The sequence below is a fragment of the Noviherbaspirillum sp. genome, assembly GCF_035627455.1.
GTDB lineage: Bacteria > Pseudomonadota > Gammaproteobacteria > Burkholderiales > Burkholderiaceae_D > Noviherbaspirillum.
In genome coordinates this window covers 1-52196 of sequence record NZ_DASPLS010000062.1, presented here as the reverse complement: position 1 = coordinate 52196, position 52196 = coordinate 1, and the positions used below count along the sequence as shown (strand labels likewise).

The following is a 52196-nucleotide window of genomic DNA, read 5'->3' as shown; positions in this document are numbered from 1 at the left end:
AGTTGGTACCACCCCTTCCCATCCCGAACAGGACCGTGAAACGACTCTGCGCCGATGATAGTGCGTCAACACGTGTGAAAGTAGGTTATCGTCAGGCTTGTTATACGAAAAAGCCCTGGTTCTCTGAACCAGGGCTTTTTTCTTGCGCTTTAAGAACCACATCCTCAATCGGCATTCTCAATATCGATCGCTTTGCTTGCCGAGCAAATGCCCGATCGATGCCTGCGTCGGCGTCAACGTAGTCGGAATGGCGCCGTGCACGGGCAAGTTGAGTTCGTGAGGCTGCCGATTTCCTCCTCGCCGGCTGCGCTTTACAGCCGGCCGCACAATCCAGGAACGCGCCCTCGTTTTGAAGTTGTACGTCAGTGCGCGGATGAGGCGAGCGCCAGGTCAACGAAATGCAGCCGGTCCTGTCCCCAGTACATGTCCTCGCCAACAAAGAAGGTCGGAGCGCCGAACACACCGCGCGCGACCGCTTCTTCGGTGTTTTCCCGCAGTTTCTGCTTTACCTTGTCGTCCTGTGCCAGCGCCAGGACCTGCACCGGTGAAAATCCGGCCTCTTCGAGGACCGCCGCGATGTCCTGCGGGTTGTTGAGGTTGCGCGGCTTTTCAAACATCGCGCTGAATACGGCGGACAGATAGCGATGGAATTCTTCGTCGCTGCGCATCTGCATTGCCACCGCGCCGCGCATGAGCTGGAGCGTGTTGAGCGGGAAATGGGGATTCGGGGTAAACGGTACATTGAAATACCGGGCCCAGCGCTCAAGGTCAACCAGGGAATGCTTCCCTTTCAGCGGTACGGTGACGGGACTGGCGTTGCCGGTCGCCTGGAATACGCCACCCAGCAGCATCGGGCGCCAGACGATTTCGGCATTCCTGGCCTGCGCGATTTTAGGCAGCTGGTGGTAGGCAAGATAACTGTAAGGGCTTCCGACATCAAAGTAGAATTCAACGCGTTTCATTTGTTTTTTCCTGTGAAGTTTGTTTGCAAGCCTTGCGGTTGTGCTTACCAGCGCTCGATCCAGGGGCGCAGGTCGAGTTCATGAGTCCATGCGTCGCGCGGTTGCGCATGCAGGTGCCAGTAGTTGTCCGCGATATGGTCCGGATTGAGGATGCCGTCCTGCTCCTTCAATGCGTAGCGTTCCGGGAAGCTGTCACGAATGAACGCGGTGTCGATCGCGCCGTCGACGACGACATGCGCGACATGGATGTTCCGCGGCCCGAGTTCGCGCGCCATGCTTTGCGCTAGCGCACGCACGGCGTGCTTGGCGCCGGCGAATGCGGCGAAGTTGGCGGAACCGCGCAGGCCGGCGGTGGCGCCGGTGAAGATGATCGTGCCCCGTCCGCGCGTCACCATGCGTTTCGCCACTTCGCGCCCGGCCAGGAAAGCGCTGAAGCAGGCCATTTCCCAGATCTTGAAATACTTTCGCGCCGTCTCCTCCAGGATGCTGCACGGGACATTTGCGCCGATGTTGAAGACCATGACATCGATCGGAGCGATGTCGCGTTCGATGTCGTCCACGAGCTTGATGACTTCCTCTTCCTTGCGTGCGTCGGACGCAAATCCGAACGCCTGTCCGCCGGCATTGCGAATGTCATCGATCAGCGGTTGCAGCTTGCCGGCATCGCGGCGCGTCGCGCACGCGATCATTCCCTCCCGGGCAAACCGCTTCGCGATCGCGCCGCCCGTCGCATCGCCGGCACCGATGACGAGCGCCGCCTGTTTGTCGCTTCCAGTTTTCATGCACACCCCTTTTATAAAATAACGACCGTTACCATAACGAACGTTATGCTAACATCCGGCGGGTGTCAAGCGAACAGGAATGGGACTCGAAATGCGGTACAAGCCGGGACATAAAGAGGAAAAGCGCAAGCAGTTGCTCAAAGCCAGCGGCGAACTCGTGAAGAAAAGCGGATTCGCGGCAACCGGTGTGGATTCGCTGATGCAGGCCGCCGGCGTCACCAGCGGCGCGTTCTATAGCCATTTCTCATCAAAAGCCGAGCTGCTCAAGGCCCTGATTGAAAGCGAGCTGCTGGCAAGCCGCGAAATGTGGGCAGGCAACCCGCATGAGACCGCTGAAGAATGGATGAATTTCGAGCTCGACCGCTACCTGAGTCTTGCGCACGTCAAGCATCCGGAAGCGGGCTGCGTTCTTCCATCGATCGCGGCGGAGATCGCGCGCGCGGACTTGTCGGTCCGTGAACTCTATGAAAAGGAGTTGCTGAAGGGGCAGGAAATACTTGTTAAACGGCTGGGTAGCGACGACCTCGCCTGGGCGGTGATCTGTCAGCTTGTCGGCGCAATACTTGTGGCCCGCGCCATGCCCGGTGAAGCAATGCAGCGGGCCGTCATTGAAGCAAGCAAGCGGTTCCTGAAAGAGGTGACGGCGCAGCTGGCCAAAGGGGGGGCTGACGCGGACCGGAATACCCGGAACCCCAAGCGAAAGCCGACGACGTAAGCACAACGCAGCGCTATTCAACGCGTGTTGCCTTGCCCGGGCGGAAAATGTCCGGCGGATTGAAAGGCGGTTGCCCCTTGCGGACTGCCATGGCCCGCGGCACGCTCGCCCCGTCCCGAAAATGAATCCGTTCTTGCGGCCGGTTTTTCACCTGGCGTGTTCCGGCGCGCTGCGAGGGGCAAAGCGATCCGCCGCGCTGCGCTGGCTCCCGTCAACGCGCTTTAGGCGCTGTTTGACAAGCTACTGCGCGCCCCGGACGGTTGCTCTGCGTACCTGTCGTACGCACGCGCTACCCGGCGCCAGTCCGGCCCGTTCGCGGCGCTTGTCAATCAGAGCCAAGTCCGGTCGATTCCGGCTCTCAAAATTTTGCTGTCATGGCGGGCATACAATGCGAGGCGGAGCGCGTCCTTCCCACCTTTTTTGGTGTTGCGCGGCAGCGAATCCGTGACCGGGAGTCCAAACCCCGCTTTTCCGGTTCGTCCCATTGCTTATTCTCAAGCTATGCTCATTTTTGTGGGATGACACTATGAAGGTAATACAAAATCCCTTCTAGGAGACAAACCATGAAGAAGTCCGGCAAGCCTAACCCTCAGTCCCAATCTTCACGCCGCGGTTTCCTCGGCAAGGCGGCCGCAGGCACCGCCACCGCGCTCGCCATGCCGATGGTGGCAACCGCGCAGACGCCGACACAGTTCCGCTTCCAGAGCACCTGGCCGGCGAAAGATATTTTCCATGAATACGCAAACGACTTCGCGAAGAAGGTCAACGACATGACCGGTGGCGAATTGAAGATCGAAGTGCTGCCCGCCGGCGCCGTGGTGCCGGCTTTCGGCCTGCTAGACGCAGTATCGAAGGGCACGCTCGACGGCGGCCACGGCGTGATGGGTTATAACTACGGCAAGCAATCCGCCATTGCCCTTTGGACATCCGGCCCTGCCTTCGGCATGGATGCCAACATGGTGCTGGCCTGGCACAAGTACGGCGGCGGCAAGGAATTGCTCGCCAAGCTCTACGATTCGATCGGCGCCAATGTCGTTTCCTTCCTCTACGGCCCGATGCCGACGCAGCCGCTCGGCTGGTTCAAGCGGCCGATCACGAGGCCCGAGGATTTCAAGGGCTTGAAATTCCGCACCAACGGCCTGGCAATCGACCTCTTCACCTCCATGGGCGCGGCGGTGAATGCGTTGCCCGGAGGCGAAATCGTGCCGGCGATGGATCGCGGCCTGCTCGATGGCGCGGAATTCAACAACGCCACTTCCGACCGCATCCTCGGTTTCCCGGACGTGTCCAAGGTCTGCATGCTGCAGAGCTTCCACCAGAGTTCGGAGCAGTTCGAGATCACCTTCAACAAGGCCAAATTCAACGCACTGCCGCCCAAGCTGAAGGCGATCATCGAAAACGCGGTGGAAGCAGCGTCCTCCGACATGTCATGGAAGGCGGTCGACCGCTACTCCACCGACTATCGGGAGTTGCAGACCAAGAACGGCGTGAAGTTCTACAAGACGCCGGACTCCTTCCTGCAGGAGCAGCTCACTGTCTGGGACGCGGTGGTGGCGAAGAAGGGCGAGGGCAATCCGCTGTTCAGGGAGGTCGAGGCATCCATGCGCAGTTTCGCCGAACGCGCGGTGAAATGGGACATGGACACCAACAACCCGCGCCGCATGGCCTACAACCACTACTTCGGCCGGAAGCAGCAGACTCCCAAGAAATCCTGAGCGCAGGGCGCGCGTACAGAACGCCATCCGCGTCGCTGCAGATGGCGTTTCCTGAATCCCGCGGCGGGCGGCAGCGCGCCTGCGGGTTCACGAGGTTCCGAACATGCAAAAACTCCTGTATTTCGTCGACAGGGTGAGCACTTGGGTCGGTCAGGCCTTCGCCTGGCTGATCCTGGTGCTCACCTTGCAGGTTGCATGGGAAGTGTTTTCCCGATATGTGCTGAATACGCCGAACGCCTGGGCCTTCGACTTGATGATCATGATGTACGGCACCGCATTCATGATGGCGGGCGCCTACACGCTGGCCAAGAACGGCCATGTGCGCGGTGACGTGCTGTATGGCTTTTTCCCACCACGGCTGCAAGCCGGGCTCGACCTGCTGCTGTACTTCTTGTTCTTCATTCCCGGCGTCGTCGCCCTGGTGTGGGCAGGCTATACCTACGCGGCCGAGTCCTGGGCCATCAATGAGCATTCCACCCTCACCGCGAATGGTCCGCCGCTTTATCCGTTCAAGACCGTGATCCCGATCGCCGGCATTCTCCTGCTGGCACAGGGACTGGTCGAGATCGTGCGCTGCATTGCCTGCCTGCGTGAAGGCGACTGGCCGGCGCGCGAGCAGGACGTCGAGGAAGTCGATGTCGACATGCTCAAGGAAATGGTGAACGTGAGGGACGAAGACATCGCGAAGCTGGATGTGTTCGTCGCCCCGAAGGAAGGAGAGCGGTCATGAGGAAGGAAGTCTGGTTCGGCCTGACCATCATGGCGATGGTGGTCATCGGCGTCTTCACCCTGATGCCGGCGCCTTCGGAAATGACCAACGGCCATCTCGGCCTGCTGATGCTGGCGCTGGTGGTGGTGGCGATCATGCTCGGCTTCCCGACCGCATTCACGCTGATGGGCATGGGCGTGTTCTTCGCCTGGCTTGCATACCGCAGCCGAAATCCGGAGCAGGCCATCGGGCTCACGCTCGACCTGATGGTGCAGCGTGCTTACGCGGTGATGGCCAACGACGTGCTGATCTCCATTCCGCTGTTCGTGTTCATGGGCTACCTGGTCGAGCGCGCCAACCTGATCGACCGGCTGTTCCGGGGCCTGCACCTTGCCATGGCGCGCGTGCCCGGTTCGCTCGCGGTCGCCACCATCGTCACCTGCGCGATTTTCGCCACTGCAACCGGTATCGTCGGCGCCGTCGTCACGCTCATGGGCCTGCTGGCATTGCCGGCAATGCTGAAGGCGGGCTACAACATCCGCTTGGCGGCGGGCACTATCACCGCCGGCGGCTGCCTCGGCATCCTGCTTCCGCCGTCGGTGCTGCTTATCGTCTATGGCGCAACGGCGGGCGTGTCGGTCGTTAAGTTGTATGCGGGCGCATTTTTCCCGGGAATCATGCTGGCCACGCTCTACCTCGGCTACGTCATCCTGATGGCCAAGCTGAAACCCCACTATGCGCCGCCGCTGTCTGTGGAGGACCGGCGTGTGCCCTTGCCTGGCTGGGCGGCAGCGATTACCGGCAAAGGCAGCAACAATGCGTTGTCCGGATTGCTGGGCGCATTGCGCGCAAAGGACAAGCGACCGGCTTCGACCGGCCTGCTGCTTGGCCAGCTGCTCATCACCCTGTTGCCGGCAATTGCATTTGCGGTTGCGATGGGGCTGACCTATCGTGCGATGACCACCGTCGAGACACAGGACACGGGGGGCGCGGTGCAGATGGGCGAGGGCATGGAGTCGGGCGCCGCGGGCGGAAACGCCGACTCCGGCGGCGGACTGGCAGAACCGCCAATGGAGGGCGGACTGTCGGAACCGCCCGCGGAGGGCGGACTGGCCGAGCCCCCGACGGACGATGGCGGGAAGAAATCGCCGGAAGCCGTGATTGTTCCGGCACCGGCCGCGCCGGCTGACACCGCGCCGGCAGCAAGAACGGAGGTCGGCGGCGAAGAGCCGGCTGAAACCAAATCAGCGCCCATGTCGTACTGGATCGTGCTCGGCGTCGGGCTTGCGGCCCTTGCCGGGTTCTATGCGATCTTCAGCTTTACCCGGCTGGAAATCTTCAAGATGCTGCTTGGCTCTTTCTTTCCCCTTGCGATGCTGATCCTCGCCGTGCTCGGGGCGATCGTGTTCGGCCTCGCGACGCCGACCGAAGCGGCCGCGATGGGGGCGCTCGGAGGGCTGCTTCTGGCGGCGGCGTACAGGCGGCTCAACCTGGCAGTCCTCAAGGAGTCCGTGTTCCTCACCGCGAAGACCAGCGCGATGGTGTGCTGGCTTTTCGTCGGCTCGAGCATCTTCTCGGCGGCGTTCGCGCTGCTCGGTGGACAGGAGGTCATCAACAACTGGGTGCTGTCGCTCGACATGACGCCGCTGCAGTTCATGATCCTCGCGCAGGTGATCATCTTCCTGCTCGGCTGGCCGTTGGAGTGGACGGAGATCATCGTGATCTTCATGCCGATCTTCATTCCATTGCTCGCGCACTTCAACGTCGACCCGCTGTTCTTCGGCCTGCTGGTGGCGCTCAACCTGCAGACCGCCTTCCTGTCGCCGCCGGTGGCGATGGCGGCGTTCTACCTGAAGGGCGTGTCGCCGCCGCACGTGACGCTGAACCAGATCTTCCTCGGCATGCTGCCGTTCATGGCGATCCAGGTCCTGGCGCTGGTGCTGCTGTATACGTTCCCGGCGATCGGATTGTGGCTGCCTGGGGTGCTGTACAAATAAGGCTTTGACGGCGGGACAGGCGCAGGAGGGATTCCAGACTGCGCCCTGACCAAGGGGGGGCGGGCCCTGCTCCACGGCAGGGCCGGGGCGCCGGCGGATACGAAGCGCTGGCCCGGATAGACCGTCGCCAGTCGCGGCATGAACATTTCAGGGGTGAGCGCCCGGTGTCCGACGTCCGGTCGCGCCGGGAAATGATGGTGCTTTTGCAAATATGCCGGACATCATCATTCTTCGTTCCAGAGATAACCCACGACCCCCGAAAGAAAAACGACAATCCCGCCAGTGAAAAGTCCCAGGGATGTTGCGTTCTGATCGATGCCCAGCGCACCTGCGCCGATCAAACCCAGCAGCACGCCAAGCCGCATGATTACCGTGTACCAGGACAAATCCACACATTCCCCTTAAAACGAGCGATTAAACCGCATTCCGACGTAACCGGCATCCCATGTTCTAGGTAAGTAGTTCTGCGTATTCTTTTTTCACGCTGAACAATGGTTTCATTCTCGGACGCGCAGCGGGCGCTGCCACTATTCGGGATGGGGCTGCCGTGCATTCCCTGGTGCCGGTGTGCCCGGCCGTCGCCTCAATGGTACAAACGTTGCGGGTGCACGTGGCGATACCAGTCCGCGAACCGGTCTCCGTCCAGCGGCGCGCTGAAGTAGTATCCCTGCCCGAGGTCGCAATCGCGCTCACGCAGCAGGTTCAGCGCCTCCTCGGACTCGATGCCTTCGGCGACCACTTCGACACCGAGCTTCTTCCCCAGGTCGATCACGGTTTCCGTGATGATCATCGCGCGCTTGTCGGTCTTCATATTGCGCACGAACGACTGGTCGACTTTCAGCTTGTCGATCGGCAGCTGGGACAGGTGGCTCAGGCTGGAGTAGCCGGTGCCGAAATCATCGAGCGATATCCGCAAGCCGAGACGCTTGAGATCCGCCAGCTGTTCCATTGCGCGCTGCACCCCGCGCATCACCATGCTTTCCGTCACTTCCAGCTCCAGGTAGTGCGGCGCGATGCCGGACCGGTTGATCGCGTCCGCAACGCTCTTGTCGAAGTCATGTGCACGAAACTGCAATGGCGACACATTGACCGCAATCCGCAATGGAGGCAGGCCGGCCTTCCGCCAGCGCGCATGCTGGCAGCACGCCTCGTGCATCACCCAGGCGCCGAGCTGGTTGATGAGCCCGCATGCTTCGGCGGCCAGGATGAACTCGCCCGGCATCACCATTTCCGCCCCCTTTTGCTGCCAGCGGATCAGCGCTTCCGCGCCGGTCACCTGCATCGTCTTCGTGTCGACGATCGGCTGGTAGTGCACCTGGAATTCACTCTCGTGAAAGCTTTGGCGCAGGCGCTGTTCAAGGGCAAATGCCCGCTTTGCGCCGGTGTCGATTTCCAGGTTGAAGAACTGGAAGGTGTTGCGGCCGTTTGCCTTGGCGTGATACATCGCGGCGTCGGCGCGCCGGATGAGGCCGTCGATTTCCGACGCATCGGTCGGATACAGGCTGATGCCGATGGACGGCGAGGTCCGCAGTTCCAGGCCTTCGATGAAATACGGCTCGCGCAAGGCCGCCAGCAGGTGTTTGGCGGAATGCTCGACATCCTGCGGGGTGTCGATGTGCGAAAGAATCGCCACGAACTCGTCGCCGCCGAGGCGCCCGACCAGGTCGCTGCTGCGCACGCAGCGCGTCAGCCGCCGCGCGACTTCCTGCAGCATCTTGTCGCCGATTTCATGCCCGTAGGTATCGTTGATCGGCTTGAAGCGGTCAAGGTCGAAGAACAGCACCGCGCACATCGTGCCGCTGCGTTTGGCGCTCGCCAGCAGGTGGTTGCCGAACTCATAAACGAGCGCGCGGTTCGGCAGGTCGGTGAGGGGATCGTGCTGCGCCGCATGCAGCGCCCGTTGTTCGGCTTCCTTCTGTTCCGTGATGTCCAGCGAGAACGAGCACAAGCCGAACGGCTCAAGGGAATTGATGTAACTTACCGGAAAGCGCACCGTTGCGTAAGTGCGCGAGGACCCGTCCTTCAGGCGCACCAGCTCTTCTTCGCGTACCGGTCCCTTGCTTCGAACCGCTTCCTGGTCCCGCTGCCATACGCGCTTGGCGACGTCCGGCGGCAGCAGATCGAACACGCCGCGGCCGAGAACGGCGTTCTGCGGGATGCCAAGCACATCGGCGAAACTCTGGTTTGCGATGATGATACGGCCGGAAAGGTCTTTGATGCTCACCAGCAGGGGAGAGTAATCCAGGATGCTCTTGAGCTGCGAACGCTCGATCAGCAGCGCGTTCTCGATGCCCTTGCGCTTGGTGATGTCCGTGATAAAGCTGACCGCCATCGGCCCGGCGGGCGTCTCGCACATGTTGATGCTGGCTTCGATCGGAAAGATGCTGCCATCCTGCCTGCGCGCCGACAGCTCCATTCCTTGTCCCATCGGGCGCGGCCTGGCAAAGCGGAAGTAGTCGCTGCGCTGTTGTACGTGCCTTCCGCGCGATTGCTCCGGCAGCAAGAGTTCAAGCGTCTTGCCCAGCAGGTCGCGGCGCGTATAGCCGAACATCTCCTCGGCGGCCTTGTTCACCAGGCGAATCTGCCCATCCTCGTTGATGCCGACGACGGCCTGGGTGGTCGACTCGAGCAAGGCGCGCGCCGTCTGCTCGCTCTCCTCGAGCGACAGCATCAGTGCGTGTTCGCGCGTGCGGTCGTAGGTAATCTTCGAGTAGCCGCGCAACTTGCCGTCGACGTCATACAAGGCGGTGAGCGTGACGTCGGCCCAGAAATGCTCGCCGCTCTTGCGCACCCGCCACGCCTGCTGCTTCGCCACACCCTGCGCTGCCGCTTCCTTCAATAGCTTCTCGCTCGCGCCGGCCCTGCGGTCGTCGTCGGTGTAGAACAGCGAGATGTGCTTGCCGAGCACTTCTTCCTGGCGGTAGCCCTTGATCCGCTCGGCGCCCTTGTTCCAGCTTTCGACGTGCCCTTGCGGGTTCACGAAAAACACGGCGACGTCGCTGACGCCCTCGACCAGCAGGCGGAACCGCTCCTCGAGGTCATGCTGCGCTTCCCGGGAACGGTGGAACAGGCCACCCAGGACCGTAATCGTGGCGCCGATCACGGTAAAGAGGACGACACGGACTTGTTCGCCGGGATCATTGACCAGCAGGGTGCCAGGTTCTTCCACGAAGAAATACACTCCGGAGATCAGGCCGAGAATGGTGGCCATGATGGAGGACCTGACGCCGCCGAAAAGCGCGCAGGCCACTACCGGCAGCGTGAAAAGCAGTAGCGGTGCCCTTTCCCCGAGGTAAGGCGCAAGCGCATAGCGCAACAGCGTTGCCGCGAGCACGGTGGAGACTGCAAGCAAATACGGCGCTACCTGGGCCGGGGGCCGATAAGGACGGAGCATATGGAGCTGCAAACGGGGGCGGAACCGATTGGGCAGTGGAATCCCGGATTGGTTTCCCTGTTGCAGTGTTGGCACGCAAAATGAGAATTTTTCGTGCCTGTCTGCAAGCAATCATGTGCGAACCGCAGATGCACCTTGAAGTATCAAGGCCAGCGGTACACGGGTGCGAAGCCGCCCCCCTCGGTACGGAAATTGGTCGTCTGCCCTTGGTAGAGACGCGCCGCAAGGGCTTGCACCTCGCCGTCGTAGGCATAGTTGCGCACGTCGTACTTGAGCGGCAGTCTCCCCGGCGTGATCAGCCGCTCGCCGGGCGGCGCCGCAGACTGTGCCACATAGTCGCCGGCCAGAATGTCCTGCCACGCGCGCCGCGTGAGCTTGTCGCCCCGATAGGCGCCGCGCCCGCCGAAGCCGGCCCTGGGCTTGAAGAACAACGCGCGGCGCGCATTCCACAGCCGCTGCGCATTCGCGTCGGAGACAATTTCGGTGCGGGGGATCGTGTCCTGCAAGAGTTGCCGGACGTCGTCCGGCACGCCAATCTCCTGCAGCCGTGCAGGATCGGACAGCAGGGCGAGGTTGCGCTTGTCGGCGTACAGCGCATGCGCCCGCGGATGCGGCGTCAGCACGACCGCGTCGGCGAGGTAGGCCGCGCGCAGCGCAGCGCTCGACGGGGCATCGAGCATGAAATCGGTGAGGCGGTTGTAGACAAGGTCGATGACTGTGTCGCCGTGCCAGAGAACGCCGTCCCGGAATACCAGCCCGGACGGAGGAGTGATCACAGCGTGCAGCCCGTGGCATTCGAACAGCCGTTGGAACATCAGGAATTCCGGGTAAAGGTACTGCGCTGCCGGCGCGTCGTCCACAATGGCCACCGTGCGCCAGGCCGACTGGCCGCGCGACGCCGACCATTCGCGGCGGAACATCGCCATGATGCGGCGGTCCATGTCGGTGCCCGGGCGCGGTAGGGGGAGCAGCTTTTCCGCCGCGGGACAACAGGCGTGCTGTGCGCGGGCCAGCGCGGTATTGAGCATCGCGCCGCCGGCATTGGTATTGATCTCGATGAGGGAAACGCCGTCCGGGCCGACATGGAAATCATAACCGGCAAAGACGCCTTTCGTGCCGCCCGGGTCGTGCCGCGCGATCGGCGAAGCACCGGCGAGCACCGCTTCCCGGTAGGCGGGCAGGGCGACTACCGCTTCGACGGCCGCGACGACATCGGCCATCCTGCCCGCCTGCTCACCCGACACGAAGACAGGCAGGGCGGCAAAGACATGGGGGCAGTGCCTGGCCACCAGGTCGTACAGGCCGGGATCGCCGAGCTCGTGTTCCAGCGCGCGGCGCAGCGCGCTTGCTTCCAGGCTGATGCATGCGCACTCCCTGTTCATCCATTCGGCATTCACGCCGAACGATTCCTGCAACGCGAATCGCGCCTGTCCGCTAACGTGATCTGTAAACATCCTGTTCTCCTTCTAAAACGAAAGTTATCCCAACGCGAGCCATGCGCTGTACGCATAGGCGGCGGCAAGCGAGCCGGCAACCGCCAGCGCCAGGTACAGCGCAAACACGCGCGGCTTGACCAGCGCCCAGACCGCGGTGGCGGCCGGGATACTGGTGACGCCGCCGCCGGCAAGGAAGGCCAGCGCCACCGCCGGGCTCATGCCCATGTCGACCAGTCCGCGCACCAGCGGCAGCGCGGCGAAGCCGTTCAGGTACGCGGGGATGCCGAGCATCACCGCAAGCGGGATGGCCGACGCATCCTGCCCAAGCAGGCGGACGACCTTGTCCGCCGGCAGGTAGGCGACCATCAGGCTTTCAAGCAGGAAGGCGATCGTCATCCAGCGCAACAGGAACCAGCCGTTGGAAGCGGCGCCGGCGACGAAGGCGCCGCGTGCGTGGGGCGAGGCCATCACATTCCATTGCGGGCGGACGGAAGCAAGCGCAGCGCCGGCACCGGACGGGACATGCCGCAGCGCGTCGGCTAGATAGCCGCGTTTCGTCAACGCATGGGTGGCCGCACCGCTGAACAGCCCCATGCCGATGGCGGCAAGCGTCTTCACTAGCGCGAATTCCATACCGAGGCTCGCTGCCGTCATCACGAGCATGTTCGGATCCATTAGCGGAGAGCTTAGCCAGAAGGCCATCACCGGCGCCAACGGGACGCCGGCGCCGAGCAGGCCGGCGATCAGCGGCACCACGCCGCAGGAACAGAACGGCGACAGGGCGCCGAACAGCGAGGCCAGCACGATCATGCGCCGCGGGCTCCCGCTGAACGCACGCGCGACCACGGCGTCGGCCCTGCTGGCGCTGGCGTATGCGGCGAGCAGCACCGACAACGCGATCCAGGGCGCAATGGATGCCAGCGAGCGGCCGGTGAAGGCGAGCGTGGCGGGCAATTGCTCCGGCCGCCACAGTGCCAGGCCGAGGACGATCAGGATGGCAAGCAACGATGGCTTGTCGAGGCCGCGCCATCTTGCCCGGACGGCGTCTTGCAGCGAGGGCTGGACAGGTGCGGGCTTCCCGGCGCAGCAGGATGCCGGCTGCGATGCGGAGGTCTTCATTGTGTTATATCCCTAGGAAAGTGGTTGCATTCATCATAAAAAAACAGGCGGGGCAAGGCCGCCGCCCGCATCCTGCTACTTCGAAACGAACACCGGGAGCGTGACTCCCTGACAGCACTTCTGCTTCACGAACTGCAGCACTTCATTCAACGCGGCGTAGTTGGCACGGCAACGCACCATGCGTCCTTCCTTCTCCTGGGTCACCAGGTCGGCGGACACCAGTTCGCGCAGGTGAAACGCCAGCGTCGAAGCGGGGCGCTCCAGCGCCGACTGCAGCTCGCCAACGGTCATCCCGTCCGGTCCGGCCTGAACCAGCAGCTGGAACAGCTCGAGACGGTTTTCATGGCCGAGGCTGGCCAGGCGTTTGGCAGAAGTGGCGAGATCCATGACCCGACTATAAAACCAAAAAAATGGTTATGTCAAGGATTTCATTTGACATTTCCAGTATTTTCGAAATATCGTGCGCATCAAGCAGATCAAGGAGGTAACCGGCATGCAGACCAAGGAAGCGATTGCGGCGCTCGGCGCATTGGCGCAAGAGTCGCGCCTGGCTGTTTTCCGCATGCTGGTCCGCGCCGGGCCGGGCGGCATGGCGGCGAGCAAGATCGCCGAGCAGCTCGGCATCCCGCCGTCCTCGCTGTCCTTTCACCTGAAGGAGCTTGCGCATGCCGGCCTTGCGGTTCCGCGCCAGGAAGGCCGCTTCATCATCTATGCGGCAAATTTCGACGTGATGAATGCGCTGGTCGGCTACTTGACGGAAAACTGCTGCAACGGCAACTCCTGCACGCCGGCCGGCAGCTTGCAGGCCCTGGCCGGGAAATCCTGAAAACACAGCCGCATCCTCCACCCACAATTCGCCGAATCAACAAAGGAATCCCATGTTCGCCATACGCCAACCCCGCACCGACGACCTGCCAGCGCTCAAGGCGCTTCTCGACAGCAGCGCGCTGCCATCCTCCGACCTGACCGAACAACATCTTGAGCACTTCGTCATCCTGGCGCAAGCGAACCGGGTTGCGGGCTCGGTCGGCCTGGAAGTGCATGGCGAGAATGCGCTGCTGCGCTCGCTTGCGGTGGAAACGATGATGCGCGGCGACGGCCTCGGCACGCGTCTGCTGGAGCTGATCGAGGAGCATGCGCGCGAGCACGGCGTGCAGCGCCTGTTCCTGCTCACCACGTCGGCGGAGTCCTTCTTCATGCATCACGGCTATGAACGCAGCGAACGCGCCGCGGTGCCGGAATCGATTCGACGCACCGCGCAGTTCGACGGCATCTGCCCGTCGACCGCGGCCTGCCTGGCCAAGACGCTCTCGTGATCCCGGAGGCGACGCATGACTGAAAAAACCTACAACATCCTGTTCCTCTGCACCGGCAATTCGGCGCGCAGCATCATGGCCGAAGCCCTGGTGACGACGATGGGAGGCAGCCGCTTCCGCGGCTATTCGGCCGGCAGCCACCCGACCGGCCGTGTCAATCCTTACGCCATCGAGCAGGTCAGGGCGGCCGGCTATCCGGTCGAGAACCTGCGCAGCAAGAGCTGGGACGAGTTTGCAGGACCGGACGCCCCGCGCATGGATTTCATCGTGACCGTCTGCGACAACGCCGCCGGCGAGGCGTGTCCGGTATGGCCCGGCCATCCTGTATCGGCGCACTGGGGTTTCGAAGACCCGGCGGCAGTGGAGGGCAGCGATGAAGAAAAGCGCGCCGCCTTCGGCAAGGTGTTCGCGCAGATCGCGGGCAGGATGAAGACTTTCGTGGACCTGCCGGTGGACAGGCTGGACGCGGATGCGATCCGCGCCGAGATGCGGAAAATCGGGGAAACCGGGGTATGACGCGCGCCAGACGTTTGGTCGCGGAAGGGCTGGGGACCGCGTTGCTGCTGGCGGTCGTGATCGGTTCCGGCATCATGGGCGAGCGGCTCGCCGGCGGCAACGTTGCCATCGCCCTCCTGGCGAATGCCATTGCGACCGGCGCCGGCCTGGTGGCGCTGATCCTGATGTTCGGCACCCTCTCCGGCGCGCATTTCAATCCGGTCGTGACGCTGTCGGAAGCGTGGCAAAGAAACATGCCGGCGTCGGAGGTGTTGCCATACATCGTTGTGCAGGTCGCGGGGGCGTTCGCCGGCGCGGCGGCCGCGCACCTGATGTTCGGGCAGCCGGTGTTTTCCGCGGCTGAGCATGTCCGTACCGGCATCGCCCAGTGGTGGAGCGAGTTCATCGCCACCTTTGGCCTGCTGGCGGTCATCATCAGCTGCTCGCGCAGCCGTCCTGGCGTGACCCCGTTTGCCGTCGCCCTCTACATCACCGCCGCCTACTGGTTCACGTCCTCGACATCGTTTGCGAACCCGGCCGTCACGCTGGCGCGGGCAGCAAGCAATACGTTTGCGGGAATCCGGCCGGATGACGTGCCGGGCTTCGTCGTTGCCCAGTTGCTCGGCGCCGCCGCGGCCACCCGGCTGTTCTGCTGGCTGTACCCGCCGGCCACGGGCGGCGCGACGGTGGCGGGTACCGTCGCGCTGAGCGAATTTGCGAAGAGGAGCGACGTCCGCGTCCCCGGGAACCGTTGATCCGGCATGCGCAGCGGCCCGCCTTCGCGCCCGCGGCCGTCTGCGCGTCGCTGCGCAGATCCGCACCGGCAAACACGCGAAATGAGCTGGCCGTACCTCGCCGGCCGTCAGGCTTCCTGCTTGAGCGAAGTCATGTCGATCACGAACCGGTATTTCACGTCGCTCTTGAGCATGCGCTCGTAGGCGTCGTTGATATCCTGGATGCGGATCGTCTCGATGTCGGCGACGATGCCGCGCTCGCCGCAAAAGTCGAGCATTTCCTGGGTCTCCGCAATGCCGCCGATCAGCGAGCCCGCCAGGCGCCGCCGCTTCATGATCAGGTTGAAGACCTGCGGCGAAGGATGCGGTGACGCCGGCGCGCCGACCAGCACCATGGTGCCGTCGCGCTTGAGCAGTTCCATGAACGGATCGAGGGCATGCGGCGCCGCCACGGTATTCAGGATGAAGTCGAAGGAGTCGCGGTGTTCGCGCATTTCGCTCGTGTTCCTCGATACGACAACCTCATCCGCGCCGAGCCGCTTCGCGTCTTCCCGCTTGCCCTGCGAGGTGGTGAAGAGCACCACGTACGCCCCCATCGCATGGGCGAGCTTGAGGCCCATGTGGCCGAGGCCGCCAAGGCCCACGATCCCGACCTTTTTGCCGGGGCTGACGTGCCACTGCTTCAGCGGCGAGTACGTCGTAATGCCGGCGCACAGCAGGGGCGCGGCGCCGGCGGGATCGAGGCGCTCCGGAATGCGCAGCACGAACTTGTCGCGCACGACGATGTTGGTGGAATAGCCGCCGTAGGTCATGCCGCCGCTGTGCATCTCTTCGCCGTTGTAGGTGCCGACGAAGCCGTTTTCGCAGTATTGCTCCAAGCCCTCCGCGCACGAGCCGCATTGCTGACAGGAATCCACCAGGCAACCCACGCCGACCAGGTCGCCCGCCTTGAAGTGGGTGACCTGGCTGCCCACAGCGGTGACGCGGCCAATGATTTCATGTCCCGGCACAACCGGGTATACCGTATTGCCCCATTCGTTGCGGGCGGTGTGCAGGTCGGAGTGGCACACTCCGCAAAAGAGGATATCGATCTGCACGTCGTCGGGCTGCAGATCGCGGCGCTGGAAATTCAGCTTGCTGAGCGGTTCAGTGGCGCTGGTGGCGCCATATCCGGTGGAGGAAAGCATGGCGGGTGCCTTTCAATCTTGATAAGTCGGCGCAGGTAAGGTGGACCCGGCGATACAGCCCGAGTTCCGGCTCCGCCGGGTACGGAAGGACGGGCGTTGGGAAACATGCTTTCATGCACGCGCACTAAGGCGCCGATGACAGGATCTCGGACGCTTCTCGCAGACATCCCTCGCAACAGGCAGCGCCGACGGCGCCGGGCGAGCCGATCAGGAACACGATCAGGAACGCCGTTGGCAGACAGCTGCCGGTGCCCGCGTCGGCGCGTTTTGCATTGCCCCGCGCGCTGGGGGCCGGTTCAATCGCTGATGAAACGAAAAAGCCCGCGATTGCGCGGGCTTTATTGTGCCGGGCCGAGAAATCCCTACGCGTTCCACATCGCGCCGACAGCGCCGGACAGCGCAACAAGACCGCCGACGCCGAGCGTGACGGCGCCAATCCAGGTCGGCGCAGAAAACAGCAGGACGTATCCCACCGCGGCGAGTACAAGGCCGGTACACACGAGTAGTTTGTACTCGAAGTTTTCCATTCGTAACCACCAATAGTTTCGGTGTCTCAATTAAACCTGACTTCGCGCCAAACCGCTTCCCATAAATTGGGGAAATGCGCCTGCTGATGCCACCGTGGCAATGAAAAATCGGGGGCAGGAGAGTCAGCGCGCTCCATGGCCAGGCGGACAGCCAGCCGTTCCCCCTGTGCCATGCTCCAGCCGCAGCATGAATAAACCGCCGCATGCACGAACCCCGGGGGCAACGGCAGCATCTAAGCTATTGTCTTCGCCGAGGCCAGTCATGAAATCCTTTTTCGTCCCGGTCGTGCTTGCTGCAGCGCTGTCCGGCTGCGCCGTCGTCGCCCCGTACGAGCGGCCGTACAGCACGTACTCCCCAGCCTATATCTACGACGCCCCCTATGCGATGGCGCCAGGCTATGCCGTTCCCGCGCCCGCATACGGTCCCCCGATCTATGTCGGGCCGCCGATTCGCTTCAGTTTCGGGCTGAGTTACCGCAGCGGCGGCGGCCGTCACTTCTACCCGTGGCAGCATCAGAGGCGTTTCTGGGGCCACGGCTCGCACGGCTTTCGCGGCGGCTTCCATGGCTTCCGTGGCAGGGGCGGTGGCTGGCGGCGGTAACCGGCGGCATGGTCGAGTAGCTTGCGGCGGGCTCGAATACGGGAAGCCCGCGCCGGCCTTCGCACCCGCGGATGCCGCTTTCCCGATCCAATCCGGCAGGATGATTCGCGCTGCCGGATACCGTTACCAGAGTTTGTCGTAGCGCAATCCCTCTGTTGCTGTTTTGTCTACCTTGTTGTTTCATGACTGCCGGGTTGAAAACCAGGACAGACAGCAGCGGGCGTCATGTGCGAATCACGCTCCGTTTTTCGCCGGCCGGTTGCAATCTGCTACATGCCGCGAGGTACTTCATATGAGCACTCACCAGCCCCTGATCGCGGTTCATGCGGACGAAGTCGTCCCTCGCACCAAACCGTCGAATTACCCTGAGCCCTTCGCGTCGCGAATGAATGGCAGAGAAAAGCGCCAACTTGGCGATGTTTTCGGCTTGACCAATTTCGGCGTCAACCTGACCCGTCTCGCACCGAACGCTGTCTCTGCGCTTCGCCACAGTCACACCAGACAGGACGAGTTCATCTACATCCTCGCCGGCCATCCGACGCTTCGCACCGACGAAGGCGATACCCAACTCGCTCCCGGCATGTGCGCCGGTTTCAAGGCCGGCACGGGTAACGCGCACCACCTGGTCAACAACACCTCTGAAACCGTCGTGTACCTGGAAGTCGGCGACAGGACGCCTGGGGACCAGGGGGCCTATCCCGATGATGACATTCAAGCGGAACTGAAGGACGGCGTCTGGCAATTCAGGCACAAGGACGGAACGCCATACTGATGCGCAACGCAAGTGCGTTCGTGTTCCATCCTTAAACACGCTCCAGTGTCTCGGGATATGGGCCAAGCCGCCCCCTGAATCCGTCCGAAATTGCTCTTACCAGGACGCGGAAGGTCTTCCATTGGAACCGGCCCCTGCATGCAAGCCACAAGGTGCAGCCAAAGAAGATTCCGGTTAAGACCGACAGGTTATGGAAGTAGGAGTAAGACCTTTTGACGGCAATGCGATTGCGGATATTGAAGTAATGCTTTGGGCCGAAGCGGGAATAGCGCAAACGGCTTTCTGCTGCCCGGATGTGATCGACGACGCTTGCGGGGATCAGCCAAAGGCCGAAGCCTGCCGCCTTCAGCCTCAGGGAATATTCCGTGTCGTCATAAGCGAGGAAGAATGCCGGATTCGGAAATCCGACGACCGCGATTGCAGAGGTCGACACCATGAAGCCGACAAAGGATCCGATGTCGATCGGTATCGATGCCGTCGAATATGCGGTCTTCCCCAGAGGCCGCTCGAGTCCGAGCAGTGAATCGAACATTCTGCGATGCATTGTTGCGACGTCGCCATACTCCCGGACGGTGCCGCAGACGCCTCCGACCGGCGAAGACAGGTCCGGAAGCGCATCGACCAAAGCCGCAAGTGCTTCGGTTCGCGGAATCGCGTCATCATCAAGAAGCCAGATCCAGTCGGTGCCCAGCCTGCACGCCTCTTGCATCCCGAGTGCAAAGCCGCCGGCGCCGCCCAGATTCACTTCCGAACGCAGCACGAGCAGATTGCTCCTGTGGGGAAGTGGAGTCTTCGGCGGGAGCTCGCAGGCGTTATTCACGATCAGAATTCGATCCACCGGGCGCGTTTGCTCCAGTAACGCTTCCACCACCCTTGGCAGCAGATCCGGTCTGCTATAGGTAACGACAACGGCAGTTATTCGCATCGCCATCCTCACTTGTCCGGCGCCCCACCGGGCGTGTACGAAACACAAGGTCGGTATCGCTTGATTGCGACAGCACGCCCGAAGCGGTCGCCGGAAATCCGCCGACCGAAGCCGCAGCGCTTTCAACGTTCTGCTGGCTTTTGCGCCGATATTCGCTGGCTTCCTGTCGGCGCCGCCGCCACGTTCATCCAAATAACTTCAGGACGTGGTAGGCCGTTCTCCGGACGACGTTGCCCTGTCTGGATGGCTCGAAAATCAGTGGGTGCAATGGCGTCGTATGCCGGAATCCATATTCCGCGATACGCTGCAGACGTTCCCGTCGCTTCATCACTGCCGCCGCTTGCCAGGGAGCGATATCTTCATGCGACACCTGGCCACTGATCTTCAACCAGTCCAGATACATCAGGTTGTTAATTTTTTGGAACAAAGAAGAGTTAACCCATGTGTACTTGGGAAATACAAGTCCTGCCTGCCATGGATCGAGAACGATGGTTTCCTCCGCGATGAACCTGTAAAAGTCCTTCATGACTTGCGGCGAACGATCGTTCAGGAACTGCGGGCAGGCGTACCCAAGCGAGCGGGCGTAGTGCGTGCAAATATGCTGCTCGGCCGCCAGTTTGCTGCGGAACCGTTTTTCAAACAGCGTGGAGTCCGGAGGATGAGGATTGAACTCGTAGAAGCGGGCGTCCTGGGGGCTCATTAATGGCGCCGACCAGTATGCCCGGAGAAGCTCGGTGGGGCCGAACTGGAACCAGTCGCTCAGGTGGTAAGGGATGCGTTCAAAGATGACAGGGTTGAGCGTGAAAAAGCAGTTCACAAGGATGCGCCGGTGTCCCTTGTCGCGTTTAAGCTGCTCGGCGTAGAAGTCGAGAAACCCGGCATGTTCCAGATAGCAGTCGGTACGCAGTTTGATTGCAAAGGCGGTCTCCACTGCGGCCATGCCGGCGCTGGTGGATACGATCTGGCGGTTGACGTTGTTGATCTTGTTGTCGATCAGCTTGAGAGGGGCAAGCCCGCCCGGATCCTTGGCGAAAACAATGTCGCTTGTTCCGAGGCCGCGCGGGATTTCTGCGCCTTCCCATGTCGATACGATGATTTTAGCGCCCGGCAAAACACGCCGTACGGCCCGGACATTCGAAAGAAAAGACTCCTTCCCCTGCGTCGTGTACGGTTTGAAGGCGCCTTGAAACACCACGGTAATGTCCGAATTCCTCATTTCGCTCCTGAATTCGATATGGTGATGCTTGATAGTGGCTCGGGGAGACGCGCCATCGCATCGATATAGTTTCGGAGCGGTGACGTCGCGCGCCGCGGCACGCGCTTGACGCCAAAGAGGCCGTGGCGGTCGAACACGCGCCATACGTTATTGCCGTCGGACAGGCATTCGTACGGCGCAAGACGTGCAATATCATTCTTGGCGATCGCGTCAACCCAACCGGTATTGATCCGGTGAAAACCAGTCTTGATCATTCCGAACTCGATCACCCGCCGGATGAAGTGCGAGGCAGCGGACTTCGTGCCAATGACCGGATTTATCCTGCGCAGGACTTTCCAGAAAACGCGGTCGAACCGGTGGAACTCGGAAAAGATATAAGGGCAACCGGCAGGAAAAGCGCCAAGCGCGTTTGCCAGCGTGGAAAACCATACCTCTTCGCGCGGATAAAGCGTGCGGGGCGGAATGCGCGGTATCCCCGAGATGATGTCGGCGATTTCAAACAACAGATCTGCACGGTAGCATGACCCTTCAATCTGGGAGCCGATCACGTCCGCGCCGCCGAAGCGCTGTCGAAGCTTCGACAGGCACTCGTCTTCGAGGGCCGGCTGGCCAAACCGCCAGTACGTGCCCGGACGCACGGTTCGCCGGTTAAAGAAGTTTTCGCCTGTCCCGAGCCGTTTGGCCAGTCCTTCGCGAACCAGCATGTCATTCGAGGCATGCATGCAGATCTTCGTCGCGTTTCCCAGCTGCCGGATGAGACGGATATTTGCGACGTGCGCATGGAGTATGTTCCCCCATGAAGTCGGGGTCCGTTCCGGATTGATCAGGAAGTTTTCGCACCTGCTCCGCGCAAGCGCCTCTGTCAATTCAACCATCTCGAACTTCGCCCTCGGCGACACGTGTAAAACGACGATCGCTTGCGGCAGGAAAAACGCGAAATTCCTAAGCTGGCTCGCCACAACGGCGGGTTGCGTGTGAATGGGAAGCGATACGTATATCACCGGAGCACCGCTAGGCTGGCAGCAGCACAATACAGAGCGCCACCTGGCGCGGACAGAGGAATTCCGCGAATGCCTGGCTGTTCGTCAGCCCGTTCACCGTTTGACTCCCTCTGAGAGAGGTAACCCGGCAATCATGGCGGGACCGCCCTGCGTCATCTTGTCTTCCTCAAGCTGCTCATGCAATGCCTCATCGGCTTTCACATCACGCTTCCACTCCAGGTAAAGGCGCAGGCAATTCGCCATGAGTGCCTGTTGGCGGACCGGGTCATCGACATGCAATGGCAGCATTGAAAGGAAGAGCAGCAGCATTACCGGATAGCAGTCCCAGTGGTCTGGAGTGCGCCCCATGAACCGGGTTTTCAGGAAGATATCCTGTACGCATGAACTCGTGTCCGCCAACACACGGAACGAAACAGAACTGCCGGCGATATCTACGGAAAAATGCCTTGCAATAATAAAATCGTACAAACCAAGAATCGAATGCGCGAGCTTGCCGACCTCGTACCGAAAATCTCCGTATTGCGTAATCCTTCCTTCGGCGTCGATTCCCCGAGGATCGACCATCTTCAGGCGTCCGCTGCGGAAATCGAAAAAGATATTGCTGAAGCAAAAATCGCCGTGGATAAATGACGATACCGGTGCCTGCGACATCGTTGCGGCGGCTGCCTCATACGTCATCGTCAGCAACGATGGCGTCACTATGCCGTTGAATGTCCACGACGACTGCAAATCGACGCCGGTCTGTCCGGAAAATTCTTTCAACCGGTCGACCGTTTTTTTTAGATAAGTAATCTCCACGAAGTCTTTCGGCAACGGTGCCCTGACCGGGACGAGGGAGGCGGCTTCGAAGTAGGTGTCACATGCCGAAAAAATCTTCTTCCACACACGCCCGGGAAGTCTGCCGAAGACATACAGCTCGCTGAGCGTGGCAAGCGAGAGATATTCGAGCGAATAGCTCACCGGCGTGCTTTCCTGCTTCGAAATCAGGTTGGGAAGAAAGACCTTCACCCCCGGCGGCGCATTTTCGTACCATGCTGCTTCCGCAAGGATCTTCTTTGGGTCATCGCTCGATTTCGTGAGGACGCCGTCGGCGATCGTCAGATGATTGAAGTGCCTTTCCGTAGTGATCAACCTCTTCGAATCGAAGTACGTATGAACATGGCCGAAATCCAGCCATCTTTCGACCTGCTTGCGCTCCATTCGGGGAACACTCTCGCCGTAGCATTTCACCGCCGTGATGAAATCGCCGACTTCGGACAGCTTCCGGTACAGCAGCTTGCTGTCGGAAAACGAGAACATGCCCGCCCAGGTCCCCCCTGGCTGCCCGTCGTGCGGCATTTCATGGTACCAATGGTAGTACTCGTCCGACGTGCCGACCGCCAGCCAGTCAGTGCTGTCAAGATCCGCATCGGTAATCAGCGTATCGCCGTACAGAATATCCATGCGGCCGCCGGTTTCGGTATTTCCGAGATAGGCGCGAACCGCTTCGCCCAGAGAAAGACCGGCATTGGTGCGATATACCCGAACGCGATGGGCCTTCAGATAGTTGATGTCCGCTTCACCAATCTCGAAGTCGTCGGGGAGGGTCAGGTGGATGTCGCTGTAGAACCTGCCGACCTGCTCAATCTGGTAGCAGTACAGGCGTCTGTTCCCGACGGGCAGAAAGGACGGGGGAATCTTGCCGAATTCGGAAAAGAGTTCGGACTCGACATATGCTCCTGAAAGAATAAGAAGCATCTCGGACGATCCTTTCTTTGCAGCGAGAAGGAAGCCACGCAACATCGGACGCAGCTCGAAAATCAAACGGTGGCATTGCCGGGCGGCTCTTCCCTTTGTGAACTACAGTCGCCCTTGGTCTGTTAAAGAAGCGCTGCTTTTGTCGCGGTGCCTGGACCGCTCAGCAGCTATTTTCGACGAAGCACTCGATCGGCCCTGCTTCCTTGGGACGTCAACCTCGCTTGTCGTTGTCCCGGCCACCGCTGATCGCCGGGCAGGCAAGTGACCAGCAGTTCACATCAGCTTAGCGACAAACCCGGCGTTAGCGGAGAAATCCTTTCTGATCTAGATCACAACTTGATTGATGTTTTCCACCTTTGGTATCTCGTCGAGGCTTACTTCAACGACGGAACCGTGCTCGAGCCGGAAAAATCTCCGGCAATATCGTTTCAGGGCTTCCAGATCGTGCGACGCAAACGCGAAAATTCCAACGGAAGAAATCAGCGCTTCCATTCTGCTCTTTGCCTTTTCCTGAAACTCGGCGTCGCCTGCACCGAATACCTCGTCGACGAGCAGAATGTCCGGTTCCGTTGAGGTTGCGATCGCGAACATCAGACGTGTTGCCATGCCGGCGGAGTAGGTGCGAACCGGCAGGTTCAGAAAATCGCCAAGCTGGGTAAACTCTTCGATGTCACGGGTTTTCCTTTTGATCTCATTCAGAGAGAGACCGAGCAGCATCGCCATCCGGGTGATGTTTTCGTAACCGGAAAGCTCGCTGTCCATGCCGGCGCCCAATTCCAGAACGGTCGCTACCCTGCCTTCTCTCACGATTGAGCCGGATACGGGCGTGTATATGCCGGCCATTGTGCGCAGCATGGTGCTCTTGCCCGAGCCGTTGTGGCCAAGTAAGCCTACCTTGTCGCCGTGCTGCAGATCGAACGACACGTCCTTTAACGCGGTAACGATTTGCACCCTGGCCGATTCCTGCTCGATCAGTCCGCCGGTGGATATCCGGACCAGTTGATTCCGCAGCGATTTTCCGCGGCTGTTGTAGACGGGGTACTGCACGGTTACATTGGCAAACGAGAGTTTTGCCATGCTTACACCCAATAAGCGATCCTGTCGCGCTTGGCATTAAAAACGTAAAGCGTAAACATCCAGCCAAGCGCGCAGAACAGCAGGTTCGTCGAGACAACAAAGGCGGGGGGAGCGCCGCCTAGAAGCGGGTAACGTGCCAATTCAATGAAATGGCTGAACGGATTCAGCCAGATGAATGCCCCGCTGATAGGAACGTAATGCGGACGATAAAAAACCGGGCTGAGAAACATCAGCATCGGCATCGCCGCAGCGACCAGATATTCCAGATCACGGAAGCGCGCGCCCAGCGTGCTGAAAAGAAGCGCTATCCACAGCAGGTTTGCGGCGATGAGAACCAGGCAGGGAATGATCAATAAGGTGTGAAGGGTAACCGGTACATCAAAAAAAACAACGACAACAACAAACACCGGCAAGTTATGGGCGAAGTTGATGAGATGTTTGATGACTAGTTGAATGGGGTGAACGGAAAGAGGGACACTGATGTTTCGAATGATTGCTGCTTGTCTCCAGTAAGTCGTTGTTGCCTCCACAATGCACCCGCTCAGGAGCTGCCAAAGGATGAGTCCTGCCGTCAAGGCGGGAACAAATGTCTTGCGCTCCATCTTGAAAAGTTCGCTCCATACGATCCCCAGGCCCAGGACGCCGATCGCGGTGCCGAGCGTCAGCCACAATGGACCTAGAACGCTGCGTCTATACCTTGCCCGAAGATCGCCTCTTGCCATGAACGCGATGAGTGGCAGGAGCGTGACTGCCTTGCGGAGGTCTTTGATCCCAGCCCCTTCCAGCGCGCGCCAGTTAGCGGTCATCATTCGGTTCAGGCAATCATGTATTGGACGCGTTCAAGTGCGGGCGAGATACGTTTTCGACGACAGATTTTGCATCCGGCGCAGCGCACAAAGGCTTGCCGGAAGAAGTGCCGCCAAAGAACGCATGTCAAGCATACTCCCTCGTGCTGGTTCGATTTATTGGGATAGATCAGTTGTGCTCAGCAATGCAGCACTACGATGTTTAGATAAAGTTATCGCGTTGAAGTTGTAAGGCCAAAACTGGTTGCGTCTTTTCATCTCTCCCATTCTCAAATGAGGAAACGCCATGCGAGATCTCCTGAGCAAGTACGCAAAAATGCAAAAAGACTTCTACGATGCCCGGGGATTCAGCGTCGAGGAAATCGTAGGCAACTATGACTATCACGAAAACTTTCCCTACGAAACTCATCTTCTGCATTTGTATGGCGACATCAGGAAGCCGGTGCTCGCAGATCCGTCTGATGCGATAGGGTTCGACGTTGGTTGCGGAGAAGGAAGAATGATCCGCCGGATGGCGCGCATTCTGAAGCGGTGCGATGGCGCCGACATCTCGAAGAAAATGCTGAGCGCCGCAAAGGAGCGCACGCCGGGCTCAAATCTTTTCCTGGCCTCCGGCACGGACTGTGGAGATGCGCCGACAAGCGCGTATGACTTCGCTTTCTGCACGATTGCACTTCACCACATCTGCGTACATGACACGAGGTCGAGCATTATCCGTGACATCACGAGAATATTGAAACCGGACGGTTGCGCCACGCTGCAGTTTTTCTTTTCGCGCTATTACCCCTACTGTCGGACCGCGCCGCCTCCGGTCAATGAGGCTTTATTGATCGACGTCCATCATTTCGACCGCCTCCAGGCAGGGTGGTTTGAAAATCGATGGGATGCGGCCGGCACCAACAGCCAGTGCGACGCCGCTTTCGGCACCAATGATATTCCGGCCGTCATGGAAGACTTCAAACGGTGGTTCGGGGAGGTTCACGTCTGGTTCTTCGACATTTCGCTTGGGCGACCGGACGACCGCGGAAACGGCAGGCCCCGGATCCTTCCCGAGGTGCATCCGAATTGCCATGGCCTGGACAATTCTTGGTTCAGCCATATGGCCTTCTTTCACCTGAGGAATCCGAGGAAAGACACCCGGTTTGCCTGAAGTGCCGGGGCACGCGTGTGACAAGGCACCGGCTTCTTTGCCAGCGCAGTTTATTTGCGCAAGGATGCCATCGAAATTCCGTCGGTTTATCACGTAAGAGTCCACGGAGGAATCTCTGCATGATCCGCAAACAACTGTGCATTGTGATGGATGTCGACGGGACGCTTTGTCCGGTCAAGCAGGAAAACGAACGCTATAGCGAGCTCGAGCCGATCGCGGCAATCGTCGACAAGCTCAAATGGTATGAGAGCCAGGGCTTTTATATCATCCTTTATTCGTCACGGAACATGAACACGCACGACGGGAATGTCGGCAAGATTGTCGCGACGACCGGAAAGCAGATGATGGAATGGCTTGACCGGCACAGGATCCCGTATGACGAGCTGCACCTGGGCAAGCCGTGGGCAGGACGCGGCGGATTCTATGTGGATGACAAAACGATCCGGCCGGACGAATTCCTGCGCTTGTCATATGAAGAAATCCAGAGCCTGATTGGCGCCGACGTGCCAGGTCCGTAAGCCATGGTAAACGCAATCATCACAATGGCGGGCCTGGGGAAAAGGTTCCGCGACGCGGGATACAACATCCCGAAATATTGTATCGACGCGCATGGGAAGACACTCTTTGAGTGGTCAATGCTGAGTCTGCGCAACTTCATACAACAGGGTGCGTCCTTTTTCTTCATTGTAAGGGCCGAGGACCAGGCCGTACCCTTCATACGCAGGCATGCGGCGCAGCTGGGAATTCGCAATGTTCAGATTCTCGAGATTGACCATGTCACCGACGGGCAGGCTACAAGTGCGATGCTGGCCGGACCGCTTATCGCGGATAGCGGATATCCCATTCTGATCTACAACATCGACACTTTTGTCCACCCCGATTCCCTGCCTGCACATGCCACACGGGGTGATGGTTGGGTTCCCTGTTTTCCAGGCAAAGGAGAAGGGTGGAGTTTTGCGGCGGCGACGCCGGATAAGAGGATTACCGAGATAAGGGAAAAAGTCCGCATTTCGCCGCACGCAACGATCGGCTTGTATTGGTTCTCTTCCCTGGATCTTTACCGGAAGGTGTACGCAGACTATTACAGCGACACAACACGGGTTGAAAAGGGGGAAAAATACATTGCCCCGATGTACAACCAGATTATTCGGACGGATGGCCTGGTTTATCTGCATGAGCTCCCCTTCGACTCCGTTATTCCCTTGGGTACCCCGGAGGAAGTTGCTGTCTTTCTACGACAGGATCCGCCAGCACTGTAGTTGCTCGCGCAGGATGGCCAGCGAAAAAAGGTCAACGCATGAAGCCACGTATCTCCGTTGTCACCTTGGGCGTCGACGACCTTGACCGCGCGCTGCGGTTTTACCGTGATGGTCTTGGCTTCGAATCCGAAGGGATTATCGGCAAGGAATTTGAATACGGTGCGGTCGCATTTTTTCATTTGCAGGCCGGATTGAAACTCGCCCTCTGGCCGCGCAAGAGCATTGCTCGTGACACCGGTCTTGCCCTCGGCCCGCCATGCGCCACCGATCTGACGCTGGGACATAACGTAAGCGCGAAAGAGGAAGTCGATGAGGTGATGAGGCAGGCTGAGTCGGCAGGCGCGGCTGTCGTCAAGCCGGCTCAGGACACGTTCTGGGGCGGCTATGCCGGTTACTTCCGGGATCCCGACAAACACCTGTGGGAGGTGGTATGGAATCCGCAATTCCTGCCGCAGGACTAAGGCATGACCGCCTGTTCAACCCGGCTACACAGCGGCAAGCGGGCGGCAACAGCACGGAGTGGAAGTTATGACGCCTCGCGTTGAACCAACGATGCAACAAAGGATGAGACCTTGAGTTCGGCTGGCATCTGCGCGTTCGACAGCTCCAGGTAACCTGGAGGGCGATTGGACCTCCGTTTGGGGTGTTGCTGCGTTAGCAGTGTCCCGGTTATGCCTCATGGAACTTAGGCACGTGATTTGCTCTCCTTGCTTATTGATATCGACATGCTCACTCGCGCTTGTTCATGCCGCGCCGCGCTGCCTTTTTGCCTCGTGCCATCTCTTGGCAGGAAATCATCAGGAACCGACAGCTGGTTTTATGGCCTGTTCTCGGCCTCTGCATTGCACTGGGGCTGTGGTTCTCTGCTTCCCGGGACGCTGCCGAAATCCGCGCGCAGGGTGAAGCAGCCGCACGCCGAAATGCTGCGGGCGTGGCCAACTCCTATGCGCAGCAGCTTGGGCATACCGTGCACCAGATTGATCAGATCACGCTGCGGCTGAAATACCATTGGGAAGATCCGGATATCGCGTTGAACCTCGAGGAAGAAAAGGCGCGTGGCCTTTTTCCCGAAAGTAACCTCCTATATGCGTCGATCTTCGATGCGAACGGCGACCCTGCGACCACCACGGTATCCGGTCGCAGTCCGACGAACGTGGCTGATCTCCCGTATTTCCAGTTCCATCGGGACCAATGCTGCGGCGGCTTGCTCATTTCGGAGCCGAGCGCAAGCAGGTTCATGGGCAGAAACATCGTCCGCTTCACGCGACGGCTGAACAAGCCGGACGGATCGTTTGACGGTGTTGCGATCGTTTCCGTCGAACCGCCTTTCCTGATTATCTTCCAGGAAAACGCAGTCCCCGGAAACAACGACTTTGTGTCAGTCCGCCTGGCAACCGGCCCATTGCTCGCGTCAAAGGTCGGCACGCAATCCCAGACCACTCCTTTTATTTTTTATCGCAAGAATCCTTTGTTCGATGCGCCAGCGGGCGTCACGCTGGAACCCGCAGAGAAATTCCGCGATAATCGCGCGCGCTTTGTCGCTTGGAAAAAATTACAAAAGTATCCCCTGGTCGCGATCGCCGCCTTTTCGGTGGACGATGCGCTCGCCCCTTATGTCCGGGACGCGGAACGGCGCCAGCGGCAGGCGCTGATACAAGGTTTCCTCATACTTGCCGTGTCCCTCGTCACCGCGTATGTCACCTACCGCGCGACGCGCCGCCGGCGCGAAGTCGAAGAAACCCGGGAGACGTATCGGGCCGCGACGGATGCCGCGAACGAAGCCTTCTACATGATCCGCCCTATCCTTGACCGAGAGGGACAGGTCGTTGATTTCCGGCTCGAGGACTGCAATAACCGGACAGCCGAACTCATCGGGACGACGCGCGACCGCCTGGTCGGCTTAAAGGTGTCGGAGATGGAGCCGGACAGGTTGAGGGACGAACTGTTGCGCCTTTGTCATCTCGGTTTGAAGAAAGGTTTTATCGAAGAGGAATTGCGGGTTCCCCCCCAAAGCGTCGTCAAGGCAAAGTGGATCTACCGGCGCATAGTCCGATCCGGCGCCGGTCTGGCAGTGACTGTCCGCGATATTTCCAGTGCCAAGGAGCAGGAGCAGGCCCTCTCGGACCTGGCGAACAACGACGTGCTCACCAAGCTTCCCAACCGTCACTGGCTCAACGGTTACCTGCCGCAAGCTGTCACCCGCGCGTCGTCCCATGAAGGGCACCTGGCCGTGCTGTTCATCGACCTGGACAACTTCAAGAACATCAATGATACCCTGGGGCACGAGGCCGGCGATGAACTGCTGATACAGGCGGCGCATCGCCTGAAGAGCGCGGTGAGGGCCAGCGATCAGGTGACCCGGCTCGGCGGCGACGAGTTCGTCGTCATCCTCGAAAATGTCCATGTGGAAGAAGATGTGTCGCGCGTGGCCAAAGCGATTGTCGCGGCTGTCGGCAAGCCGTATTCGCTTGCTTCCGGGACCGGCAACGAGGTCAACGCTTCCATCGGCATCAGCATGTATCCGCAGGACGGGCAGGATGCCGAGACGCTGCTCAAGCATGCGGACGTGGCAATGTACGCTGCCAAGGCGGCGGGGAAGGGACGCTATGCCTACTATCACTCGCACCTGTCGGATTCGTTGATCCTGCGGCTGAGCAAAGAGCGTGCGCTTCGAGAGGCGGTCGACGAGGACCAGTTCGTCGTCCACTACCAGCCGCGCGTCGGCATCCGAAGCGGAAGCCTGACCAGCATGGAGGCGCTGGTGCGATGGGAGCGGCCGCAGCACGGACTTGTGTATCCGTCGGAGTTTATCGATACCGCCGAAGACATGGGCCTGATTGTCCGTCTCGGGGAGCGTGTGATCGAGAAGGTCTGCCGCCAGCTAGCCGAATGGCAAGCACAAGGACTGACAGCCGTCCCGGTGTCGATCAATGTCTCTCCGCAGCAGCTGAAGGCAGGAACGCTGAGCACATTTCTTGCCGATTGCATCCGGCGCCATCGGATTCCGCCGCAACTGATCGAGGCAGAACTGACAGAATCGGCCGTGATAGACAGGAGCAACGTGGTGACGGCCGAGCTTCGGGCACTGCGCGAGCTCGGAATCAAGCTCATGATCGACGACTTTGGCACCGGTTATTCGTCCATGGCGCAGCTGCATCGCCTTGATGTCGATGTCCTCAAGGTCGACCAGGCATTTACCACGGCACTGGGCGAGGGCAGGGAGGCAAAAGTGGTGTTTAAGGCCATTATGTCGATGGCCGAGGCGCTGGACATTTGCGTGGTTGCCGAGGGGGTGGAAACGATGGAGCAGGTCAACATTCTCCATGGCCTGAACTGTGACGAGATCCAGGGCCACCTTGTGTCGCGCGCCGTGTCCGCAGCTGAGATGGCACCGCTCATGCTCAAACGTGTTCTCCTTGTACCGCGCGGTCCAGGGCGTCTTGCTCCCGTGTGATCATGACTATGGGATGTCAAACGGCAGGGGACGATGTTAAATTGCGGTTTTGCGATTCATATAACAAGCCATGCCCCGCTAAAGTTCAGCGGGTGAATTCCCTGCCTTACAAGGAGACATCTTGTGTTTACTGCCGAATTCTTGATCACATCCCTCATCGTCGTGCTCATTCCGGGCACTGGCGTCGTATTCACCGTGTCCACCGGCCTGACTCAAGGGCACAGGGCGAGCTTCTTCGCCTCCCTCGGTTGCACGCTCGGCATCGTGCCGCATCTGATGGCAACCGTTCTTGGCCTGGCCGCCGTCATGCACGCGAGCGCTTTGGCCTTCCAGGTGCTGAAGTACGCGGGCGTGGCATACCTCTTCTACCTCGCGGTCGTAACCTGGCGCGATCGCACGGCATTTGCGGTACAGCTGGACCAGGGCAAGGCCGGGGCGGCAAGCCTGGTGACAAAGGCATTCCTGCTGAACATTCTGAACCCGAAGCTCACGGTATTTTTCCTGGCATTCCTGCCGCAATTCGTTGAGCCTGGAGTCACGTCGCCGCTTTTGCAACTGCTCGGCCTGAGCGCAGTGTTCATGGCGATGACTTTCGGCGTGTTCATGGTCTATGGGTTCCTGGCACACGCGTTCCGTAAGGCTGTCATCGATTCGCCGAGCGTTCAAGCCTGGCTTCGTCGCGGGTTCGCAGGCGCGTTTGCCGGCCTGGGAGCGCAGCTTGCGTTGACCGAGCGCTGAGGCCTCACCCTTCGATCCGGCAAATGTTTTCGCTTGCCTTCCGCCGCCCAAGCCAAACCTTGAATGCGATGAAAGCGCTCATGCCAATAGCTGGCGCCGCTACCAGCTTCATCAGCTCTTGTATTGCGCTGTTCCTGGCCGGCTGGTTACTAGAGCTGCTTCCAGTTGGAAATGCCTATTTCGCCGATACGCCAATTCAGGGACTGACCTATGGCGAATTGATTGCATCGCTCGTGATCATTCTTGCCTTCGCCTATTGCATTGGCCTGCTGCACGGATTCTTATATGGAGAACGCTATTTCCTCATGCTTTCTCTCGCCGCTGCCGCGCCCGTTTTCATCATGATGCTGGCATTGGCGGCATTGACCCTGGGGATGGGATTGATCGCATTTCCCATCGTCGTCGCTTACGCCACTGTCATTGCGTACGGAGCGAAACGAGGCGGCAAACTGAGGCCGGCAGCAGGGTAAAGCCTGAAAATAGGCAGTAAGCCGAAGGTGTGATCGACCTGCATTTCAGCCAGGAACGGCAAAAAGCGGGCACGGCCGACGCGAGTTAAACGGCAATTCTTTCGTGTCCTCGGGGGAATCGATCAGACCACATTTCTCGCGGATTCCCATCAGGCAGGCGCGAATACGCGTTTCGCCGCCACCGTCGACGGCGTTGCCAGCCCCGGCGCACTCAACAGGCCGTTGCCCATGCGCGGTTCAAGTGCCAAGGAATTTTGTGCGGCCCGGCACGGTGCGACCGGCGCAGTGATCGCCGCACATCATGAATCCACCGCGATCCAGCCAGCCGGAAAGAAGTCGTGCGGATGGTCGAGGTGGGGCAGGGCATTCATGCGGCGAGTGCGCACGACGATCTTGCCCGGATTCCGGTTCAGATAGGCAGCCCACCAGCTGAAGGAGCTGAAGCCCGCGGTAACGTTGTGGCGGCAGCGGCTCATCAGATGCAGGTCCTCGTATCCTCGCTCCGGGCCATTGTGATCGACGTACGTGACTTCGCCGTTGATCCCGAAGTGATGCCTTACCCAGTCGATATCGTCCGAGAAAATGTAGAAGTGCGGGTTGTCCAGGCGCGCGCGGATGTATTCGATTGCATTACGGTAGTAGCTCTCCGTGACGACACCTTCGTACCAGCTTCGATACTCCGGATTCGTGATCACGTCACCCCGCCGGAAGTGGATGCTGACGGAATTCGTCGCATCGATCCGGCGTTCGAGGATCGCGCTTTGCGGCGACAGAGGAGCTTTCAGCGACAGCTCCCTGCGGATGTCTTCCTCCATCCAGTCGAAGTATCTGAACGAGAAAAAGCATCCTCGAAGGATGGTATTGTCCTCCAGCTCGAAAAACTCCGGCTTGTAGCCCCAGTCGCCATACTTCTCGCGATACAGCCGCGTATCGTTCACCACTGCCTCGGTTGCCGCGTTGACGAGGTCGATGCCGTTCTCGCGTAACAGGCGAACCGCCTTCCTGAGTACTGCAACCTTGCGCAGCCGCGCCTTGATCGTGCTGATGGCGCCGGCAGATGACAGAGCGGCACCGGAGAGAACCGGGGCGCGGTCAAGGAGCCGCGCCTTGATGCGGAAGCGGTCCAACTGGAACGAATGCCCGACGCCTTGCCCGTGATTGACGCCAAGCATGCAGTCGGTATCCACATCGAGATAGAGATCGGCACGGCGTTTCTCTGACAGCGCGCGTGCGGCGGCATACATGAACAGCTGATTCCCCAGGCCGCTGTGAATCTGCAAGACGATCATGCGTTCGTTTTGCGTTGGGAGCGCGAGGCGCGCCGGGTTGTACAAAAACCGAGTGGCGGATGTCAGTCCGGAATCGGGTTCGTTTCTGCTGTTCAGAGCACAACGGCAATCCGCAACTTATTCACGGAAAAGGCGGCGGCACGAGACTCGGATCCAGCTAAGGTAGACAGCGGAATGAACACTGTCTATATCAAGTTTTCGATAGATGCCCAGCCGATGGAACGAGAAGGTCCATGCGCTGCGTTGCGGGCCGCAAGCTGTGGTTGAAGGAGGGGCCGGCGGCGCCGGCCTGTGACGATGTCGGCGCTACACCGCCAGGTACCAGACGGTCAGCAGCAGAAGGGTGGTGAGTGGAGCGAGCATGCCTATCACGCAAAGAAGCCGGCGCACTTCAGCGGCGTCCTCGGCGATGCGGGCGTCGAGCACGGGCATGCTGTTTTTTTCGGCGGGAGGGGGCGCGTCGACCGGCAGGTCATGGAGTTGCACACTCTTCGATGAATTCCGGCGCGCACTACGCGGTGCTTCCTCATAGTCTCTCGAAATGTCTGCCGACAGTGTCATACCCGTACGCGCTCCTTTCAATAATGCTATCGGGGCGAAGTATAAGGCGGCCGGCGGCGGCGGAAACGGGCCGCGTTGCGATCCCTTGACCCGGATTAATTCTTCCCGGCGATTCTTGACCTGGATTAGCTTTTTTCCGGCAACGCAACGATCGCCGCCGGTTCTGCCGCAGGCAGAACCGGTTTCTTTGCGCCTTTTCCCGTCATCTTCCCCCGCCGCGCAGCCGCAGCGCGTTCGCGATCACCGACACGGAACTGAGGCTCATCGCGAGCGCGGCGATCATCGGCGACAGCAGCTGTCCGGTGAACGGATAGAGAAGGCCGGCTGCCAGCGGAATGCCGAGCGCGTTGTACACGAAGGCAAAGCCGAGGTTCTGGCGCATGTTGCGTACGGTGTCGAGGGAAAGCGCGCGGGCGCGGGCGATCGACCGCAGGTCGCCCTTGACGAGGGTGACGTGGGCGCTGTTGATCGCGACATCGGTGCCGGTGCCCATCGCGATGCCGACGTTCGACTTCGCCAGCGCCGGCGCATCGTTGATGCCGTCGCCGGCCATCGCCACCGTCTTGCCCTCTTGCTGCAGCCGTTCGACCAGCTGCAGCTTGTCCTGCGGCTTGACCTCGCCGTAAACCTGTGCGATGCCGAGCCGCCTGGCGACCGACCGCGCGGTCGTGACGCCGTCGCCGGTCGCCATGATGACCTGGATGCCGGCGTCCTTGAGCGCCTGCAGCGCTTCCGGCGTGGTGCGCTTGACCGGATCGGAGACCGCCAGCAGGCCGAGCAGGCGCCCGTCCGCCGCCAGGTACATCACGCTCGCGCCTTCGCCGCGCAGCGCCTCGGCCTCATGCTGGAGCGGGCGCCAGTCGACCTTTTCCTGGTCCATCAGGACCGTGTTGCCAAGGGCGACGCGACGGCCGGCCACCACGCCTGTCACGCCGATGCCGCTCGACGATTCGAAGGTCTTTGGCTTGTCCAGCTGCAGTTTCTGTTTGCGCGCCTCGTCGACGATGGCTTGCGCCAGCGGATGTTCGCTGCCCTGGTCGAGGCTGGCCGCCACGTGCAGCACCTCCTGTACGGTGATGCCGGGCGCGGGGAGGGCGCGCTCGAACGCGGGCTTGCCTTCGGTCAGCGTGCCGGTCTTGTCGACGATCAGCGTGTCGACCTTGCGCATCGCTTCGATCGCCGCGGCGTCGCGGAACAGGATGCCTTGCGTGGCGGCGCGCCCTGTTGCAGCCATGATGGACATCGGAGTGGCCAGGCCGAGCGCACAGGGGCAGGCGATGATCAGCACGGCCACCGCGTTCACGAAGCCGTATACCCAGCTCGGCTCGGGGCCGAAGAAACCCCAGGCGAGAAGGGTCAGGAGCGCGATGCCGACCACGGCCATCACGAAATAACCGGCCACGACGTCGGCCAGCCGCTGCAGCGGCGCCCGCGTGCGCTGCGCGTTCGCGACCATCTGGACGATCTGCGACAGCATGGTCTGCGCGCCCACTTTCTCGGCGCGCATGACCAGGCTGCCGCTGGTGTTGATGGTGGCGCCGATCAGCATGTCGCCCGGCCGCTTCGTGACCGGGACCGGCTCGCCGGTCAGCATGGACTCGTCCAGCGCGCTTTCGCCTTCCAGCACGATGCCGTCGACCGGCACCTTTTCGCCGGGACGCACGCGCAGCACGTCGCCGATGTGCACATGGGGCAGCGGCACGTCTTCCTCGCCGCCGTCGCCGCGGATGCGGCGCGCGGTCCTGGGCGCCAGCCCGAGCAGGGCCTTGATCGCGGCACTGGTCTGCGAGCGGGCCCGCAGTTCCAGGATCTGGCCGAGCAGGGTGAGGGAGATGATGACCGCGGCGGCTTCGTAGTAGACGCCGATGCGGCCGTGCATCGCAAACGAAGCGGGGAACAGCTGCGGCGCGAAGGTGGCCGCCAGGCTGTAGCCGTAGGCGGCGGCGACGCCGATGGCGATCAGGGTCCACATGTTCGGGCTGCGGTTGCGGATCGACGCGAGGCCGCGCAGGAAGAACGGCCAGCCGGCCCAGAGCACCACCGGCGTGCTGAGCGCCAGTTCCACCCAGCTTTGCGCCGGCACCCCGCCGGCCACCATACGGTGGCCGAACATCGCGAGGACGGCGACCGCGACCGTCAGCGGCAGCGTCCACCAGAAGCGGCGCCGGAAGTCGACCAGCTCGGGGTTTTCCTGTTCTTCCAGTGACGGCAGCACCGGTTCGAGCGCCATGCCGCACTTCGGGCAGATGCCGGGAGCCGGTTGCCGGATCTCCGGGTGCATCGGGCAGGTGTAGATGGTTCCCGGCGGCGCTTCCGGCGCCGGTTCCCGGCGCTGATGCCCGTCGTGGGGGTGATGGTCATGAAGGTGATGCGCGTGGTCGTTCATGATGGTCTCCGTGGCGGCAGGCGCGCCGATGTTTCTCGCTCGCCTGCGCAAGCGCGGAAACCCCGGCCGCAAGGCCAAATGAGGTGATCAAGGCTTTCCAGGTCCACATCCGCCTGTTCGGCACCGATCATGCCGGACAGGCGGCGCTTCAGCCCGCCGGCTGGGGAGTGCGGGCCGGATAGCCGGCGGCGGTGATGGCGGCCGTCACTTCGGCCGGGTCGGCATCCGTTTCCACCAGCACTTTCTTGCCGCGCAGGTCGATGCTGACGGTCGCGTCGCTGTCCACCGACTCGATGGCGCGCCTGACGCGGGCAGCGCAGCCGCCGCAGGTCATTTTTTCCACAAGCAGTTCAAACATGGCAGTTCTCCTTTCGTGATCCTGTGACCACTGTAGACCTTCCCATCATGGGAAGGTCAAGGACGCCGTGTGGGCCGCATGCGTTCGGGCGCGGCCTTACCTGACCGAGGTGATCACGTAGTTCGCGCCTTGCTGCACAAACTCGAATTGCACCTTCTGTCCCACCGTAAGCTTGTCGAACAGCGACTTGTCCTTGACGGCGAACGCCATGGTCATGCCCGGCCACTTGAGGCTTTGCACCGGGCCATGCGCGATGGTCACCCGGGTTTTCTTCGCGTCGATGGATTTGACCGTGCCCTCGGCTTCGTGCGACATCGCCGCCTGCTTCTGGCCGGCGCTCTTGCCATTCGTTGGGCCGTGATTGTGCGCGCCCGCGCCCTCCTTGTTTCCTGATTGCGCAAAGGCGATGCCGGAGAGGGCAAGGGCGAGTGTGGTCGAGACGAGATGTTTCATCGGAATTGCTCCTTTGGTTGGGCGGGCACAGCCCTGGTCGGCGCCGGTATGGCAGGAGCCGGACTCTTGCGGAATGCCGTACTTCCGGGTAGTCGGAGGGATTGGCAACGGGGTGGGGGCGCACCGAAAAGCCCTTGCTCTCGAAGGTGCGTGCAGGATCTGTTCACGGCCGCCGTTTCGCCGAGTGAAAAGTGCGGCAATGGCCGCGGTGCAGATGCGCAACAGGCTGACGCGCGGAGAGCGGCTCGCGCAGGGTGCGGCCGGCGGAGAATAAGCGGCGGCGCGGCTGCCGCCCGGGTTATCGGTTGTTTTCCCTGGCGCGGGACGGCCGCGGGCTCGAGTTGACCGCGTTGCCCGCATTGCCGGCGGAAGCGGCTTTCGGGAAGTATTTGTCGGCGTAATGATCGTTCAGGTTCTTGCCCTTTTCGTCGATCAGCTCGCCGACGATCAGGGTTTTCCGGTCCGCGGTGGTAAAGGCCATCGAATACGTGCCGTTCTGCGATACCACCCAGCCGGTCAGGCCGGAAGCGGCGGGAAAGGTCGCCACCACCTTCGCGCCCTTGGCTTCGGCATCCCGGATCGGCTTTGGATGGCGCGGGGCGGCATGCGCCGCTTGCACCGCCAGGAACAGGGCAACACAAGCCATGCCGGCGCGCAGCGGCATGGTCTTGGAGGAGGAGGGCAGCGTATTGGAAAGCGGCATGCGGGTTCTTCCGGGTCGCAATTGCAATTGCGCAGTAGTGTAACCCGACGGCGCCCGGGCGGGAGCAATGATGCGCGGGCAAGTGGCGGCAGGACGCGGCCGTCCGCTCGCGCGGGCTGCCCGGATCTCCGGTCAGCCGGCCAGCGGTACGACCACGGCGCCGCAGAGCACGGTCCACAGCAGGCCGCCCACCGAGAAGGCGGTCGAGGCCAGCGCCTGCGCATCTTCCTCGTCGCGGATCCGGTAGACGCTGCGCAGGCAGCGGTGCAGCAGGAGGGCGGATACGAGGAGGCCGGCGGCGCCGATGACAAGCAGCAGCGCCACATTCGGGACGGCCAGCGCGAGGCTGGAGACCCAGAGCGGTACGGCGCTCAGCGAGGCAATCAGGAAGGTCATGCGGAAATTGCCCTCGATCTTGAGCATCCCGGACAAGTCGTGCATGACCCAGGCCATGAGCGGCACGGTGACCAGTTCCGCAGCAAACACGATCAGTGCCAGTTCGCGCCAGCTCGCTTCCGGCGCCGCCCCCAGGAATGCGCCCGGATGGAAGTGCCCGGCAAGCAGCAGCATGGCCGGGGGAATGATGGAAAACGGCAGGAGGATGAAAAAGAAGGTCTGGGCAACGGCGGGCAGGCGGCGGCCGGCCTGGTTTTTTTCATCCGAGAGCAGCATCGTGATGTAATCCATTGTCGTCATGTTGTCACAAACACTTAGTTGCCGATGGTTCCAATGTAGTTCACGCCTGCACGGATTTCCAGAGCGGAAAGCCCGGAAAAGCGCACCATGCTGCGAACCTCTGCGCTGGAGCAAACCCGCCGGCGTTGCGCGCGGGCTTACTTTTCCTGCGGGTCCTGCGGCGTGTCCTTCATGTAGGAAAAGCGCGGCCGCTGCTCCTCCGGCGTCGGCCTGCGGTCGGCGTATTCCTGTTCCTCGACCACATCGAAGTATTGCCCGCCATCGATCGGCTTGCCGACGAAGGGGCCGTTTCCCGGTTGCCGTGCCGACGCGGCATTGCGTGCGCGGCGCACCTGCCTGGCTTTCTGTCCCATGATCGACTCCTTTCGTATTTCTAACTTGAAATGCACGGTTGCCCTGGGCGGCGCGCGCCGGTGGGATCAGTATAGGCAGAGATTGCGGAACGCGCCGGCAGCCCCGTCAAGCGGCCTGCGCAACGTCGCCGAGCCCGCTGCGGTAGAGCGCGGCAATCAGGTCCGATTGCGTAATCATGCCTGCCAGCCGGAGCTGGTCGTCCAGGACCGGCACATGGTGCAGGCCGAAATCGGACAGCAGCGGCACCAGTTCGACGATGTGCATGCCTGCGCTGACGGTGCGCACCTGGCGCGTCATGATCTGGCCGACCACCTCGGCCTTGTCGGAATGCGGCGCCATGGTGCGCCGGATGAAGTGGCGCAGCTTGGCCTCGAACCCAGGATAGACATCAAGATTGGCGTGCTTCATGAAGTCCACGAAGGTGACGATGCCGATCACGCGCCGCGCGCGGTCCACCACCGGCAGCGCCTTGATCTTGTGACGCCGCAGCAGCGACCATGCTTCTTCCAGAGGCGTGCCGAACTCGACGGTGACGAGGTCGCGCGACATGATGTCGGCGCAGGTGATCTCGCCGAACCGGCGGCGGTAGGCATGCATTTCCGCCTGCAGGAACAGCGATGCGAGATCGTCGCGGCTGACGTCGAGGACTTCGTTGTACTGCCGCAGCACCTGGTCGAGATCAGCCGCGGTGAATCCCATGCGCGAGGTCGGCGGCGTGTCGGAGGTCAGGTGCTTGTTGGCCTGCGCCGTGCGGTGCGGATAGCGATGGCGGGTCGCGTTGTTGAAGACCAGCGCAATGACCACCAGCGCCAGCGAATTGAGCGCAACCGGCACGGCGGCGAACTGGTAGCCGGCCGCCTGCACGGCGGGACCGCCGATCACTGCCATCAGCGCGATCGCGCCGCCTGGCGGATGCAGGCAGCGCAGCGCGAACATGGCGGCGATTGCGCCGGCGACCGCGAGCGCCGCGGCGAGCACCGGTTCGCCGATCCACTGGGCGCAGGCGACGCCGATCAGCGCCGATACGATGTTGCCTCCGATGATGGGCCAGGGCTGCGCGAGCGGGCTCGAGGGCAGCGCGAAGACGAGGGCGGCGGAGGCGCCGACCGGGGCGATGATTGCCGGCGTAACCGCGTCCGCGCCGAGGATCAGGCGGGTCAGCAGGCCCGTGAGGAAAACGCCCAGCAGCGTGCCGCAGCAGGCGCGCAGGCGTTCCGCGCCGCCGACGGCGGAAGCTTGGGGCACGGTCTCGCGCAGCCACTGCAATATCTTCAACACAGACAAACTCCGTCTACGAACCCGGCATTTGCCGGACAGGAACTTGCCGAAGTGTATACCAAATGCCCCAAACTGGTGCGCTCGATCGCGTCTTTGCTTTACAGCGAAATCAGGCTTTCAGGTATCGCTTGACCCCGTTCTTCTTGAGCACATCGCCCCAGGATTCGATATGGTAGATCTCGCCCACCTTGTGCAGCACCACGCCGAACTCTTCGCGCAGCCGCTGCACGTCGGCGTCGATCGCATCGCGGTCGAGGCTGGTGAGATCGGCGATGGCCGACAGCGTGGGCCGCTCCAGCAGGTCGATCGCGGACAGCAGCACGAACAGGCGACGGGCGTCCTGGGCCGGGTATTGCGGCACGCCAAAATCGTTTTTCGGATAAGTCATTGCGGGACTCCTGTTCTTGTCGATCCGAAGACAGCATTTGCCGGATCATGTTCTTGCGCCGCGCCCGCTTCCGCGCCTTCTCAGGCGATGGGCTGGAGCAGCGATGGATCGTCGTTGACAACCTTGTTCACCGCATGTGCCACGCCCCACGCCTGCAGGCGCGCCGGGTCGAACGGCTTCACCAGCTGCAACAACTCGGCGTCGGGCACCGGCTCGGCGGCGAGCCAGGTCGCCCAGTCGGCGCGGTCGACCAGTACCGGCATGCGGTGATGAATCGGCGCGAGCACCGCATTGGCCTCGGTGGTCAGGATGGTGCAGGTGTCGATGGAGGTGCCGTCGGCCTTGCGGCTGGTTTCCCAGATGCCGGCGAAGGACATCGGCGTGCCGTCGCTGAAGGAAATGAAGAATGGCTGCTTGGTTCTCTGGCCGGGCACCGCCTTCCACTCGTAGAAGCCGGAAGCCGGGATCAGGCAGCGCCGGCGGCGGAAGGCTTGCCGGAACATCGGTTTTTCCGCGACCGTTTCGCCGCGCGCGTTGTTGAGCATGGGCATGGAGGACGGATCCCTGGCCCAGGCCGGGATGAAGCCCCAGCGCATCAGCGAACCGGCGCGCCCGTCGGGGCTGTCGCGCACGACGGCGATCATGGTGCCTGGAGCAATGTTGTACCGTGGCGCGGTGTCGGGGTAGCTGAGCGCGTCGTACCATTGCTGAAGCTGCCAGGGAGGCGTATTGGAAGCGAAGCGTCCGCACATGGTGCAGATTGTAAGCCCATTCGCGCCGTGCGGTGGAGGGCGCCGCGGAGGGGAAGCGATGCAAAAATGCGCATACACCTGGTAAGAATTGCAGCGGAAGGCAAGGTTCCGGTGTCCCTGTACTACTGAGCAATGCCGGCAGGCAGCGGGCACGCTTTTCGCTGAATAAAGCGCCGGAAAGGAGTGGCCCGAGATGAAATTCCAGCTGAAAAAGATTGCGGACCAGGTGATCGTGATCACCGGCGCGACCAGCGGCATCGGCTTGACCACCGCACGCAAGGCCGCCAAGCGCGGCGCAAAAGTGGTGCTGGTGGCGCGCAACGAAGATGCGCTCAAGCAGCTGACCTTCGAATTGTCCAAGCAGGGCCGTGCGGCAATGTATGTGGTGGCCGACGTCGGCATCGAGGAAGACGTGCGCAAGGTCGCGCGCGCGGCGATCGAGCGCTTTGGCGGCTTCGATACCTGGGTCAACAATGCCGGCGTTTCCATCTTCGGCCGGTACGAGGATATTTCCCTGGAAGACCAGCGCCGCCTGTTCCAGACCAATTTCTGGGGCGTGGTGCACGGTTCGCTGGTGGCGGTGGAGCACCTGAAGCAGCACGGCGGCGCGATCATCAATCTCGGCAGCGAGGTGTCCGACCGCGCCATTCCGCTGCAGGGCATGTATTCCGCCTCCAAGCACGCGGTCAAGGGTTTTACCGACTCCCTGCGCCTGGAACTCGAGGAACAGGGCGCGCCGGTGGCGGTCACGCTGATCAAGCCGGCGGCGGTCGACACCATGTTCGTCGAGCACGCGAAGAACTACCTCGAGGTCGAGCCGCGCCTGCCGCCGCCGGTGTATGCGCCGGAAATCGCGGCCGATGCGATCCTGTACGCCGCCACCCATTTCAAGCGCGACATCTTCGTCGGGGGCGCCGCGAAGCTGGTGTCGGCGGGCGCGCATTACGCGCCGCGCGCACTGGACAGTTACATGAAACGTTTCCTGTTCCGGCAGCAGAAAACCGGTACGCCGGCAAAGGACCGCGGCCAGAACAGCCTGTACCAGGCCGGCTCCGGCCTGCAGGAGCGCCAGGGGCATGAGGGGCGCGTGCTGGAGTCGAGCCTGTACACCGCCGCCGAGATCCATCCGAAGACGGTCAACACCGTCCTGCTCGGCATCGGAATTGCGTTGCTCGCCTGGTGGGGGCTGCGGCCCGAGGCGCAAACGCAGTTCGACTGATGCAGTCCGACTGGTGCCCGCCGCGCCCGGTGAACCGGCATTGATCCAACCCTGATTGCGAAAGAACGCCATGTCCACGCTGAGTGCTGAGCAAGTGTCCGAATTGAGCAAGATGCTCGACGACCGCTACAAGGAATTGAGTGCGGAGCTGCACCGGGAAGTCAATGAACAGGACGGCTTCCTCGATGTCGCCACTGAAGCGCCCGATCCCGGCGATTCCTCCTTCGCCAACCTGTCTGTGGATCTCGGCAATGCCGCGATCACGCGCGACATTGTCGAACTGCGCGCGATCGAGGCGGCGCGCAACCGCATGGAAAACGGCACCTACGGCGATTGCACCAGTTGCGAAACCGAAATCCCGTATGAGCGGCTGAAGGTGCAGCCGGCCGCGGAACGCTGCGCGCCTTGCCAGGAGGCATACGAAAAGAGCCATGCGGAAGGCGGCCGCGGCGCCACCATGTAAGCATTGAAGCGGCAATTGTGCCGGGTGGCATATTGAGGTCTGTCAACGATTCCGCACTTCCTCCTTGTTACCGTACAATCGGCATATTGACGATAAAACGAGGAGGGAAAATGGACGCAGCATTACGCGACATCCTGATCAAGATGCCGAAGGCCGAGCTGCACATGCATATCGAAGGGTCGCTCGAACCCGAGCTGATTTTCGCGCTTGCGAAACGCAACGGCGTGACGCTGGACTACCCGTCCGTCGAGGCGCTGCGGCGCGCCTACGCGTTCACCGATCTGCAATCCTTTCTCGACATTTACTACGCCGGCGCCAGCGTGCTGTTGAAGGAGCAGGATTTCTACGACATGACCTGGGCCTACCTGGAGCGCGCCCGCGCCGACAATGTCCGCCATGCCGAGATCTTTTTCGACCCGCAGACGCACACCGACCGCGGCGTGCCGTTCGCCACAGCGATCACCGGCATTCATCGCGCGCTGCGGGACGCGGAGGCGAAGTGGGGCATGAGCACCGGCCTGATCATGTGCTTCCTGCGCCATCTGTCGGAGGAAGAGGCGTTCGCCACGCTGGAGCAGGCGATGCCGCACCGGGACAAGTTCATCGGCGTCGGGCTGGATTCATCCGAGCGCGGCCATCCGCCGGAAAAATTCGCGCGCGTCTTCGAGCGCTGCCGGGAACTCGGGCTGCGCCTGGTTGCCCATGCAGGAGAGGAAGGCCCGCCGGAATACATCCGCACCGCGCTCGACCTGCTCAAGGTGGAGCGCATCGACCACGGCGTGCGCTGTCTCGAGGACAGCGGTCTGACCCAGCGGCTGGCGCGCGAAAAGATCGCGTTGACCGTCTGCCCCTTGTCCAACGTGAAGCTGCGCGTGTTCGACAAGGCGTCCGACCACAACCTGCTGAAGCTGATCGAGGCCGGTCTGGCCGTGACCGTCAATTCCGACGACCCCGCTTACTTCGGTGGTTACGTGAACGACAATTTCGTGCAGATGTTCGAGGTCTTGCCGTTGGAAAAGAACCATGCGTACCAGTTGGCGCGCAACAGCTTTTCCGCGTCCTTCCTCGATAACCAGGCCAAGCGGAAATGCCTGGACGAAGTCGATGCGTTTTTCGAACAGTAACTGAACCGTATCCACGCGCCGGGCCGCTATCCGGACAGGAGGATGCATGGCTGATCCGTTCACTGCTGCAGCGCTTGCCGGTGGCCTTTCGTGGGCCAGCGGCATCCGGCTGTACATGACGCTGTTTGTCGCCGGCTGGTTCGGGCGTGCCGGCTGGGTCGAGCTGCCCGAAAGCCTGCAGGTGCTGGAATCCCCCTGGGTGATGGCGGTTACCGGCGCGCTGCTGCTGGTGGAGTTCCTGGCAGACAAGATTCCCGGCATCGATTCCGGCTGGGATGCGATCCAGACCTTCATCCGGGTGCCGGCCGGCGCGGTGCTCGGCGCTGCCGCACTGGGCCAGATGGGCACCGAATGGACGACCATTGCCGCCATTCTCGGCGGCACCTTCGCCGCGGGCGCGCACCTGACCAAGGCGGGCAGCCGGGCATTGATCAATACGTCGCCCGAGCCGTTCAGCAACTGGGCCGCATCCTTTACCGAGGATATGGCGGTGCTCGGTGGTCTGTGGGCAGCCTTCTTCTATCCCTGGCTGCTGTTCTTTTTCCTCGCACTTTTTTTCCTGGCCGCATTGTGGCTGCTGCCCAAGTTGTGGCGCGGGCTGCGCTGGCTTTTCAGAAAGTTGAGCACCTGATGCTGAAACAGGCACTGCTGATGACCCGGCGCGACTGGCGGGCGGGCGAACTTCGTTTCCTGCTGGTTGCACTGATCGTCGCGGTGGCCTCGCTGTCGTCGGTCGGGTTTTTCGTCGACCGCATGCGCGCCGGACTCAATCGCGACGCGCACCAGCTGCTCGGCGCCGACCTCGTGATCAACGCCGACCAGCCGATCCAGGATGCCTGGCGCGAGCAGGCGCGCCAGCGCGGCCTGGTCCTGGCGGAGACCATCACCTTTCCCAGCATGGCGAGCGCCGGCGACGGCGACGACGCCCGCTCGCAGCTGGCGTCGGTCAAGGCGGTGTCGCCCGGTTATCCGCTGCGCGGCGCGCTCAAGGTGACGGACCGGCCGGAAGGGGAGGACGCGGAAACGCGCGAGGTGCCGCAGGCCGGCACCGTGTGGGCAGATGCCGCCGTGCTGCAGGCGCTTAATGTGAAGACGGGCGAGCCGCTGCGGCTGGGTGACAAGTCCTTCCGCGTAACGCGCGTCATCACGCTGGAACCCGATCGCGGCGCCGGTTTCATCAATTTCGCGCCGCGCGTGATGCTGCCGCTGGCCGATCTGGCGGCGACCAATCTGATCCAGAACGGTTCACGCGTGACTTACCGGCTGCTGCTGGCCGGCGACGCGGCAAGCGTCGCTTCCTATAGGAAATGGCTGCTAGCGGCGCTGGAGCAAGGCAGTGTGCGCGGCGTACGGGTCGAATCGCTGGAATCGGGACGGCCGGAAATGCGCGCGACCCTGGACCGCGCGGAACAATTCCTGTCGCTGGTGAGCCTGCTGTCGGCGATGCTGGCGGCGATTGCGGTGGCGATGGCTGCGCGCCGCTTCATGCTGCGCCACCTCGACGCCTGCGCGATGCTGCGCTGCCTCGGCCTGACGCAGAACCAGGTGACCACGATGTACCTGGCCGAATTCGTCGCGGTCGGCTTTGCCGGCAGCGTGCTCGGGGCCGCCGTCGGTTTCGCCGCGCACTTCGTGCTGCTCGACTGGCTTGGCCGGCTGGTGACGAACGAGCTGCCGCCGGCGACCCTGCTGCCCGGCATCCAGGGCATCGCCACCGGCATGCTGCTGCTGGTCGGGTTCGCGGTCCCGCCCATCCTGCAACTGCGCAACGTGCCGCACAACCGGGTGATCCGGCGCGAACAGGATCCGCCGCAGCCGGTAACGCTGGCCACCTATGCGCTCGGGCTGTCGGTCTTCATCGGCCTGCTGCTCTGGCAGGCAGGCAACGTCAAGCTCGGGCTGATGACCGCCGCCGGCTTCCTCGGCGGACTCGCGCTGTTCGCGGCCGTCGGCTGGCTCGGCCTGAAGTGGCTGCGCCTGGTGCGGCCGGCGATCAACAGCCCGAGCTGGCGCTTCGCCGTCACCGCCTTGCAGCGGCGCACTGCGGCAACCGTGGTGCAGGTGGTGGCGCTGTCACTGGGCCTGATGGCCTTGCTGCTGCTGACCGTGATCCGCGGCGACCTGATCGCGGCATGGCGCAGCTCGACGCCCCCGGACGCGCCGAACCGCTTCGTCATCAATATCCAGCCGGACCAGAAGGCGGAGATCGAGCAGCGGCTGGCCGACAACGGCGTGGTGCGGCCGATGCTGTACCCGATGATCCGCGGCCGCCTGATCAGGCTGAACGATAACGTGATCACCGCCGACAGCTATACCGAGGACCGGGCGCGGCGGCTGGTCGATCGCGAATTCAACCTGTCGACGATGCGCGACATGCCCGAGCAGAACCATGTGGTCGCCGGCCGCTGGTTCAATGACAGCAGGCCGGAGGCCTCGGTGGAAGAGGGACTGGCGAAGACGCTCAACATCAAGCTGGGCGATACCCTGCGCTTCGACATCGGCGGCATGCAGGTGGATGCAAAGGTGACCAGCCTGCGCAAGCTGGAATGGGGATCGATGCGGGTGAACTTCTTCGTGATCCTGAATCCTTCGCTGATGAAGGACATGCCGCACACATGGATCACCGCCTTCCACCTGCCGGATGCGAAAGCCGCGGTCGCCAACGGTCTGACGCGCGACTTCCCGAACCTGACGGTGGTCGATGTCGGCAGCATGATCCGGCAGGTGCAGACCGTGCTGGACCAGGTGATCCGCGCGGTCGAATTCCTGTTCCTGTTCACGCTCGCCTCCGGTGTGCTGGTGCTGTATGCGGCGCTGGTCGGCTCACAGGACGAACGCATCCGCGAATCGGGACTGCTGCGCGCGCTGGGCGCGACCCGCAACCAGTTGTCGCGGGCGCAGTGGATCGAATTCGCGCTGGTCGGCGGATTGGCCGGCGTGCTGGCTGCCAGCGGCGCGGCCGCCGTCGGTTGGGCGCTTGCCAATTATGTGTTCAGCTTCGAGTGGCACTTCAGCCCGGTGGTCTGGCTGGCCGGACTGTTCGTCGGTTCGCTGTGCGCCTTCGTCGGCGGCTGGATCGGCCTGCGCAACGTACTGAAGCATCCGCCGCTGCAGACGCTGCGCGGCACCTGAGCTGTATCCTCCCGGTCCGCTTTGCGCGGACCGTCTTCCCCTTCTTTTCCCCGCCCAATGCGCAGGCTTAATCAAGCTTAAGCCTTGCGCGCCCTGAGCGTGCTTTTTCGCAAGATCCTTGCGGCATCGGTCTCCTATATTCCTTGCAGCACGCAGGCATTTCCTCGTAACGAAATCTTTCCGGATTGCGGCGTGCCAGTGCCGTCCGCGCCCTTGCTGCAGATGGAAACCGCAACGTCGGGAACAAAACAACGCTTTCAGACGGGCGGATTTCATATCTCGTTTGCCGTTGATACGCGTCAAAACAGGCGGTGAGGGGTTACGTAAAGTTGTACATCAGATAAGTCGCCAATGGTCAACAGGCAACGAAAGAGTTGGAGCTGGGGAATCCCGTCATACCCGGATGGGAGCACCCGCAATCGCGCAGTCGCTCATCGCACGACCGTGGCGCTGCCGCATGGCCACGTCGTTTCGACGACATTTCAAAGACATTCTCTAAACATTGGAAATGCCATCGGCTTCCATGGCCGGGTTGAATTAATCAGTGGGGTAATCAAATGCACTTCAAGTCCAAAGCATCTCTGAAGAGATGGAGTATGGTTGCTGTCATGCCGTGGCTGGCCGCCTGCGCATCGGTCGCACCGGGCCTGCACTTCAATAACGCCGGTTCCGGCACGAGCGCCGGATCGAGCGCGAGCGCGAGCGCCAGCGGCGGCGCTGACGCGGAGGCCATCAACGCCGTGCTGAAGCCGATTACGCCCCAGCTGGTGAAGGCGGAGCGCGAACTGCGCGAGAAACAGGTCAGCCAGGACATCTCGAAGCTGCTCGGCCGCCCCGGGCCGTACACGATCGAAACCGGCGACGTGCTGTCGATCGTCGTATGGGATCATCCGGAGCTGTCCAATTCCGCGACGGTCGCTGCCGGCGGCAATGTCGGCACCGGCGCGGACGCATCCACCTCGGCGACGACTGCGCCGCCGGCAGGTTTCATGGTGGACCACGAGGGCATGGTCCAGTTCCCGTTCGCCGGCCCGCTGAAGGTGGCCGGCCTGACCCAGGACCAGGCGCGCAACCTGCTCACCTCGAAGCTCTCCAAGTACCTGAAGCAGCCCAAGGTCACGCTGCGTGTGCAGTCCTTCCGCAGCAAGCGCGTCTATATCGACGGCGAGGTGAAGAACCCGGGCCTGCAGGCGATCAACGACATTCCGATGACGCTGGTCGAAGCGATCAACCGCGCCGGCGGCGTGCTGCCAACCGGCGACCAGAGCCAGATCATCATCAACCGCAACGGCACCAACTACTTCATCAACCTGCCGCAACTGGTCCAGCGCGGCATCAACCCGGGCAGCATCATGCTCGCCAACGGCGATGTGGTGCGCGTGCGTTCGCGCGATGAAAGCAAGGTATTCGTGTCCGGCGAGGTGGTCAGCCCGCGCGCGCTGCCGATGCACAACGGCCGCCTGACGCTCAACGAAGCGCTCGGCGAGTCCGGCGGCGTCAATCCGACCAGCGGCGACGGCAGCCAGATCTACGTGATCCGCAAGAACGGCACCGAGCAGGTGGTCTATCAGCTCGATGGCCGCGCGCCGGGGGCGCTGGCGATGGCTGAAGGCTTCGAGCTGTCGCCCAAGGATGTGGTGTACGTGGCCGCGACGCCGCTGGCGAACTGGCACCGCGCCATCAGCCTGATCCTGCCGGGCGCGTTGTCGTCCGCGGTCGGCGCCGTCACCCCGGCGAGGTGATCGGGCAGCCGCAAAGGGAAAAGGATGCCGGTCGGCTTTCACGGCATCCCGCCCCGGTGTTGCAACCGCCGGCCCGGGCAGCAGGGAACCGCATCGACGCCTGGCATCTTCATGTACTAACCAATAGCAAACAATCCTATGATGACTCAATCCATACCCCAGTTGACCGGTCCCTCCCGGCCGCAGGAAAACGAAGCCGAGCTGGCAACGTATCTCGACGTACTATGGGAAAGTCGGTGGCTGATCGCCACGATCGCACTGCTGGTGACCTTGCTGGGCGCCGCGTATGCATTCATGTCGACGCCGGTGTACCAGTCCAACCTGCTGATCCACGTCGAGGAAGAGGGGCAGTCCAAATCGGAGGGCATCGTCGGCGACCTGCAGTCGATGTTCGATGTGAAGACCTCGGCACTGGCGGAAATGGAACTGCTCCAGTCGCGTCTGGTGGTTTCGCGCGCGATCGACAACCTGCGCATGTACATCAATGCCGCTCCCAAGCGTTTCCCGGTGGTCGGGAACTGGCTGGCCGAGCGCAATAACGACCTGTCGACACCGGGCCTGTTCGGTTACGGCGGCTACACCTGGGGCGCTGAGAAAATCAACGTCGCGGTGTTCAACGTGCCGGAAGCGCTGCTCAACCGCCAGTTCATCCTCACCGCGGAAGGCAATGGCAACTACCGCGTGACGCAGGAAGAGCAGGGCATCGACCTGAAGGCCAAGGTCGGCGAGACCGCGATCTTCGAGCTGCCAAAGGGCACGATCGAGATCCGCGTCGATCAGCTCGAAGGCCAGCCCGGCGCGCAGTTCACGATGTCGCGCAGCTCGCGCCTGGCAACCATTGAAGGCATCCAGAATTCGCTGAAGGTGGAAGAACTCGGCGGCAAGCAGTCCGGCGTGATCGGCGCCAGCCTGCGCGGCTCCGACCCGCGCGCGGTGCACAGCGTGCTTAACGAGATCAGCAAGGAATACGTGAAGCAGAACGCGGCACGCAAGACCGAGGAAGCGGAAAAGTCGCTCGCCTACCTGAACAAGCAGCTGCCCGAGATCAAGTCCCAGCTGGAGCAGGCCGAAGCGAAGTACAACGCGTTCCGCAATACCAACGGCACCGTGGACCTGGGTGAAGAGTCCAAGCTGACGCTGCAGCAGTCGTCGGCGGCCAAGCTGAAGAAGATGGAGCTGCAGCAGAAGAAGATCGAGCTGCTGGCACGCTATACCGATGAGCATCCCGCGGTGCAGGGCATCGACAGCCAGCTGCGCGAGATCAACGGCCAGATCTCCGCGATGAACGACCACATCAAGTCGCTGCCGGCGCTCGAGCAGAACCTGCTGCGCCTGCAACGTGAAGTGAAGGTCAACACCGAACTGTATACCGCACTGCTGAACACCTCCCAGCAACTGCGCCTGATCACGGTGGGCAAGGTCAGCAATGTGCGCCTGGTTGATACGCCGATGATGCCGGAGAAGCCCGTCAAGCCGAATCGTCCGGTGATCCTGGCGCTGGCGCTGATGGCCGGCCTGTTCCTGGGCGTGGTTGCCGCATTCTTCCGCAAGTCGCTGGCTGGCGCGATCGATTCGCCGGAGCAGCTCGAGCAGATCGCGGGCATCCCGGTCTACGCGACCATCCCGCACAGCAAGAAGCAGCGCGAGCTGTACCAGCAGGTCAGTGCAAAGCACCAGAAGGTGCCGCTGCTGGCGAACGTGTCGTCGACTGACGTCGCGGTCGAGAGCCTGCGCAATTTCCGCACCGCGTTGCAGTTCTCGATGCCGCAGTTCAAGAACAACATCGTGCTGATCACCGGCGCCACGCCGGGCATGGGCAAATCCTTCGTGTCGGCCAACCTCGCCGCTATCATGGCCGCGACCGGCAAGAAGGTGCTGCTGATCGACGCCGACCTGCGCAACGGCCTCTTGCACCTGTACTTCGGCTTCGGTCGCCACGACGGACTGTCGGATGCGATTGCCGGCGCACGCCGCCTCGACCAGGTGATCCATCCGGGCGTGATCGAGAACATGGACTTCATCACCACCGGCACGCTGCCGCAGCATCCGTCCGAGCTGCTGCTGCGCCCGAACTTCGGCGCCTTCCTGCAGGAGCTGTCGTCGCGCTATGACCTGGTGCTGATCGACGCGCCGCCGATCCTGGCGGTGGCCGACACCATGATCATCGGTGCCCATGCGGGGGCGATCTACATCATGACCCGCGCCGGCGTGACCACGCCGGGCGAGATCAGCGAGTCGATGAAGCGCCTGGCGCAGGCTGGCCTGGAAGCGAAGGGCGTGCTGTTCAACGACATCAAGGTCCGCCCCGGCCGCTACGGTTACGGCTATACCTACGGCTACAACCAGCGTCCTGCCGGCAATACCCCGCTGATCGAGGCGTCGTAACGTCTTGCCTGCATCACCACCGCGCGGCGGCATTCTGCCCGCCGCGCGGGCGGCGCCCGCCGCATCCCCTTGCGTTCCGTTTCCACCAACCCTCTATCCACTTCTGCGAATCGTGCTCAGTCTTTCTCCCAGCATCTTCAAGGCCTACGACATCCGCGGCATCGTGGGCAAGACCCTGGACATCGGCGTGGCGCGCCAGATCGGCCAGGCGTTCGGCACCGCTGCCCGCATCAAGGGCGAACAAACCGTGGTGATCGGCCGCGACGGCCGCCTGTCCGGCCCGGACTTGGCGGCCGCGCTCGCCTCCGGCCTGCAGCGCGCCGGCATCGACGTGATCGACCTTGGCGTGGTCGCCACCCCGATGGTCTACTTCGCCACCCACGTACTGGAGGCGCAGTCCGGCATCATGGTCACCGGCAGCCACAACCCGCCCGACTACAACGGTTTCAAGATGGTGCTGGCCGGCGAGGCGATCTACGGCGACGCGATCCAGAGCCTGTACACGACCATTGTGCGCGCCGACTTTGCCAGCGGCAACGGCAGCTACCGCACGCATGACATCAAGGAGGCCTACCTGCAGCGCATCGCAAGCGATGTGAAGACCAGCCGCAAGATGAAG

50 protein-coding genes, 1 rRNA gene and 1 pseudogene are annotated in these 52196 nt (G+C 61.9%); 26 read left to right on the top strand and 26 right to left on the bottom strand.

The genetic code is table 11. The features are described 5' to 3' along the window. Positions 1-97: ribosomal RNA gene (rrf, locus tag VEC01_RS11910) — 5S ribosomal RNA — on the top strand; the annotation flags it as partial. A gap of 265 nt (positions 98-362) precedes the next feature. On the opposite strand, the gene VEC01_RS11905 is transcribed toward rrf, so the two are convergent. After that, positions 363-962, bottom strand: a complete 600-nt coding sequence (locus tag VEC01_RS11905) for a 2-hydroxychromene-2-carboxylate isomerase (protein ID WP_324901052.1) — start codon at positions 960-962, stop codon at positions 363-365. A gap of 44 nt (positions 963-1006) precedes the next feature. After that, positions 1007-1744, bottom strand: coding sequence for an SDR family oxidoreductase (locus VEC01_RS11900; protein ID WP_324901050.1), 738 nt, complete (start codon positions 1742-1744; stop codon positions 1007-1009). Positions 1745-1823: 79 nt separating this feature from the next. On the opposite strand from VEC01_RS11900, the gene VEC01_RS11895 reads away from it, so the two are divergent. The 4 genes from VEC01_RS11895 to VEC01_RS11880 all read left to right on the top strand — a co-directional run bounded on the left by VEC01_RS11895 (position 1824) and on the right by VEC01_RS11880 (position 6880). Then, the gene (locus VEC01_RS11895; RefSeq protein WP_324901048.1) at positions 1824-2459 is read left to right on the top strand and encodes a TetR/AcrR family transcriptional regulator; all 636 of its coding nucleotides are present in this window, start codon (positions 1824-1826) and stop codon (positions 2457-2459) included. Positions 2460-3022: 563 nt separating this feature from the next. Beyond that, entirely contained in the window at positions 3023-4174 is a 1152-nt protein-coding gene (locus VEC01_RS11890) for a TRAP transporter substrate-binding protein (RefSeq protein WP_324901046.1), read from the top strand. A 103-nt stretch (positions 4175-4277) separates the two neighbouring features. Continuing rightward, on the top strand, positions 4278-4904 hold the full coding sequence (locus VEC01_RS11885) for a TRAP transporter small permease subunit (protein ID WP_324901045.1): 627 nt from the start codon (positions 4278-4280) through the stop codon (positions 4902-4904). After that, on the top strand, positions 4901-6880 hold the full coding sequence (locus tag VEC01_RS11880; RefSeq protein ID WP_324901043.1) for a TRAP transporter large permease: 1980 nt from the start codon (positions 4901-4903) through the stop codon (positions 6878-6880). The genes VEC01_RS11885 and VEC01_RS11880 overlap by 4 nt, the downstream gene beginning before the upstream one ends. A 224-nt stretch (positions 6881-7104) precedes the next feature. Here VEC01_RS11880 and VEC01_RS11875 read toward each other — a convergent pair whose 3' ends face one another. From VEC01_RS11875 to VEC01_RS11855, 5 genes are all read right to left on the bottom strand, one after another. After that, entirely contained in the window at positions 7105-7272 is a 168-nt protein-coding gene (locus VEC01_RS11875) for a hypothetical protein (protein WP_324901041.1), read from the bottom strand. A 191-nt stretch (positions 7273-7463) separates the two neighbouring features. After that, positions 7464-10274, bottom strand: a complete 2811-nt coding sequence (locus VEC01_RS11870; protein ID WP_324901039.1) for an EAL domain-containing protein — start codon at positions 10272-10274, stop codon at positions 7464-7466. A gap of 143 nt (positions 10275-10417) precedes the next feature. After that, positions 10418-11728, bottom strand: coding sequence for a hypothetical protein (locus tag VEC01_RS11865; protein ID WP_324901037.1), 1311 nt, complete (start codon positions 11726-11728; stop codon positions 10418-10420). 24 nt (positions 11729-11752) lie between these two features. Beyond that, positions 11753-12829: a permease gene (locus VEC01_RS11860; protein ID WP_324901036.1), complete on the bottom strand. Its 1077-nt coding sequence runs from the start codon at positions 12827-12829 to the stop codon at positions 11753-11755. Positions 12830-12904: 75 nt separating this feature from the next. Next, complete coding sequence (locus tag VEC01_RS11855; protein ID WP_324901034.1) at positions 12905-13216, bottom strand: metalloregulator ArsR/SmtB family transcription factor; 312 nt, start codon at positions 13214-13216, stop codon at positions 12905-12907. A gap of 106 nt (positions 13217-13322) precedes the next feature. Here VEC01_RS11855 and VEC01_RS11850 point away from each other — a divergent pair, with 106 nt between their 5' ends. The 4 genes from VEC01_RS11850 to VEC01_RS11835 are packed head-to-tail and all read left to right on the top strand — an operon-like array spanning position 13323 to position 15395. Then, a complete protein-coding gene (locus VEC01_RS11850) occupies positions 13323-13655 on the top strand; it encodes a metalloregulator ArsR/SmtB family transcription factor (protein WP_324901055.1) in 333 nt (110 codons plus the stop codon). 52 nt (positions 13656-13707) lie between these two features. Further along, a complete protein-coding gene (gene arsN2 / locus VEC01_RS11845) occupies positions 13708-14145 on the top strand; it encodes an arsenic resistance N-acetyltransferase ArsN2 (protein ID WP_324901032.1) in 438 nt (145 codons plus the stop codon). A gap of 15 nt (positions 14146-14160) precedes the next feature. Then, on the top strand, positions 14161-14661 hold the full coding sequence (locus VEC01_RS11840; protein WP_324901030.1) for an arsenate reductase ArsC: 501 nt from the start codon (positions 14161-14163) through the stop codon (positions 14659-14661). Next, positions 14658-15395 carry an MIP/aquaporin family protein gene (locus tag VEC01_RS11835; protein WP_324901028.1) on the top strand — a complete coding sequence of 246 codons (738 nt, stop codon included), beginning with the start codon at positions 14658-14660 and terminating at the stop codon, positions 15393-15395. Before VEC01_RS11840 ends, VEC01_RS11835 begins: the two co-directional genes overlap by 4 nt. Positions 15396-15502: 107 nt before the next feature. On the opposite strand, the gene VEC01_RS11830 is transcribed toward VEC01_RS11835, so the two are convergent. Further along, positions 15503-16561 (bottom strand): NAD(P)-dependent alcohol dehydrogenase, encoded by a 1059-nt coding sequence (locus tag VEC01_RS11830; RefSeq protein ID WP_324901027.1) that lies wholly within the window; start codon positions 16559-16561, stop codon positions 15503-15505. Positions 16562-16923: 362 nt separating this feature from the next. Then, positions 16924-17088, bottom strand: a complete 165-nt coding sequence (locus VEC01_RS11825) for a hypothetical protein (protein ID WP_324901025.1) — start codon at positions 17086-17088, stop codon at positions 16924-16926. Between the two features lie 262 nt (positions 17089-17350). On the opposite strand from VEC01_RS11825, the gene VEC01_RS11820 reads away from it, so the two are divergent. Together VEC01_RS11820 and VEC01_RS11815 are read left to right on the top strand one after the other, a co-directional pair. After that, positions 17351-17689: a hypothetical protein gene (locus VEC01_RS11820; RefSeq protein WP_324901024.1), complete on the top strand. Its 339-nt coding sequence runs from the start codon at positions 17351-17353 to the stop codon at positions 17687-17689. Between the two features lie 292 nt (positions 17690-17981). Next, positions 17982-18461: a cupin domain-containing protein gene (locus tag VEC01_RS11815; RefSeq protein ID WP_324901023.1), complete on the top strand. Its 480-nt coding sequence runs from the start codon at positions 17982-17984 to the stop codon at positions 18459-18461. Positions 18462-18492: 31 nt separating this feature from the next. Here VEC01_RS11815 and VEC01_RS11810 read toward each other — a convergent pair whose 3' ends face one another. The 6 genes from VEC01_RS11810 to VEC01_RS11785 all read right to left on the bottom strand — a co-directional run bounded on the left by VEC01_RS11810 (position 18493) and on the right by VEC01_RS11785 (position 25226). Then, entirely contained in the window at positions 18493-19392 is a 900-nt protein-coding gene (locus VEC01_RS11810) for a glycosyltransferase (RefSeq protein ID WP_324901022.1), read from the bottom strand. Positions 19393-19570: 178 nt separating this feature from the next. Further along, complete coding sequence (locus VEC01_RS11805; RefSeq protein ID WP_324901021.1) at positions 19571-20602, bottom strand: WavE lipopolysaccharide synthesis family protein; 1032 nt, start codon at positions 20600-20602, stop codon at positions 19571-19573. Further along, complete coding sequence (locus tag VEC01_RS11800) at positions 20599-21477, bottom strand: hypothetical protein (protein ID WP_324901020.1); 879 nt, start codon at positions 21475-21477, stop codon at positions 20599-20601. Before VEC01_RS11800 ends, VEC01_RS11805 begins: the two co-directional genes overlap by 4 nt. A 219-nt stretch (positions 21478-21696) precedes the next feature. Next, positions 21697-23406 (bottom strand): hypothetical protein, encoded by a 1710-nt coding sequence (locus VEC01_RS11795; RefSeq protein WP_324901019.1) that lies wholly within the window; start codon positions 23404-23406, stop codon positions 21697-21699. A gap of 258 nt (positions 23407-23664) precedes the next feature. Beyond that, on the bottom strand, positions 23665-24417 hold the full coding sequence (locus tag VEC01_RS11790) for an ABC transporter ATP-binding protein (RefSeq protein ID WP_324901018.1): 753 nt from the start codon (positions 24415-24417) through the stop codon (positions 23665-23667). Positions 24418-24419: 2 nt separating this feature from the next. After that, positions 24420-25226: an ABC transporter permease gene (locus tag VEC01_RS11785; protein WP_324901017.1), complete on the bottom strand. Its 807-nt coding sequence runs from the start codon at positions 25224-25226 to the stop codon at positions 24420-24422. A gap of 283 nt (positions 25227-25509) precedes the next feature. On the opposite strand from VEC01_RS11785, the gene VEC01_RS11780 reads away from it, so the two are divergent. From VEC01_RS11780 to VEC01_RS11750, 7 genes are all read left to right on the top strand, one after another. Then, positions 25510-26373, top strand: coding sequence for a class I SAM-dependent methyltransferase (locus tag VEC01_RS11780; RefSeq protein ID WP_324901016.1), 864 nt, complete (start codon positions 25510-25512; stop codon positions 26371-26373). A gap of 119 nt (positions 26374-26492) precedes the next feature. Beyond that, entirely contained in the window at positions 26493-26891 is a 399-nt protein-coding gene (locus VEC01_RS11775) for a capsular biosynthesis protein (protein WP_324901015.1), read from the top strand. 3 nt (positions 26892-26894) lie between these two features. Next, positions 26895-27632 carry a glycosyltransferase family 2 protein gene (locus VEC01_RS11770; RefSeq protein ID WP_324901014.1) on the top strand — a complete coding sequence of 246 codons (738 nt, stop codon included), beginning with the start codon at positions 26895-26897 and terminating at the stop codon, positions 27630-27632. Positions 27633-27670: 38 nt separating this feature from the next. Beyond that, the gene (locus VEC01_RS11765) at positions 27671-28093 is read left to right on the top strand and encodes a VOC family protein (protein WP_324901013.1); all 423 of its coding nucleotides are present in this window, start codon (positions 27671-27673) and stop codon (positions 28091-28093) included. Between the two features lie 284 nt (positions 28094-28377). Continuing rightward, the gene (locus VEC01_RS11760; protein ID WP_324901012.1) at positions 28378-31086 is read left to right on the top strand and encodes a bifunctional diguanylate cyclase/phosphodiesterase; all 2709 of its coding nucleotides are present in this window, start codon (positions 28378-28380) and stop codon (positions 31084-31086) included. Positions 31087-31209: 123 nt separating this feature from the next. Further along, positions 31210-31824, top strand: a complete 615-nt coding sequence (locus VEC01_RS11755; protein ID WP_324901011.1) for a LysE family translocator — start codon at positions 31210-31212, stop codon at positions 31822-31824. Between the two features lie 23 nt (positions 31825-31847). Further along, positions 31848-32294 carry a hypothetical protein gene (locus VEC01_RS11750; protein ID WP_324901010.1) on the top strand — a complete coding sequence of 149 codons (447 nt, stop codon included), beginning with the start codon at positions 31848-31850 and terminating at the stop codon, positions 32292-32294. 299 nt (positions 32295-32593) lie between these two features. On the opposite strand, the gene VEC01_RS11745 is transcribed toward VEC01_RS11750, so the two are convergent. The 11 genes from VEC01_RS11745 to VEC01_RS11695 all read right to left on the bottom strand — a co-directional run bounded on the left by VEC01_RS11745 (position 32594) and on the right by VEC01_RS11695 (position 41512). Beyond that, a complete protein-coding gene (locus VEC01_RS11745) occupies positions 32594-33583 on the bottom strand; it encodes an alpha-1,2-fucosyltransferase (protein WP_324901009.1) in 990 nt (329 codons plus the stop codon). 306 nt (positions 33584-33889) lie between these two features. Then, positions 33890-34144, bottom strand: coding sequence for a hypothetical protein (locus tag VEC01_RS11740; protein WP_324901008.1), 255 nt, complete (start codon positions 34142-34144; stop codon positions 33890-33892). A gap of 202 nt (positions 34145-34346) precedes the next feature. Further along, the gene (locus VEC01_RS11735) at positions 34347-36530 is read right to left on the bottom strand and encodes a copper-transporting P-type ATPase (protein ID WP_414691447.1); all 2184 of its coding nucleotides are present in this window, start codon (positions 36528-36530) and stop codon (positions 34347-34349) included. Positions 36531-36678: 148 nt separating this feature from the next. Beyond that, positions 36679-36888 carry a heavy-metal-associated domain-containing protein gene (locus tag VEC01_RS11730; protein WP_324901007.1) on the bottom strand — a complete coding sequence of 70 codons (210 nt, stop codon included), beginning with the start codon at positions 36886-36888 and terminating at the stop codon, positions 36679-36681. 96 nt (positions 36889-36984) lie between these two features. After that, positions 36985-37341, bottom strand: a complete 357-nt coding sequence (locus VEC01_RS11725; protein ID WP_324901006.1) for a copper-binding protein — start codon at positions 37339-37341, stop codon at positions 36985-36987. A gap of 298 nt (positions 37342-37639) precedes the next feature. Beyond that, complete coding sequence (locus VEC01_RS11720; protein WP_324901005.1) at positions 37640-38044, bottom strand: hypothetical protein; 405 nt, start codon at positions 38042-38044, stop codon at positions 37640-37642. 132 nt (positions 38045-38176) lie between these two features. Further along, positions 38177-38740, bottom strand: coding sequence for a YIP1 family protein (locus tag VEC01_RS11715; RefSeq protein WP_324901004.1), 564 nt, complete (start codon positions 38738-38740; stop codon positions 38177-38179). 137 nt (positions 38741-38877) lie between these two features. Further along, positions 38878-39093 carry a hypothetical protein gene (locus VEC01_RS11710; RefSeq protein ID WP_324901003.1) on the bottom strand — a complete coding sequence of 72 codons (216 nt, stop codon included), beginning with the start codon at positions 39091-39093 and terminating at the stop codon, positions 38878-38880. 106 nt (positions 39094-39199) lie between these two features. Next, positions 39200-40372, bottom strand: coding sequence for an HPP family protein (locus tag VEC01_RS11705; RefSeq protein WP_324901002.1), 1173 nt, complete (start codon positions 40370-40372; stop codon positions 39200-39202). 109 nt (positions 40373-40481) lie between these two features. Further along, a complete protein-coding gene (locus VEC01_RS11700) occupies positions 40482-40760 on the bottom strand; it encodes a hypothetical protein (RefSeq protein WP_324901001.1) in 279 nt (92 codons plus the stop codon). 80 nt (positions 40761-40840) lie between these two features. Next, complete coding sequence (locus VEC01_RS11695; protein WP_324901000.1) at positions 40841-41512, bottom strand: SOS response-associated peptidase; 672 nt, start codon at positions 41510-41512, stop codon at positions 40841-40843. Positions 41513-41705: 193 nt separating this feature from the next. Between VEC01_RS11695 and VEC01_RS11690 the strand changes: the two genes are divergently transcribed. The 8 genes and pseudogenes from VEC01_RS11690 to VEC01_RS11655 all read left to right on the top strand — a co-directional run. After that, positions 41706-42731, top strand: a complete 1026-nt coding sequence (locus tag VEC01_RS11690; RefSeq protein WP_324900999.1) for an SDR family oxidoreductase — start codon at positions 41706-41708, stop codon at positions 42729-42731. A 70-nt stretch (positions 42732-42801) separates the two neighbouring features. After that, a complete protein-coding gene (locus VEC01_RS11685) occupies positions 42802-43194 on the top strand; it encodes a TraR/DksA family transcriptional regulator (protein WP_324900998.1) in 393 nt (130 codons plus the stop codon). A gap of 110 nt (positions 43195-43304) precedes the next feature. Then, entirely contained in the window at positions 43305-44318 is a 1014-nt protein-coding gene (locus VEC01_RS11680) for an adenosine deaminase (RefSeq protein ID WP_324900997.1), read from the top strand. A 46-nt stretch (positions 44319-44364) separates the two neighbouring features. Continuing rightward, positions 44365-44949: a DUF4126 domain-containing protein gene (locus VEC01_RS11675; protein ID WP_324900996.1), complete on the top strand. Its 585-nt coding sequence runs from the start codon at positions 44365-44367 to the stop codon at positions 44947-44949. Then, positions 44949-47450, top strand: coding sequence for an ABC transporter permease (locus VEC01_RS11670; protein ID WP_324900995.1), 2502 nt, complete (start codon positions 44949-44951; stop codon positions 47448-47450). The genes VEC01_RS11675 and VEC01_RS11670 overlap by 1 nt, the downstream gene beginning before the upstream one ends. A gap of 596 nt (positions 47451-48046) precedes the next feature. Further along, complete coding sequence (locus VEC01_RS11665) at positions 48047-49192, top strand: polysaccharide biosynthesis/export family protein (protein WP_324900994.1); 1146 nt, start codon at positions 48047-48049, stop codon at positions 49190-49192. A 138-nt stretch (positions 49193-49330) separates the two neighbouring features. Continuing rightward, on the top strand, positions 49331-51577 hold the full coding sequence (locus VEC01_RS11660) for a polysaccharide biosynthesis tyrosine autokinase (RefSeq protein ID WP_324900993.1): 2247 nt from the start codon (positions 49331-49333) through the stop codon (positions 51575-51577). A gap of 112 nt (positions 51578-51689) precedes the next feature. Then, positions 51690-52196 (top strand): annotated as a pseudogene (locus VEC01_RS11655) (phosphomannomutase/phosphoglucomutase); the annotation flags it as partial.

Excerpts from the sequence above, each read along its gene's own strand:
- VEC01_RS11685 (WP_324900998.1), top strand. The coding sequence starts at position 42,802 with ATGTCCACGCTGAGTGCTGAGCAAGTGTCCGAATTGAGCAAGATGCTC.
- VEC01_RS11690 (WP_324900999.1), top strand. The coding sequence starts at position 41,706 with ATGAAATTCCAGCTGAAAAAGATTGCGGACCAGGTGATCGTGATCACC.
- VEC01_RS11890 (WP_324901046.1), top strand. The coding sequence starts at position 3,023 with ATGAAGAAGTCCGGCAAGCCTAACCCTCAGTCCCAATCTTCACGCCGC.
- VEC01_RS11740 (WP_324901008.1), bottom strand. The coding sequence starts at position 34,144 with ATGACACTGTCGGCAGACATTTCGAGAGACTATGAGGAAGCACCGCGT.
- VEC01_RS11835 (WP_324901028.1), top strand. The coding sequence starts at position 14,658 with ATGACGCGCGCCAGACGTTTGGTCGCGGAAGGGCTGGGGACCGCGTTG.
- VEC01_RS11750 (WP_324901010.1), top strand. The coding sequence starts at position 31,848 with ATGTTTTCGCTTGCCTTCCGCCGCCCAAGCCAAACCTTGAATGCGATG.
- VEC01_RS11735 (WP_414691447.1), bottom strand. The coding sequence starts at position 36,530 with ATGAACGACCACGCGCATCACCTTCATGACCATCACCCCCACGACGGG.
- VEC01_RS11840 (WP_324901030.1), top strand. The coding sequence starts at position 14,161 with ATGACTGAAAAAACCTACAACATCCTGTTCCTCTGCACCGGCAATTCG.
- VEC01_RS11765 (WP_324901013.1), top strand. The coding sequence starts at position 27,671 with ATGAAGCCACGTATCTCCGTTGTCACCTTGGGCGTCGACGACCTTGAC.
- VEC01_RS11715 (WP_324901004.1), bottom strand. The coding sequence starts at position 38,740 with ATGACGACAATGGATTACATCACGATGCTGCTCTCGGATGAAAAAAAC.
- VEC01_RS11670 (WP_324900995.1), top strand. The coding sequence starts at position 44,949 with ATGCTGAAACAGGCACTGCTGATGACCCGGCGCGACTGGCGGGCGGGC.
- VEC01_RS11850 (WP_324901055.1), top strand. The coding sequence starts at position 13,323 with ATGCAGACCAAGGAAGCGATTGCGGCGCTCGGCGCATTGGCGCAAGAG.
- VEC01_RS11775 (WP_324901015.1), top strand. The coding sequence starts at position 26,493 with ATGATCCGCAAACAACTGTGCATTGTGATGGATGTCGACGGGACGCTT.
- VEC01_RS11780 (WP_324901016.1), top strand. The coding sequence starts at position 25,510 with ATGCGAGATCTCCTGAGCAAGTACGCAAAAATGCAAAAAGACTTCTAC.
- VEC01_RS11770 (WP_324901014.1), top strand. The coding sequence starts at position 26,895 with ATGGTAAACGCAATCATCACAATGGCGGGCCTGGGGAAAAGGTTCCGC.
- VEC01_RS11760 (WP_324901012.1), top strand. The coding sequence starts at position 28,378 with ATGCCGCGCCGCGCTGCCTTTTTGCCTCGTGCCATCTCTTGGCAGGAA.
- VEC01_RS11665 (WP_324900994.1), top strand. The coding sequence starts at position 48,047 with ATGGTTGCTGTCATGCCGTGGCTGGCCGCCTGCGCATCGGTCGCACCG.
- VEC01_RS11695 (WP_324901000.1), bottom strand. The coding sequence starts at position 41,512 with ATGTGCGGACGCTTCGCTTCCAATACGCCTCCCTGGCAGCTTCAGCAA.
- VEC01_RS11725 (WP_324901006.1), bottom strand. The coding sequence starts at position 37,341 with ATGAAACATCTCGTCTCGACCACACTCGCCCTTGCCCTCTCCGGCATC.
- VEC01_RS11895 (WP_324901048.1), top strand. The coding sequence starts at position 1,824 with ATGGGACTCGAAATGCGGTACAAGCCGGGACATAAAGAGGAAAAGCGC.
- VEC01_RS11730 (WP_324901007.1), bottom strand. The coding sequence starts at position 36,888 with ATGTTTGAACTGCTTGTGGAAAAAATGACCTGCGGCGGCTGCGCTGCC.
- VEC01_RS11700 (WP_324901001.1), bottom strand. The coding sequence starts at position 40,760 with ATGACTTATCCGAAAAACGATTTTGGCGTGCCGCAATACCCGGCCCAG.
- VEC01_RS11900 (WP_324901050.1), bottom strand. The coding sequence starts at position 1,744 with ATGAAAACTGGAAGCGACAAACAGGCGGCGCTCGTCATCGGTGCCGGC.
- VEC01_RS11720 (WP_324901005.1), bottom strand. The coding sequence starts at position 38,044 with ATGCCGCTTTCCAATACGCTGCCCTCCTCCTCCAAGACCATGCCGCTG.
- VEC01_RS11785 (WP_324901017.1), bottom strand. The coding sequence starts at position 25,226 with ATGATGACCGCTAACTGGCGCGCGCTGGAAGGGGCTGGGATCAAAGAC.
- VEC01_RS11885 (WP_324901045.1), top strand. The coding sequence starts at position 4,278 with ATGCAAAAACTCCTGTATTTCGTCGACAGGGTGAGCACTTGGGTCGGT.
- VEC01_RS11660 (WP_324900993.1), top strand. The coding sequence starts at position 49,331 with ATGATGACTCAATCCATACCCCAGTTGACCGGTCCCTCCCGGCCGCAG.
- VEC01_RS11860 (WP_324901036.1), bottom strand. The coding sequence starts at position 12,829 with ATGAAGACCTCCGCATCGCAGCCGGCATCCTGCTGCGCCGGGAAGCCC.
- VEC01_RS11790 (WP_324901018.1), bottom strand. The coding sequence starts at position 24,417 with ATGGCAAAACTCTCGTTTGCCAATGTAACCGTGCAGTACCCCGTCTAC.
- VEC01_RS11675 (WP_324900996.1), top strand. The coding sequence starts at position 44,365 with ATGGCTGATCCGTTCACTGCTGCAGCGCTTGCCGGTGGCCTTTCGTGG.
- VEC01_RS11810 (WP_324901022.1), bottom strand. The coding sequence starts at position 19,392 with ATGGCGATGCGAATAACTGCCGTTGTCGTTACCTATAGCAGACCGGAT.
- VEC01_RS11820 (WP_324901024.1), top strand. The coding sequence starts at position 17,351 with ATGAAATCCTTTTTCGTCCCGGTCGTGCTTGCTGCAGCGCTGTCCGGC.
- VEC01_RS11830 (WP_324901027.1), bottom strand. The coding sequence starts at position 16,561 with ATGCTTTCCTCCACCGGATATGGCGCCACCAGCGCCACTGAACCGCTC.
- VEC01_RS11710 (WP_324901003.1), bottom strand. The coding sequence starts at position 39,093 with ATGGGACAGAAAGCCAGGCAGGTGCGCCGCGCACGCAATGCCGCGTCG.
- VEC01_RS11800 (WP_324901020.1), bottom strand. The coding sequence starts at position 21,477 with ATGGTTGAATTGACAGAGGCGCTTGCGCGGAGCAGGTGCGAAAACTTC.
- VEC01_RS11870 (WP_324901039.1), bottom strand. The coding sequence starts at position 10,274 with ATGCTCCGTCCTTATCGGCCCCCGGCCCAGGTAGCGCCGTATTTGCTT.
- arsN2 (WP_324901032.1), top strand. The coding sequence starts at position 13,708 with ATGTTCGCCATACGCCAACCCCGCACCGACGACCTGCCAGCGCTCAAG.
- VEC01_RS11745 (WP_324901009.1), bottom strand. The coding sequence starts at position 33,583 with ATGATCGTCTTGCAGATTCACAGCGGCCTGGGGAATCAGCTGTTCATG.
- VEC01_RS11905 (WP_324901052.1), bottom strand. The coding sequence starts at position 962 with ATGAAACGCGTTGAATTCTACTTTGATGTCGGAAGCCCTTACAGTTAT.
- VEC01_RS11805 (WP_324901021.1), bottom strand. The coding sequence starts at position 20,602 with ATGAGGAATTCGGACATTACCGTGGTGTTTCAAGGCGCCTTCAAACCG.
- VEC01_RS11680 (WP_324900997.1), top strand. The coding sequence starts at position 43,305 with ATGGACGCAGCATTACGCGACATCCTGATCAAGATGCCGAAGGCCGAG.
- VEC01_RS11825 (WP_324901025.1), bottom strand. The coding sequence starts at position 17,088 with ATGGAAAACTTCGAGTACAAACTACTCGTGTGTACCGGCCTTGTACTC.
- VEC01_RS11855 (WP_324901034.1), bottom strand. The coding sequence starts at position 13,216 with ATGGATCTCGCCACTTCTGCCAAACGCCTGGCCAGCCTCGGCCATGAA.
- VEC01_RS11865 (WP_324901037.1), bottom strand. The coding sequence starts at position 11,728 with ATGTTTACAGATCACGTTAGCGGACAGGCGCGATTCGCGTTGCAGGAA.
- VEC01_RS11815 (WP_324901023.1), top strand. The coding sequence starts at position 17,982 with ATGAGCACTCACCAGCCCCTGATCGCGGTTCATGCGGACGAAGTCGTC.
- VEC01_RS11880 (WP_324901043.1), top strand. The coding sequence starts at position 4,901 with ATGAGGAAGGAAGTCTGGTTCGGCCTGACCATCATGGCGATGGTGGTC.